At 36.9% G+C, this 51,972-nt stretch carries 85 protein-coding genes, 1 tRNA gene and 1 riboswitch (1 of these 87 only partly in view); all 86 genes read right to left on the bottom strand.

The features are described 5' to 3' along the window. Positions 1-1,459, bottom strand: partial view of a chromosome segregation protein SMC gene (smc, locus tag K8P03_RS10735; protein WP_223420717.1) — the 5' portion only. The gene continues 2,054 nt to the left of window position 1, outside the view; 1,459 of the gene's 3,513 nt are visible here — the first part of the coding sequence; its start codon is at positions 1,457-1,459; its stop codon lies off the left edge, out of view. Next, positions 1,455-2,525, bottom strand: coding sequence for an elongator complex protein 3 (locus K8P03_RS10740; protein WP_223420600.1), 1,071 nt, complete (start codon positions 2,523-2,525; stop codon positions 1,455-1,457). Before K8P03_RS10740 ends, smc begins: the two co-directional genes overlap by 5 nt. After that, on the bottom strand, positions 2,518-3,231 hold the full coding sequence (rnc, locus tag K8P03_RS10745) for a ribonuclease III (protein WP_223420601.1): 714 nt from the start codon (positions 3,229-3,231) through the stop codon (positions 2,518-2,520). Before rnc ends, K8P03_RS10740 begins: the two co-directional genes overlap by 8 nt. Beyond that, the gene (locus K8P03_RS10750) at positions 3,231-3,455 is read right to left on the bottom strand and encodes an acyl carrier protein (protein WP_223420602.1); all 225 of its coding nucleotides are present in this window, start codon (positions 3,453-3,455) and stop codon (positions 3,231-3,233) included. Before K8P03_RS10750 ends, rnc begins: the two co-directional genes overlap by 1 nt. After that, the gene (gene plsX, locus K8P03_RS10755) at positions 3,448-4,425 is read right to left on the bottom strand and encodes a phosphate acyltransferase PlsX (RefSeq protein WP_223420603.1); all 978 of its coding nucleotides are present in this window, start codon (positions 4,423-4,425) and stop codon (positions 3,448-3,450) included. Before plsX ends, K8P03_RS10750 begins: the two co-directional genes overlap by 8 nt. A gap of 181 nt (positions 4,426-4,606) precedes the next feature. Continuing rightward, on the bottom strand, positions 4,607-5,077 hold the full coding sequence (gene tnpA / locus K8P03_RS10760) for an IS200/IS605 family transposase (protein WP_223418082.1): 471 nt from the start codon (positions 5,075-5,077) through the stop codon (positions 4,607-4,609). Between the two features lie 195 nt (positions 5,078-5,272). Beyond that, complete coding sequence (gene rpmF / locus K8P03_RS10765; protein WP_004830014.1) at positions 5,273-5,452, bottom strand: 50S ribosomal protein L32; 180 nt, start codon at positions 5,450-5,452, stop codon at positions 5,273-5,275. Between the two features lie 64 nt (positions 5,453-5,516). After that, positions 5,517-6,710, bottom strand: coding sequence for an acetate/propionate family kinase (locus K8P03_RS10770; protein WP_223420604.1), 1,194 nt, complete (start codon positions 6,708-6,710; stop codon positions 5,517-5,519). Positions 6,711-6,774: 64 nt separating this feature from the next. Further along, positions 6,775-7,176 carry a hypothetical protein gene (locus K8P03_RS10775; protein ID WP_223420605.1) on the bottom strand — a complete coding sequence of 134 codons (402 nt, stop codon included), beginning with the start codon at positions 7,174-7,176 and terminating at the stop codon, positions 6,775-6,777. Further along, on the bottom strand, positions 7,173-7,646 hold the full coding sequence (locus K8P03_RS10780; protein WP_223420606.1) for a PilW family protein: 474 nt from the start codon (positions 7,644-7,646) through the stop codon (positions 7,173-7,175). The genes K8P03_RS10775 and K8P03_RS10780 overlap by 4 nt, the downstream gene beginning before the upstream one ends. Beyond that, positions 7,630-7,974, bottom strand: a complete 345-nt coding sequence (locus K8P03_RS10785; protein WP_223420607.1) for a type II secretion system protein — start codon at positions 7,972-7,974, stop codon at positions 7,630-7,632. Before K8P03_RS10785 ends, K8P03_RS10780 begins: the two co-directional genes overlap by 17 nt. After that, positions 7,958-8,383 (bottom strand): pilus assembly FimT family protein, encoded by a 426-nt coding sequence (locus K8P03_RS10790; RefSeq protein ID WP_223420608.1) that lies wholly within the window; start codon positions 8,381-8,383, stop codon positions 7,958-7,960. Before K8P03_RS10790 ends, K8P03_RS10785 begins: the two co-directional genes overlap by 17 nt. Then, positions 8,380-9,114, bottom strand: a complete 735-nt coding sequence (locus K8P03_RS10795; protein WP_223420609.1) for a prepilin peptidase — start codon at positions 9,112-9,114, stop codon at positions 8,380-8,382. The genes K8P03_RS10790 and K8P03_RS10795 overlap by 4 nt, the downstream gene beginning before the upstream one ends. Before the next feature lie 41 nt (positions 9,115-9,155). Next, complete coding sequence (locus K8P03_RS11280) at positions 9,156-9,521, bottom strand: pilin (protein WP_317847404.1); 366 nt, start codon at positions 9,519-9,521, stop codon at positions 9,156-9,158. A 2-nt stretch (positions 9,522-9,523) separates the two neighbouring features. Further along, complete coding sequence (locus K8P03_RS10805; RefSeq protein ID WP_223420610.1) at positions 9,524-10,624, bottom strand: type II secretion system F family protein; 1,101 nt, start codon at positions 10,622-10,624, stop codon at positions 9,524-9,526. Continuing rightward, on the bottom strand, positions 10,625-11,185 hold the full coding sequence (gene frr, locus K8P03_RS10810) for a ribosome recycling factor (protein ID WP_223420611.1): 561 nt from the start codon (positions 11,183-11,185) through the stop codon (positions 10,625-10,627). It lies immediately after the preceding gene. Between the two features lies 1 nt (position 11,186). Continuing rightward, on the bottom strand, positions 11,187-11,900 hold the full coding sequence (gene pyrH / locus K8P03_RS10815) for a UMP kinase (protein ID WP_223420612.1): 714 nt from the start codon (positions 11,898-11,900) through the stop codon (positions 11,187-11,189). A gap of 88 nt (positions 11,901-11,988) precedes the next feature. Then, complete coding sequence (locus K8P03_RS10820) at positions 11,989-13,377, bottom strand: MATE family efflux transporter (RefSeq protein WP_223420613.1); 1,389 nt, start codon at positions 13,375-13,377, stop codon at positions 11,989-11,991. Between the two features lie 145 nt (positions 13,378-13,522). Beyond that, positions 13,523-14,305 (bottom strand): bifunctional hydroxymethylpyrimidine kinase/phosphomethylpyrimidine kinase, encoded by a 783-nt coding sequence (thiD, locus tag K8P03_RS10825; RefSeq protein WP_223420614.1) that lies wholly within the window; start codon positions 14,303-14,305, stop codon positions 13,523-13,525. A 13-nt stretch (positions 14,306-14,318) separates the two neighbouring features. Further along, entirely contained in the window at positions 14,319-14,825 is a 507-nt protein-coding gene (gene thiW, locus K8P03_RS10830; protein ID WP_223420615.1) for an energy coupling factor transporter S component ThiW, read from the bottom strand. 61 nt (positions 14,826-14,886) lie between these two features. Beyond that, positions 14,887-14,985: riboswitch (TPP riboswitch) on the bottom strand. A 330-nt stretch (positions 14,986-15,315) separates the two neighbouring features. After that, a complete protein-coding gene (locus tag K8P03_RS10835; RefSeq protein WP_223420616.1) occupies positions 15,316-15,516 on the bottom strand; it encodes a hypothetical protein in 201 nt (66 codons plus the stop codon). Positions 15,517-15,672: 156 nt separating this feature from the next. Continuing rightward, the gene (locus K8P03_RS10840; RefSeq protein ID WP_223420617.1) at positions 15,673-15,993 is read right to left on the bottom strand and encodes a hypothetical protein; all 321 of its coding nucleotides are present in this window, start codon (positions 15,991-15,993) and stop codon (positions 15,673-15,675) included. 10 nt (positions 15,994-16,003) lie between these two features. Beyond that, a complete protein-coding gene (locus K8P03_RS10845) occupies positions 16,004-16,324 on the bottom strand; it encodes a hypothetical protein (protein ID WP_223420618.1) in 321 nt (106 codons plus the stop codon). Between the two features lie 23 nt (positions 16,325-16,347). Further along, positions 16,348-16,782, bottom strand: a complete 435-nt coding sequence (locus K8P03_RS10850; RefSeq protein WP_223420619.1) for a hypothetical protein — start codon at positions 16,780-16,782, stop codon at positions 16,348-16,350. A gap of 73 nt (positions 16,783-16,855) precedes the next feature. Continuing rightward, positions 16,856-17,443, bottom strand: coding sequence for a hypothetical protein (locus K8P03_RS10855; protein ID WP_223420620.1), 588 nt, complete (start codon positions 17,441-17,443; stop codon positions 16,856-16,858). Between the two features lie 84 nt (positions 17,444-17,527). Next, positions 17,528-17,788 (bottom strand): hypothetical protein, encoded by a 261-nt coding sequence (locus tag K8P03_RS10860; RefSeq protein ID WP_223420621.1) that lies wholly within the window; start codon positions 17,786-17,788, stop codon positions 17,528-17,530. A gap of 735 nt (positions 17,789-18,523) precedes the next feature. Continuing rightward, positions 18,524-18,919, bottom strand: a complete 396-nt coding sequence (locus K8P03_RS10865; protein WP_223420622.1) for a hypothetical protein — start codon at positions 18,917-18,919, stop codon at positions 18,524-18,526. 13 nt (positions 18,920-18,932) lie between these two features. Continuing rightward, positions 18,933-19,691: a peptidoglycan amidohydrolase family protein gene (locus K8P03_RS10870; RefSeq protein WP_223420623.1), complete on the bottom strand. Its 759-nt coding sequence runs from the start codon at positions 19,689-19,691 to the stop codon at positions 18,933-18,935. A gap of 124 nt (positions 19,692-19,815) precedes the next feature. After that, the gene (locus K8P03_RS10875; RefSeq protein WP_223420624.1) at positions 19,816-20,280 is read right to left on the bottom strand and encodes a hypothetical protein; all 465 of its coding nucleotides are present in this window, start codon (positions 20,278-20,280) and stop codon (positions 19,816-19,818) included. A gap of 84 nt (positions 20,281-20,364) precedes the next feature. Continuing rightward, positions 20,365-20,526 (bottom strand): hypothetical protein, encoded by a 162-nt coding sequence (locus tag K8P03_RS10880; protein ID WP_223420625.1) that lies wholly within the window; start codon positions 20,524-20,526, stop codon positions 20,365-20,367. A 2-nt stretch (positions 20,527-20,528) separates the two neighbouring features. Further along, complete coding sequence (locus K8P03_RS10885; RefSeq protein WP_223420626.1) at positions 20,529-20,762, bottom strand: hypothetical protein; 234 nt, start codon at positions 20,760-20,762, stop codon at positions 20,529-20,531. After that, complete coding sequence (locus K8P03_RS10890; RefSeq protein WP_223420627.1) at positions 20,762-22,456, bottom strand: hypothetical protein; 1,695 nt, start codon at positions 22,454-22,456, stop codon at positions 20,762-20,764. The genes K8P03_RS10885 and K8P03_RS10890 overlap by 1 nt, the downstream gene beginning before the upstream one ends. Beyond that, positions 22,456-22,896 (bottom strand): hypothetical protein, encoded by a 441-nt coding sequence (locus K8P03_RS10895; protein ID WP_223420628.1) that lies wholly within the window; start codon positions 22,894-22,896, stop codon positions 22,456-22,458. The genes K8P03_RS10890 and K8P03_RS10895 overlap by 1 nt, the downstream gene beginning before the upstream one ends. After that, a complete protein-coding gene (locus K8P03_RS10900) occupies positions 22,896-23,195 on the bottom strand; it encodes a hypothetical protein (RefSeq protein WP_223420629.1) in 300 nt (99 codons plus the stop codon). Before K8P03_RS10900 ends, K8P03_RS10895 begins: the two co-directional genes overlap by 1 nt. Before the next feature lie 8 nt (positions 23,196-23,203). Beyond that, entirely contained in the window at positions 23,204-23,875 is a 672-nt protein-coding gene (locus K8P03_RS10905) for a hypothetical protein (RefSeq protein ID WP_223420630.1), read from the bottom strand. Then, on the bottom strand, positions 23,872-24,969 hold the full coding sequence (locus K8P03_RS10910; RefSeq protein ID WP_223420631.1) for a baseplate J/gp47 family protein: 1,098 nt from the start codon (positions 24,967-24,969) through the stop codon (positions 23,872-23,874). The genes K8P03_RS10905 and K8P03_RS10910 overlap by 4 nt, the downstream gene beginning before the upstream one ends. Further along, complete coding sequence (locus tag K8P03_RS10915; protein ID WP_223420632.1) at positions 24,948-25,400, bottom strand: DUF2634 domain-containing protein; 453 nt, start codon at positions 25,398-25,400, stop codon at positions 24,948-24,950. The genes K8P03_RS10910 and K8P03_RS10915 overlap by 22 nt, the downstream gene beginning before the upstream one ends. A gap of 3 nt (positions 25,401-25,403) precedes the next feature. Continuing rightward, the gene (locus K8P03_RS10920; RefSeq protein ID WP_223420633.1) at positions 25,404-25,805 is read right to left on the bottom strand and encodes a hypothetical protein; all 402 of its coding nucleotides are present in this window, start codon (positions 25,803-25,805) and stop codon (positions 25,404-25,406) included. After that, on the bottom strand, positions 25,789-26,787 hold the full coding sequence (locus K8P03_RS10925; protein WP_223420634.1) for an XkdQ/YqbQ family protein: 999 nt from the start codon (positions 26,785-26,787) through the stop codon (positions 25,789-25,791). The genes K8P03_RS10920 and K8P03_RS10925 overlap by 17 nt, the downstream gene beginning before the upstream one ends. Further along, on the bottom strand, positions 26,784-27,302 hold the full coding sequence (locus tag K8P03_RS10930) for a LysM peptidoglycan-binding domain-containing protein (RefSeq protein WP_223420635.1): 519 nt from the start codon (positions 27,300-27,302) through the stop codon (positions 26,784-26,786). Before K8P03_RS10930 ends, K8P03_RS10925 begins: the two co-directional genes overlap by 4 nt. 131 nt (positions 27,303-27,433) lie before the next feature. Continuing rightward, entirely contained in the window at positions 27,434-29,674 is a 2,241-nt protein-coding gene (locus tag K8P03_RS10935; protein WP_223420636.1) for a tape measure protein, read from the bottom strand. Between the two features lie 145 nt (positions 29,675-29,819). Continuing rightward, on the bottom strand, positions 29,820-30,203 hold the full coding sequence (locus tag K8P03_RS10940) for a phage tail assembly chaperone (protein WP_223420637.1): 384 nt from the start codon (positions 30,201-30,203) through the stop codon (positions 29,820-29,822). Between the two features lie 8 nt (positions 30,204-30,211). Continuing rightward, a complete protein-coding gene (locus tag K8P03_RS10945; RefSeq protein ID WP_223420638.1) occupies positions 30,212-30,649 on the bottom strand; it encodes a phage tail tube protein in 438 nt (145 codons plus the stop codon). 11 nt (positions 30,650-30,660) lie between these two features. Continuing rightward, positions 30,661-31,746: a phage tail sheath C-terminal domain-containing protein gene (locus K8P03_RS10950; RefSeq protein WP_223420639.1), complete on the bottom strand. Its 1,086-nt coding sequence runs from the start codon at positions 31,744-31,746 to the stop codon at positions 30,661-30,663. Beyond that, complete coding sequence (locus tag K8P03_RS10955; RefSeq protein WP_223420640.1) at positions 31,747-32,376, bottom strand: phage tail terminator family protein; 630 nt, start codon at positions 32,374-32,376, stop codon at positions 31,747-31,749. Next, on the bottom strand, positions 32,373-32,795 hold the full coding sequence (locus tag K8P03_RS10960; protein ID WP_223420641.1) for an HK97 gp10 family phage protein: 423 nt from the start codon (positions 32,793-32,795) through the stop codon (positions 32,373-32,375). The genes K8P03_RS10955 and K8P03_RS10960 overlap by 4 nt, the downstream gene beginning before the upstream one ends. Then, entirely contained in the window at positions 32,795-33,160 is a 366-nt protein-coding gene (locus K8P03_RS10965; protein WP_223420642.1) for a hypothetical protein, read from the bottom strand. The genes K8P03_RS10960 and K8P03_RS10965 overlap by 1 nt, the downstream gene beginning before the upstream one ends. Continuing rightward, positions 33,157-33,558 carry a head-tail connector protein gene (locus K8P03_RS10970; RefSeq protein WP_223420643.1) on the bottom strand — a complete coding sequence of 134 codons (402 nt, stop codon included), beginning with the start codon at positions 33,556-33,558 and terminating at the stop codon, positions 33,157-33,159. Before K8P03_RS10970 ends, K8P03_RS10965 begins: the two co-directional genes overlap by 4 nt. A 9-nt stretch (positions 33,559-33,567) precedes the next feature. After that, on the bottom strand, positions 33,568-33,912 hold the full coding sequence (locus K8P03_RS10975; RefSeq protein ID WP_223420644.1) for a HeH/LEM domain-containing protein: 345 nt from the start codon (positions 33,910-33,912) through the stop codon (positions 33,568-33,570). 10 nt (positions 33,913-33,922) lie between these two features. After that, positions 33,923-34,786, bottom strand: coding sequence for a capsid protein (locus K8P03_RS10980; RefSeq protein WP_223420645.1), 864 nt, complete (start codon positions 34,784-34,786; stop codon positions 33,923-33,925). Between the two features lie 12 nt (positions 34,787-34,798). Next, positions 34,799-35,386, bottom strand: coding sequence for a capsid assembly scaffolding protein Gp46 family protein (locus K8P03_RS10985; RefSeq protein ID WP_223420646.1), 588 nt, complete (start codon positions 35,384-35,386; stop codon positions 34,799-34,801). Positions 35,387-35,460: 74 nt separating this feature from the next. Further along, positions 35,461-35,549 (bottom strand) — tRNA-Ser (locus K8P03_RS10990). 36 nt (positions 35,550-35,585) lie between these two features. Beyond that, on the bottom strand, positions 35,586-35,795 hold the full coding sequence (locus K8P03_RS10995; RefSeq protein ID WP_223420647.1) for a hypothetical protein: 210 nt from the start codon (positions 35,793-35,795) through the stop codon (positions 35,586-35,588). A gap of 51 nt (positions 35,796-35,846) precedes the next feature. Further along, a complete protein-coding gene (locus tag K8P03_RS11000; protein ID WP_223420648.1) occupies positions 35,847-36,893 on the bottom strand; it encodes a minor capsid protein in 1,047 nt (348 codons plus the stop codon). Then, complete coding sequence (locus tag K8P03_RS11005) at positions 36,859-38,223, bottom strand: phage portal protein (protein WP_223420649.1); 1,365 nt, start codon at positions 38,221-38,223, stop codon at positions 36,859-36,861. Before K8P03_RS11005 ends, K8P03_RS11000 begins: the two co-directional genes overlap by 35 nt. A 2-nt stretch (positions 38,224-38,225) precedes the next feature. Beyond that, a complete protein-coding gene (locus K8P03_RS11010; RefSeq protein WP_223420650.1) occupies positions 38,226-39,500 on the bottom strand; it encodes a PBSX family phage terminase large subunit in 1,275 nt (424 codons plus the stop codon). Continuing rightward, positions 39,487-39,930 (bottom strand): protein kinase family protein, encoded by a 444-nt coding sequence (locus tag K8P03_RS11015; RefSeq protein ID WP_223420651.1) that lies wholly within the window; start codon positions 39,928-39,930, stop codon positions 39,487-39,489. The genes K8P03_RS11010 and K8P03_RS11015 overlap by 14 nt, the downstream gene beginning before the upstream one ends. 8 nt (positions 39,931-39,938) lie before the next feature. Then, on the bottom strand, positions 39,939-40,724 hold the full coding sequence (locus K8P03_RS11020; RefSeq protein WP_223420652.1) for an S-adenosylmethionine synthetase N-terminal domain-containing protein: 786 nt from the start codon (positions 40,722-40,724) through the stop codon (positions 39,939-39,941). Continuing rightward, positions 40,725-41,987: a DNA modification methylase gene (locus K8P03_RS11025; protein ID WP_223420653.1), complete on the bottom strand. Its 1,263-nt coding sequence runs from the start codon at positions 41,985-41,987 to the stop codon at positions 40,725-40,727. Positions 41,988-42,284: 297 nt separating this feature from the next. Next, on the bottom strand, positions 42,285-42,749 hold the full coding sequence (locus tag K8P03_RS11030; RefSeq protein WP_223420654.1) for a hypothetical protein: 465 nt from the start codon (positions 42,747-42,749) through the stop codon (positions 42,285-42,287). Further along, complete coding sequence (locus tag K8P03_RS11035; RefSeq protein WP_223420655.1) at positions 42,742-43,095, bottom strand: hypothetical protein; 354 nt, start codon at positions 43,093-43,095, stop codon at positions 42,742-42,744. The genes K8P03_RS11030 and K8P03_RS11035 overlap by 8 nt, the downstream gene beginning before the upstream one ends. Further along, positions 43,088-43,438, bottom strand: a complete 351-nt coding sequence (locus K8P03_RS11040; RefSeq protein ID WP_223420656.1) for a MazG-like family protein — start codon at positions 43,436-43,438, stop codon at positions 43,088-43,090. The genes K8P03_RS11035 and K8P03_RS11040 overlap by 8 nt, the downstream gene beginning before the upstream one ends. Beyond that, entirely contained in the window at positions 43,428-43,673 is a 246-nt protein-coding gene (locus K8P03_RS11045) for a hypothetical protein (RefSeq protein ID WP_223420657.1), read from the bottom strand. Before K8P03_RS11045 ends, K8P03_RS11040 begins: the two co-directional genes overlap by 11 nt. A 1-nt stretch (position 43,674) precedes the next feature. Then, positions 43,675-43,863, bottom strand: coding sequence for a hypothetical protein (locus tag K8P03_RS11050; RefSeq protein ID WP_223420658.1), 189 nt, complete (start codon positions 43,861-43,863; stop codon positions 43,675-43,677). Then, positions 43,860-44,027: a hypothetical protein gene (locus K8P03_RS11055; protein ID WP_223420659.1), complete on the bottom strand. Its 168-nt coding sequence runs from the start codon at positions 44,025-44,027 to the stop codon at positions 43,860-43,862. Before K8P03_RS11055 ends, K8P03_RS11050 begins: the two co-directional genes overlap by 4 nt. A gap of 2 nt (positions 44,028-44,029) precedes the next feature. Next, positions 44,030-44,194, bottom strand: coding sequence for a hypothetical protein (locus K8P03_RS11060; RefSeq protein ID WP_223417552.1), 165 nt, complete (start codon positions 44,192-44,194; stop codon positions 44,030-44,032). Positions 44,195-44,220: 26 nt separating this feature from the next. Next, the gene (locus tag K8P03_RS11065; protein ID WP_223420660.1) at positions 44,221-44,493 is read right to left on the bottom strand and encodes a hypothetical protein; all 273 of its coding nucleotides are present in this window, start codon (positions 44,491-44,493) and stop codon (positions 44,221-44,223) included. Then, entirely contained in the window at positions 44,490-44,954 is a 465-nt protein-coding gene (locus K8P03_RS11070) for a hypothetical protein (RefSeq protein WP_223420661.1), read from the bottom strand. Before K8P03_RS11070 ends, K8P03_RS11065 begins: the two co-directional genes overlap by 4 nt. After that, entirely contained in the window at positions 44,951-45,217 is a 267-nt protein-coding gene (locus K8P03_RS11075; protein ID WP_223420662.1) for a DUF3310 domain-containing protein, read from the bottom strand. The genes K8P03_RS11070 and K8P03_RS11075 overlap by 4 nt, the downstream gene beginning before the upstream one ends. After that, positions 45,204-45,551, bottom strand: a complete 348-nt coding sequence (locus K8P03_RS11080; RefSeq protein WP_223420663.1) for a hypothetical protein — start codon at positions 45,549-45,551, stop codon at positions 45,204-45,206. Before K8P03_RS11080 ends, K8P03_RS11075 begins: the two co-directional genes overlap by 14 nt. Further along, complete coding sequence (locus K8P03_RS11085; protein WP_223420664.1) at positions 45,548-45,925, bottom strand: RusA family crossover junction endodeoxyribonuclease; 378 nt, start codon at positions 45,923-45,925, stop codon at positions 45,548-45,550. Before K8P03_RS11085 ends, K8P03_RS11080 begins: the two co-directional genes overlap by 4 nt. Beyond that, the gene (locus K8P03_RS11090) at positions 45,926-46,105 is read right to left on the bottom strand and encodes a hypothetical protein (protein WP_223417545.1); all 180 of its coding nucleotides are present in this window, start codon (positions 46,103-46,105) and stop codon (positions 45,926-45,928) included. Then, on the bottom strand, positions 46,105-46,266 hold the full coding sequence (locus K8P03_RS11095) for a hypothetical protein (RefSeq protein ID WP_223417543.1): 162 nt from the start codon (positions 46,264-46,266) through the stop codon (positions 46,105-46,107). Before K8P03_RS11095 ends, K8P03_RS11090 begins: the two co-directional genes overlap by 1 nt. Before the next feature lie 15 nt (positions 46,267-46,281). After that, a complete protein-coding gene (locus tag K8P03_RS11100; protein WP_223420665.1) occupies positions 46,282-46,743 on the bottom strand; it encodes a single-stranded DNA-binding protein in 462 nt (153 codons plus the stop codon). After that, complete coding sequence (locus K8P03_RS11105) at positions 46,736-46,957, bottom strand: hypothetical protein (protein ID WP_223417541.1); 222 nt, start codon at positions 46,955-46,957, stop codon at positions 46,736-46,738. Before K8P03_RS11105 ends, K8P03_RS11100 begins: the two co-directional genes overlap by 8 nt. After that, positions 46,947-47,708, bottom strand: coding sequence for a phage replisome organizer N-terminal domain-containing protein (locus K8P03_RS11110; RefSeq protein WP_223417540.1), 762 nt, complete (start codon positions 47,706-47,708; stop codon positions 46,947-46,949). Before K8P03_RS11110 ends, K8P03_RS11105 begins: the two co-directional genes overlap by 11 nt. After that, positions 47,709-48,632: a recombinase RecT gene (locus tag K8P03_RS11115; protein ID WP_223417539.1), complete on the bottom strand. Its 924-nt coding sequence runs from the start codon at positions 48,630-48,632 to the stop codon at positions 47,709-47,711. It lies immediately after the preceding gene. An 11-nt stretch (positions 48,633-48,643) separates the two neighbouring features. After that, a complete protein-coding gene (locus tag K8P03_RS11120; RefSeq protein WP_223417538.1) occupies positions 48,644-48,883 on the bottom strand; it encodes a hypothetical protein in 240 nt (79 codons plus the stop codon). Beyond that, positions 48,876-49,172, bottom strand: coding sequence for a hypothetical protein (locus K8P03_RS11125; protein WP_223417537.1), 297 nt, complete (start codon positions 49,170-49,172; stop codon positions 48,876-48,878). The genes K8P03_RS11120 and K8P03_RS11125 overlap by 8 nt, the downstream gene beginning before the upstream one ends. Then, positions 49,165-50,100 (bottom strand): YqaJ viral recombinase family nuclease, encoded by a 936-nt coding sequence (locus K8P03_RS11130; RefSeq protein ID WP_223417535.1) that lies wholly within the window; start codon positions 50,098-50,100, stop codon positions 49,165-49,167. Before K8P03_RS11130 ends, K8P03_RS11125 begins: the two co-directional genes overlap by 8 nt. Continuing rightward, positions 50,097-50,360 carry a hypothetical protein gene (locus K8P03_RS11135; protein ID WP_223417533.1) on the bottom strand — a complete coding sequence of 88 codons (264 nt, stop codon included), beginning with the start codon at positions 50,358-50,360 and terminating at the stop codon, positions 50,097-50,099. Before K8P03_RS11135 ends, K8P03_RS11130 begins: the two co-directional genes overlap by 4 nt. Further along, entirely contained in the window at positions 50,357-50,593 is a 237-nt protein-coding gene (locus tag K8P03_RS11140) for a hypothetical protein (protein ID WP_223417531.1), read from the bottom strand. Before K8P03_RS11140 ends, K8P03_RS11135 begins: the two co-directional genes overlap by 4 nt. Then, positions 50,590-50,775, bottom strand: a complete 186-nt coding sequence (locus K8P03_RS11145) for a hypothetical protein (RefSeq protein ID WP_223417529.1) — start codon at positions 50,773-50,775, stop codon at positions 50,590-50,592. The genes K8P03_RS11140 and K8P03_RS11145 overlap by 4 nt, the downstream gene beginning before the upstream one ends. Next, on the bottom strand, positions 50,765-51,028 hold the full coding sequence (locus tag K8P03_RS11150) for a hypothetical protein (RefSeq protein WP_223417527.1): 264 nt from the start codon (positions 51,026-51,028) through the stop codon (positions 50,765-50,767). Before K8P03_RS11150 ends, K8P03_RS11145 begins: the two co-directional genes overlap by 11 nt. A gap of 88 nt (positions 51,029-51,116) precedes the next feature. Beyond that, positions 51,117-51,374 (bottom strand): hypothetical protein, encoded by a 258-nt coding sequence (locus tag K8P03_RS11155; RefSeq protein ID WP_223417525.1) that lies wholly within the window; start codon positions 51,372-51,374, stop codon positions 51,117-51,119. Positions 51,375-51,384: 10 nt separating this feature from the next. Continuing rightward, complete coding sequence (locus tag K8P03_RS11160) at positions 51,385-51,606, bottom strand: hypothetical protein (protein ID WP_223417524.1); 222 nt, start codon at positions 51,604-51,606, stop codon at positions 51,385-51,387. Positions 51,607-51,972: the final 366 nt, after the last annotated feature.

The raw sequence follows: 51,972 nt of genomic DNA on the forward strand, positions 1-51,972 counted from the left end.
GGGACTTTAGGTCTAATTTTAGATTATTTAGGTTAGAGATTGACCTATCTAATTCTTCATTTGCCTTATTTATAGCCTCAGCAAGATTCTTTGTTTTTTCTTTTAGATCTAATATTTCACCATCAAGGATTTTCTCAGCTGACCTTAGAGACTCGTATTCTTTTTCAAGTTGAGCTATTTCTAAGTCAAGCTTTTCTATTCTTTGCCTTTTCTCTTCAAGGTCTTTTTTTCTTTTTTCATCTATGATAGCCCTTGATTTTTCAAAGACTTGATAGTCTAAAATCTTAGCCTTAACTTCTTCATAGGCTATTTTTTCCTTGAAGATTTCATCATTTAAGGATTTTATTTCCTTTTCTAATCTGTCCCTAGTTTCTTTTTTGATTTTCAAATCATTTTCGATTTCAAGGATAGATTTTTCTATTTGACCAAGGCTATCTTCCTTTTCCTCTAATTCCTTTGAATCTTTACTAAAATTAGTCTCAAGACTTGATAAGACATCAGCAATTCTCGCCCTATCTTTTTCGTCATAATCGAGTTTTTGCTCATTTAATTTTAGGCTTGAGTGAGCCTTTTCTATATTTTTCTCATAGGAAGAAAGGCTCGCCAAAAGATTTTCAAGCCTTTCCTTATCGAGGTCGTAGTCTTTTTTGAAGGGACTGAGCTTTTCTTTTATTTCTAAATTTTGACTTTCTAGAGTCTTTATATTTTCATCAATATCTCTAATTTGATTTTTTAGATTATCTCTCTTTTTAATTAGGTCATAGGACTTGTTTTTTAGATAAAAAAATGACTTTTTATTTATTTCTTCAGTCAAATCCCTGTGCTTTAGGTAATTTTCCTTGTAGGTCTTAAATAAATTGTAGTCTTTTTTCTTATATTCGAGTTCCTTCTCTATTATTTCAAGGTCATCATTAACAGACTCTAATTTTTTGCTAGCTTCATCACGCCTATACTTGTGCTTAGAAATACCAGAAGCTTCTTCAAATATAGCTCTCCTATCCTTAGGAGAAGACATAATTATCTCATCAATCCTGCCCTGGCCAATTATGGAATAGCCTTCCTTACCAACGCCGGTGTCAAAAAATAATTCCCTAATATCCTTAAGCCTGACTCTCTTGTCATTTATTTTATATTCATTTTCCCCAGACCTATAAATCCTACGAGTGATAGCGACCTTGTCATAAGGAATGTCGAGCTTCTTATTTTCATTAGAAAAATTAAGCTTAACTTCAGCTATATTCATGGAGCTTTTTGCCCCTGTAAAGATAACATCCTTCATATTAGCCCCACGAAGGCTTTTTACGGATTGTTCTCCCAAAACCCACCTTACGGCGTCAGAAATATTAGACTTACCTGACCCATTTGGACCAACAACTGCTGTTATCTGGCTATCAAATTTTATTGTTGTTTTTTCAGCAAAGGACTTAAAACCTTTAAGCTCTATACTTTCTAGTCTAATTTAAATCACCACCGTACTTTTTTTCTACATAGGATTTTGTAAATGCTTTTAAATCCAAATCAATTTTTTTAGATTCATTTTCCAAATAAAAATCAAGGTCATTTACAAAGGCCATTTTAATCTTGTATTTGTCGTAAAAATATTTCTTGTTAGATTTTTTATTACCTGCTATCAAAGAAATATCCTTAGCTTTTGCATGGATAAGGACATCTCCCCTTATATTTTCACTCTTAATAATTTCTTCAAGGTAGAGCCTATAAATATAAGCCTCCACAAGCTGCCTCATAGCGGCATGGAAAGGTCCTGCGACCACATCTCTTCCTTCATTAATGTTTTCTGTTGGCTGAAGACCAATCCTAATTACATTAATATCCTTATATTCAAATATCATTAGGATTTCCGCAGAAATTTCTACCGCCTCCTCAAGGCTTAGAGGCTGGTAGAGACCTGCTTGGTAGAGTTTTTCAAGCTTAGTATCCTTTATAACTAGGGTTGGGTAAATCCTAGCTATATCTGGTTTTATTCTCGCTGATTCAAGAGCAGTTGCAAGAATTTTTTCCCTATCATCTTTATATAAACCCGGCATAATTTGATGGCCCAGAGTAAAGCCATAATCTTTTATGAGTTTACTTGCCATTTTTGAATCAAGGGCAGAGTGGCCCCTCTCATTTGCGCAAAGGACTTCGTCGTCAAAGGACTGGATACCAAGTTCAATCGTGTCTACCTCATAGGCCTTTAAAGTATCTAGAATGGAATTATTTATATAATCAGGCCTGGTTGAGAGTCTGATTCTATCAATAATGCCCTTCTTTTTGTAGTCTCCTGCAATTTTCAAATAAGAAACCATAGTTTCATAGGGAAGGCCTGTAAAAGATCCGCCATAAAAAGCAATTTCTTTTCTACTTTCTTTATCTTTAAAATAAGACAAATAATCTTCTACCTGCTTTCTAATAGAGTCATCATCCGCCTTGTCTTTGTAATTTGTAATTTTTACCTGGTTACAAAAGGCACAATCATGTGGGCAACCCAAAAAGGGTATGAAAATAGGAATAATTTGTCTAGTCATTATCGATCAACTCGCAAGCGGCCTTAGCAGCCATCTGTTCTGCTGTTTTTTTATTTTTCCCACAACCTTGGGCTAGGGGTCTGTTTCCAAGCCTTACTTCCATGGTGAAAGTCTTATCGTGCTCTGGTCCTTCTTCCTTGATTAATTCATAAGAAAGATTCTTCTTGCTGTGGGTATTGTAATATTCCTGAAGCCTAGTTTTGTAATCTAAGAACATTGAATCATCGTTTATAATTTCTAAGACTTCTTCCCTATAATTATCCCTAAGAAATTGAAAAAGTCTCTCATATGAAGAATCCAAATATATTGCCGCACACATAGCCTCAAAAGTGTCTGCTTTTACATGTTTTTTAAGCTTGCCGCCTTGTTTTTTCTCTCCCATGCCAAATCTTAAATATTTTGTTAGGTCAAATTTTTCGCTGGCCTTGGCAAAAGAATCTGTACACACAATCCTAGACCTAGTCCTAGTTAGCCAACCTTCAGGTTTCTCCTTGTAAGATTTGAAAAGATATTCGCTTACAACCATATCAAGGACAGTATCCCCCAAAAATTCAAGTCTTTCGTTGGATTTAGTCTTTACTCTCGCTTCATTTGTGAAGGATGAATGAGTAAAGGCTACATCTATCAATGCCTTGTCATTGAAGCTGTAGCCTATACTTTTTTCAAATTCTTCGATTTTTTCTAGTCTATCTTTTGACAAAGACATTAGTTTTTACTTTCTATTAAACTTACTATATCTGAAAGAGTTTCGATTTCGTCGAGCTCCTCATCAGTAAATTCTATATCGAATTCTTCTTCAATAACCATGATAAAATCAACTAGGTCGATTGAATCGATATCCATATCGGAAATTTTGCCTTCAAAATCTAGGTCTGAAGTATCGATATCAAGATTTTCTTCTGCTAGTTTTACTAATTGTTCTCTAATCATTTAATTCTCCTTGTATTTTGTTTATAACATCCATATTTATATATTCAATGAGTCCTAAAATGGCATTTGAAATCGCTATATCGTTTGAATTGCCGTGGGCTTTATACACATAAGACTTTACCCCTAGTAGTGGGACACCACCAATATTTTGCGAGCTAAACTTGCCCATAGATTTTGATAAATCATCCTTGATAGCAAGGGCAGCAAGCTTATTCTTAAAGGACTTATAAAAAATATCCTTCATTTGGGATTTAAAGATTGAAATGACACCTTCAGCAGTTTTTATAGCAATATTTCCTGCAAAACCGTCTGCCACAATGACGTTAACCTTACCTGTAAAAAGGTCTCTGGCCTCTACATTGCCCACAAAATTGACTTTTGAATTAGTCAAAAGCTCATAGGCTTCCTTGGTAAGCTTATCTCCCTTGTGACTTTCTACCCCAACATTTAAGAGTCCAACCTTTGGGTTTTCAATATGGATAACATTTTCCAAAAATACCTTACCCATGATTGCAAATTCTTCAAGGTAGGCTGGCTTACAATCCATATTTGCTCCCGAATCCATTAACAAGGTTGGTTCTCCTATACTTGGAAGGGGTGCAGCGAGCGTTGGTCTATCTATGCCATCAATTCTTTTTGAAATAAAGATTCCTCCAGCCAAGATGCCTCCAGTAGATCCTGCCGATAAAAGTCCATCGTAGCCTTCTTCCTTTAGTTTATTATAGGCTAAAACCAGGGAAGCATCTTTCTTTCTCCTGATGGCTCTTACAGGGTCTTCATCATTTGAAATATATTCGTCAGTGTGGATTATTTCGTAATCTTTGATTTTCCCATCGATTAGCTTTTCTATTTCTTTTTCATTTCCAACAAATACAGGTATAAAATCTTTTTGTTTTAAGGCTAGGATTGCCCCATCAACAAGGACTTTACTTCCCTCATCTGCGCCAAATGTATCAATTAATATTTTCATAAAATTCCCCTTCTAATTTAATATATTATACTATAAGAAGTTAAATTTCCATAATCAAAACTACCAGCTTAGCTGGTAGTTTGTGCAGCGCCTATAAGGCGCGAATACCGGCACGCCCCTATTGGGGCTCCGAATATTCCATCACATGCACCACTATCCCAACTACTGCTGAAGCAGTTTTTTATTTGTTTTTATTTACTGACTCTCCCGTAAACGGGTCATGGTATTCTTTTATACTTATTTGGTCAGCATAATAATCTTCTTTTAATTGATTTTGTATATATTCTTTTATTTTCTTTTCATTTCTGCCTACAGTATCTACATAGTATCCTCTACACCAAAAATGTCTGTTTCCATATTTATATTTTAAGTTGGCATGTCTATCGAATATTATCAGCGAACTTTTTCCTTTTAAATATCCCATTATTTGTGATATTGAATATTTTGGTGGTATTTCTACCAACATATGGACATGATCTGGGCATAACTCTGCTTCTATTATGTTTACTCCTTTTCTTGAACATAATTCTCGAAGTATGCTTCCTATATCTTTCCTTAGTTGTCTATATATTACTTGTCTTCTATATTTTGGCGCAAAAACTATATGATATTTGCATCTCCAGCTTGTATGTGATAAAGTATTTTTATCCATGATTACCTCCTTGTTTAATTGTGCATGTGACTATCACAATTATACTTTAAGGAGGTTTTCTTGGTGCTTGAAGCTAAAGCTAAATCCCTCCACCTGCATAGCAGGTGGTTTTTTGTTTCGCTCTCTTTCGTTCGCTCAACTCACTAAAGTGGACAAAAAAAGAGTCTGTTGCTTGGCAACAAACTCCTTTAATAACTATTGTTCATCAATTACTGCTACGCCTTTGTATTCCCCACAGGATGGGCAAACTCTGTGTGGTAATTTCATTTCGTGGCAATTTGGACACTCAACATAGTTTGATCTGTTCAAAGTATAAGCTGAGGCTCTTCTTTTATTTTTTCTTGTTTTTGATGTTCTTCTTTTTGGTACTGCCATCTTTGACACCTCCTCTTATCAGTTTTAGCAATCTTTAATATTATATAAGCAATTTTCTTTATTGTCAAGCTTCTACGAGAGATTTTGTATCACGAGCGATCATTAATTCTTCGTTTGTAGCTATAACCATGATTTTAACCTTAGAATCATCAGTAGAAACTACATGGCAACCACCGCGTACATTGTTCTTTTCTGGGTCGATTTTGATTCCAAATTGTTCGAAACCTTCCATGATATCTTCTCTCATTGGAATAGAGTTTTCACCGATACCGCCTGTAAATACTATAGCATCGCATGAGCCAATTTCTGCCATGTATCCAGCAATATATCTCTTAACTCTTGTTACAAACATATCAAGGGCTGCTTGAGCTCTTTCGTTGCCTTCTTTTGCTGCACTTTCAAGGTCTCTAAAGTCGCTTGATACGCCAGAAACTCCTAGTACACCAGATTCTTTATTTAGAACATTTTCCATTTGATCTGGAGATAAGTTATCTTTTTTCATTATATAGGTTACAGCTGAAGGATCCATGTCACCAGATCTTGTACCCATTACAAGGCCTTCAAGTGGAGTAAGTCCCATTGATGTATCATAAGATTTACCATTTTTAACTGCACATATAGATGAACCGTTACCTAGGTGGGCAGAAATTATATTTAAATCTTTTACATCCTTGCCAAGGGCTTCTGCTGTTTTATTAGTAATAAAGTTGTGGCTTGTTCCGTGGAAGCCGTATTTTCTAATAGCGTCTTCTTCGTAGTATTTATAATCTATACCATATAGATAAGTTCTTTTTGGCATAGTTTGGTGGAAGGCTGTATCAAATACTGCTACGTTTTTAACATTTGGTAATAGTTTTTCGCACGCTTCTAGACCCATAAGGTTGGCTGGATTGTGTAGTGGAGCAAATTTTTGATATTCTACTATAGCTTCTCTTACTTCTTTGTCTATAAGAGCTGATTTTGTTATCTTTTCTCCACCGTGGACAACCCTATGTCCTACAGCATCAATTTCTTCAAGGCTTGCTATTACACCGTTGTCTTTGTCAACTAGGGCATCAAAAACATGTGAAACCGCTTCTGTATGGTCTTTCATATTTTCTTCTATTATATATTTATCATCACCCTTTTCTTGGATAAGTTTTGAGCCTTCAATGCCGATTCTTTCAACAAGACCCTTTACCATTACTTCTTCATTATCCATATCAAACAATTGATATTTAAGTGATGATGAACCACAGTTAATTACTAATACTTTCATTTTTCCTCCAATTTATTTTCTAAATTTCTATAATCATTATACCGTAAATGTTTTTTTGGCAATCTTAATAAATCTTCTTATAAAGGATTTTAAGCTCCTTTTTTTCATCTTCTTTATATTTTAAAATAGCCTGGCTAATTGAGCCTTGATATTTGGCTGTTATAGATAAAACTTTTGCATTTTTTTCTTCATTAAGCTCTATTTTTGAATCTCCTCTGTCTATTTTAAAGTCTGACTTGTGTTCAAATGCCTTTATTATCTTATTATCATTTAGATTAGTCTTTACATGCCCTTCTTCTATTAGGATGTTTAATAAGGATTCCGCCTCATACATGGCAATTTTTTTGTTATAAAGAGCCTGGCTGGTATCAAAATTTGTTTCATTTTCCTTGTAGATAAAGGTAATTGTAAGTCCAAAAAGTAAGAGAATTAGCAAAACATAGATACTTATAAAGGCCTTTTTCATAATTTTTTGTCTCCTACATAGATTGCCGTCTCAAAATTATACTTGTCATTTTTGCTAGATAATTCTATCTTTATTAATTTGCTAGCTTCATCATAATCAAGCTTAATCTCTCCACATTCACTTATTCTATTTGCCTTTCCATAGCTATCTTTTGCTACATCTGACCTATGGATATAAAGAAAACCGTTTTTAGAGTAAAAATAAAAACTCGTTTCTTTATTAAGATCATTATAAATATATCCAGTAAAATTTGAATCTCCATGATTTTCTTTTTTAATCTCATGGCTCATCCTTATAGTTGTATCTATGAAAGCCAAGCCTGTATAGGCTTCCTTGTATTCTTTTTCATCCGAATAAGACCTATTTAAAGTGTTAATATTAAGTGAAAACAAATTTGATAAAACAAGGACCAAAAAAGAAATTATAGCAAGGCTTATGATAAGTTCTATTAAGCTAAATCCCTTCTTCATTATAGGCCTCAATCAATTCAAAACTCATGTCTCCAAAACTCGCCCTAATCTTTTTATAAGTCTTATCAAGGCCTGTGTTTTTGTATTTTTCTATGCTTATATTTATATTTTTCCCATTTATTTCTTCTATATAATTACCAATTTTTTTATTCCTACTTGTTTCTATTGCCTCTTGCAAAACAAAAGAAGTATCAGCTGTATCTTTGGCTTTCCTTGAAAGGCCAAGATTTGTCCCTAGTGAAGGCAGTAAAAATAGGCCTATCATACTTAAAAGTAGGATAGCAAAAAGCACTTCTATTAAAGAAAAGGCCTTACTTGTTTTTTTCACTTAGGTAACCTCCTATAGGTTCGATGGTAAAATTCCATCTGATATTAGGATCTTTTCTAGAAACAAAATCTAAATTATATCCTTCCTTATTTTTTTTTGAGCTAACATAAGAATTTTGAGCAAAGGTGATCGTTTCTGTATTTAAGTGCTTTATGTATTTCAAATCTCTAGTTTTTTCCTTATAACCACTTAATATGTATCCAGAATCAGTAAATTTTATAAAGTTTATAGTCCCTGATGATAGTGATAAATCTCTCAAGTAAGAATAATCATCAACAAAGGTCTGTATTTCATTTTTTGCACCAATCTTATCAATTATCGAAAACTTTAAAGTTAAAACTCCAAAGCTAATACTAATTATTGTTAAAACCACAATTAATTCTATTAGAGTAAATCCACGTCTTTTCATAGGTAGTCCTTAAAAAATAAAACAAGTAAAAATCCGATTGAAATAGCTGGACAAAGAGCTATAGCCCCCTTCAAGGATCTCTGCCTGATGGCTTTTATAATCGCAAAGCCTGCTCCAACCCAAATTGAAAATAGGATAAAACATGGGATTAGTGAATTTTCTAAAAAACAAAATAAGCCCAAGTAAAAAAATAAATCCCCATCACCTAGTCCGCCCTTGGAAACCCATCTAATGAGCAAAAATCCTAGGCTGAAAATAATACTATAGGCTAAAAATTTTAGGTTAACAGATAAGAATATCAACCTATAAATGAAAGCCAAAATCAAAAGCACTTTTAGGTCCCTATCGTATATTTCCATGTATTTGTAATCTGTAAATGAAATTAAAAGACAAAGACTTAGGCCGAGTGCGATAAAAATCCCCTCAAAAAATCCATAATAAAAAAAGGCAAAAACAAAGCCGAGGCCTCCTAAAATTTCTAGTAAGACCTTGTCTATAGAAATTTTTTCCCCACAGCACCTAGTCCTTCCCCTTAATAAAATAAAGGAAAAAACTGGAAGTAAGTCTCTTTTTAAAATTCTTTTTCCGCAATAGTCGCAAAAAGAAGGCGGGGAAAGGATTGATATTCCTTCTTCTCGCCTATAAACCAAGGCTCCTATAAAAGATCCAATAGAAGCTCCTAGCATGAATATTAAGAAAATTATTATAATTATTTCTAATTTGATTTCCATTTGTACTATTTTGATTTAATAAGATTTTACTTATTTAAAACCTAATCAAAGGCCTCTTCATCTGGTGTTACTGTCAATTCTTTAGTTAAATGTTTATAGATGACATTATATGATGATTTATCAGTTGTCTTTAATTCTTTTGGAACATCAGGCCATTTTTCAACATAATCTATGTGACTTTTGCTACTTTTTGCAGTATTATCAGGCCAATTAAAATCCTCATCCTTTTCTAGAATCTTCATCCTAGCTGCAGACTTCAACATCTGAACATTTGCCTTATGGGCTGTAACTGCAGCATTTAATCTTGAAACATTATATTTTGGTATAGCAATAGCCGCCAAAATTCCTAAGATGGCTATTACAATTATTAATTCAATTAAGGTAAATCCTTGTCTTTTTTTCTTCATCTTTACACTCCACTTAATCCATTTATAGAATCGAACATCGGTATAGAAACAGAAAACACAACAAAAGCTACGAGTAGACCCATTATTATGATCAAAACTGGTTCAGCAAGGCTGGTTAGCCTTTTAATCTTAAATATGTATTCATTAGCAAAATATTCGTTGGCTTTTTTCATTGTGACATCAAGCTTTGAGGTCTCTTCCCCAATTTCAACCATAGAAATTAACAAAGGTGAGAAAACTCCCGCATTCTTAAAAGCCTCACTTAGGCTCACTCCCTTATTCACTTCATTTTTAATTCCAAGCAGACATTCCTTTACATAAGTATTTTTAAAGGAATCTGCCAGTATATCAAAGGAATAGATAGTTTCTATATCCCCTCTTTTTAGGATATAATAAATTGATGTCAATTGGTATTCGACTCTTAACCTATTGATTTCCCAAAATGGTCCCTTGGTAAAAATAAATTTATCAATCATTACCCTTCTTTTATAATTTGTCCTTAATAGTAAATAAACCAAGACAAATAAGGTAATAAAAAGGAAAATCACTAGGTGGTATTCAGCAAAAAAGTTCGATATGGCTAGCATTATCCTTGTAGGAAGGGGCAAGACCATGTCAGAACTTTTAAAAATTTCAATAAAACTTGGCATGACAAATTTAATGATTGCAATAATAACTAGGATACTTACAATGAGTACTAAGATTGGGTAGGTCATGGCTTGCTTAACTGTGGATTTATTTTTACTTTCTTCAAAAATAAAATCTGACAAATCCTTTAAAATTTTTCCCAAAGAACCTGTATTTATCCCAGTTCTAATAAAGGCAAGGACTAGGGGTGAAAAATAATCTTTTGCTTGATAAAAAGCCTCATAGGTCTCAAGTCCCCTATCAAGGCCATCTTTTATTAGCCTTACTGCTCTACCAACCCTCTTATCTGGTCTCTGCCTTAGGATAATATTTAAGCTATCATATAAACTTATGCCTGAATTTAAAAGCAAGGATAGCTCGCTTAGAAACAAGGACATAGTCCTAGAATCTATCTTCTTAGGTCCTATGTCCTTATTTAAAATACTTACTATCCTGTTAAGATTTTCCCTATTCAATTAAACATTCATTAATTCTTTGTTCTTTTTCTCAGCTAATTCTTCGATAGTTTTAATGAATTTATCGGTGATTTTTTGGATTTCATCTTCAAGTGTGTATCTATCGTCTTCTGTAACATCACCTGATTTTTCAGATTTTTTAACCTCATCCATAGAATCACGTCTTACATTTCTTACTACTATTTTTGCATCTTCTGCATAGGTGTTTACTTCTTTGGTGTATTCTTTTCTTCTTTCTTCTGTTAGGGCAGGGAAAGGAAGTCTTATGATTTCACCGTCGTTACCTGGAGTGATACCTATATTTGACTTAAGAATCGCTTTTTCAATTGGTCCAATATTATTTTTATCCCATGGCTTGATTACAAGTAGTCTTGCTTCTGGGATTGATATTGTAGCAGCTTGGTTGATTGGTGTTTCTGTTCCATAATAAGAGAAAGTTATACCATCAAGGATTGCTTCTGTTGCTCTGCCAGCCTTGATTGTAGATATTCTTCTTTCAAAAGAATCTACAGCTTTTTTCATTCCATCATTTGCGTCTTTTTTTATTTGTTCGTATAGCATTTTAAAAACTCTCCTTTACTCTTGTTCCAAGATTCTCATCTTCAAATACTCTTACCATATTTGCCGGATCATCAATTCCAAAAACAATTAATGGCATGTTGTTATCCATACAGAGTGAGGTTGCTGTTGTATCCATTATCTTTAATTCTCTTTGAAGGATTTCCTTATAGGTTAGCTTGTCAAATTTTTTGGCATCTGGGTAAACATTTGGGTCCTTATCATAGATACCATCTGTGCCGGTCTTGCCTAGCAAAATTACATCAGCACCAATTTCTAGAGCCCTAAGACTTGCTGTAGTATCAGTTGAAAAATATGGAAGACCTGTTCCTGCTGAAAATATGACAACTCTGCCCTTTTCAAGGTGCCTTACAGCCCTACGTCTAATATATGGCTCTGCAACTTCCTTCATAGAAATAGCTGTCATAAGCCTTGTATCAAGGCCGATTTCTTCAAGAGTGCCTTGGACTCTTAGACCATTCATAACTGTTCCTAGCATACCGATATTATCAGAGCTTGCCCTATCTATGGTAGTGCCTGACCTTCCTCTCCAGAAGTTTCCTCCACCAACAACTATGGCGACTTCAATCCCTTTTTCTGTAAGGATTTTGATATTTTCGCATATTTTACTAATCATCTCATCGTCAAATCCAAATCCAGTCTTACCGGAAAGGGCTTCGCCGCTTAGTTTTAATATAATTCTTTTTGTATCCTGCAAAATATTCCTCCTACTTATTATTAATTATAACCTATAAATGATAACATTTGCAAGTCTTTATATTTTTATCTTTTTTGAATCCAAAAAGTTAAAATGACCCATTCATCCAATTGCCTCTGAGGTAAATAATATGGGCAATAATGCTAATCATTACATTAGAAATAGACATAGCAAGCCAAATTCCTGTAGCGGCCAAGTCTGTAAAATATTTAAAGAAAAATAATAGAGGAATTCTTATTACCCAAAGCCTTAATACATCAATAAACATTGAGTATTTGGCATTGCCTGATCCTTGGAAAAGTCCCTGGTAGATGAAAAACATATTTAACATCACAAGGGTAATTAAGGTATAAGCCATATAGGTGTCAGCTTCCTTCATTAGAGTTGAATCAAGTGGTGCGTCTATGAAAAATCTTAGGATTTGGAACCTGTAGATATAACTAATTATAGCGATTATAATTGACATAATAACTACTATAATAGATGCTTTCTTGAAGGTTTCCTTGACTCTTTTTATATTGCCAGAGCCTATATTTTGGCCAATAATACTTGTAATTGCTGATCCTATCCCTCCTGGAGGAATATTTAGTAGGCCAGAAATCCTGTTAACCATACCATAGGCCGCAACTGTGTCTGTGCCGTAAGATTGGATAAAGGAGTTTAGGATAATAAAACCTGCAGCTGTTCCCATTTGTCCAATGACTGCTGGTGTAGCTATGGTATAGATTTTCTTAACAACTTGCTTTTCCCATTTGATATAAAACAGGGATTCATAATTTAATTTAATTAGGTCCTTGTTTGTCCTAAGGTGTATAAAACCAAATAGACACATCAAGGTCTGGGTCAAAACTGTTGCTATAGCTGCTCCCTTTACCCCAAGTCCTAGGCCTGTAAACCCAAAAATAGGGATAGTATCAAAGATAAAAAATGGATTTAAAACCATATTTAAAATTACACAAGTTGTGCTGATTATAGTTGGAATTGAGTTTTTTCCTTGGGCTTGAAAAATTGCCGCATAAATAAAATACAAAAATATAAAGGGGATCCCAAAATAAGAATATTTCAAATATTCCACAGAAAATATATGTAAATCTCCAGTCGCTCCCATCATGGTCACAATAGCTTCGGCTGTAAAATATCCCACAACCATAAAAATTAATGAAAAATAAAGTGAGATATTTATAATTGTGTCATTGTATTTTTGGGCAAGCTTTACATTATCCATGCCAATTAACTGGGAAATTAAGGAAATCGCCGCTATTGATAGGCCTATACCTATGGAATTAAACAAAAAAATAACAGGCCAAGTAAAGGAAGTTGCTGCAAACTCTGCAGTTCCTAGCTTACCAAGCCAGAAGGCATCAGCTAATGAATATAATTGCTGGATAAAGTTATTTAATATAATTGGAATGGAAATTACAGCTATTGCCCTGTAAATATTTCCATTTAAAATCAATTCTCTTCGGTCTTTTTTCATATCTGCTCCTTGCAAAATCTTATGAATATTCTACCATAGTTAGGATTAAAAATATAGATAGTTATGATTACTATTTTATTTTGCTCTCTATTTTTCTCAAAATAAAAACTAGCAAGTTTTTTAATATCTTGCTAGCTTATTTTTATTAAATTATTTTATAATTGTGCATTAATGGACCAGATCCTTTGCCTAAGTCTAAACCCGCTCTTAGAGCTCCTGTTAGGTAGTCTTTTGCCTTTTCTATTGCCTGGTCAATGTCATAACCCTTGGCAAGATTTGCTGCAATGGCACTAGAAAGAGTGCAACCTGTGCCGTGGGTGTTTGGATTGTCAATTCTTTCAGACCTAAACCACTTAAATTTGCCATCCTTGTATAAAAGGTCATTGGCATCGTTAACCCTATGCCCTCCCTTAAGGAGAACTGCGCAATCGTATTTTTTGCCAATCTTTTCTGCAGCCTTAATCATCTCATCCTCATTTGTAATTTCCATGCCCGCTAGGATTTCCCCTTCAGGAATATTTGGTGTAATCACATCTGCAAGAGGGATTAATCTGTTAATCAAACTATCCATAGCTTCTTCTTTTAAGAGTTTTGCCCCAGATGTGGCAACCATTACTGGGTCAAGGACAATATTTTTTGCCTGATATTTTTCAAGAGAAGCAGCTATTGCTTCTACGATTTCTGGCGAAGATACCATGCCGATTTTAATTGCATCTGGGTAAATATCATTAAAAACTGCATCCATTTGCTCTGTGATGAATTCTGGGCTTACATCAAGGATGCCAGTCACTCCTTGGGTATTTTGTGCAGTAAGAGCTGTGATAACACTCATAGCGTAAACCCCATTGACGGTCATAGTCTTAAGGTCAGCTTGGATGCCAGCGCCTCCTGATGAGTCAGAACCTGCAATTGTCAAACAAGTTTTCATACTTTTCTCCTTTTTAATTATAGATTTCTTTTACAAATTTGCTGTCTTTAAGCCTAGCTAAAATTACACAAGCAATGATTGTTCCACCTGCTGTTGATGCAAAAAATGGAAGGATATAGGTGTAAAAGGCAATATCTGCGGCAGATTTGCCCATAAGTAAGACTGCAACAGGATAGGCAGCAAGACCCCCTAAGATAGATGTGCCGAAGATTTCCCCACAGGCTGTCAAACTAAGGTTTTTGGTTTTTTTGTAGATTATACCACAAAGAAGGGCGCCAAACATTGAACCTGGAAATGCCATTAGGCTTCCAAGGCCTGCCATATTTCTAATTAATGAGGCCACAAAGGCTATCACTATTCCATAAAAAGGACCTAGAGTAACTGCTGCAAACATATTTACTATATGTTGGGCTGGTGCACACCTGGAAAAAAAGACAGGAAATGAAAATGTAGATCCTACTACTGCGAGCGCTACTAAAAAAGACGCTAGAACTAATTTCTTAAGTTTTGTATTATTCATAAATACTCCTTTAAAATATACTCACAGAAAAGCAAATAAAAAAAGCTAACCCCAAGGTTAGCAAAATTAAAAAAAGACTCCTTACGCCGGCATTATCCGTATCAAGTAAAGGGTCGAAGTCAAAACTTCCTCTCAGCTATAAGCTCCCCTGTTAAGTCTATTTTATGGTAAATAAAAGATAGTGTCAAATAATTATTAATTCGAAGAAAATTTAAGTCTTAAATTTATTAATAATTAGCCTTTCAGAACCTAAATCCGCCTGTTCCTTAAATTCAAATGCATTAATTCCTAATTATTACACACATTGCACACACGCAAAAAAAGAAGCACTGGATTCCAATGCTTCTTTTAGTATTTGGTGCGGGATAAAGGGACATTATCTTCTTTATATATAAGCATCTTTGCATAGTATAAAATAAGAGCAAACGAAAAGCAACAAAAAACATTAACCGTTGGTAACAGGTTGGTAACAATTTAAGAGAGGGGACAATTACCCCTCCTTTTTTCTTGCATTCTTATTTTCCTTTTTATATATCTCAATTAATTCTTGCAAATCTTCTTCATCTGCATAATGCCTCACAAAGGTTCTTGCAGTAGTTCGACACCTTAAATATTTTACTCTTTCAGGATTGTTTTTCTCCCATCTCTTGGTAGCTCGTCTTTGAGCTTCACTTGCTTTGCCCTCAGTCATATATCCTCCTTGACATTTTTTAAATTATAGATTATAATCAGATTATAGATATCCGCATTAGCGGAGGTGGCTCTACTTTTTAAAAGTTAAGAGCAAAAAATTTTATACCCGCATCAGCGGGGCAATTAAGCTCTCCTTGTGAGAGCTTTTTTAATATCAATAGTCTATATTTTGTAATACCTCTTTGATAAAATCATCTTTTAAATCATCGTCAATATCAGTTTTTGCCCCATCAGTATCTTCATCATAGATGCCCCACTCTTCTAAAGTCTCTCTCCAATAACTAGCCTTTAAAGGGATGATATAAACTACTTTTTCTTCGTCTGCTGCGGAAGATTGCTCAGACCTTATGCCTATATACCCATCATCATATATAGCTACCTCTAGATCACTAACCCCTATGGTTTCATAAATTTCGTTCCAGCTCTCTTTGCTTACTAAATTAAAAGCCTTTTCTATATCTTCATAATTTCTCATCAGAATCTCCTTATAGTTCTTCTATAGCCCCATAAATCATAGTTTTAAAACTTCTCACCCTACTAGTTTCTTTACCATCAACAACAATCTCATCTTTTATCAAATCTATATAGCATCCATAAGCCATATTTTTTATTCTATTAGCTTCAGAATTTGAGATGCTTTCGCCATTTATAGAAGCACTTGAGATGTTTCCTGAATTGTAATAGCTAATTTTCATCTTCAACAAATCTTTGTAACAATTTCTTAAATAAAGTCTATCTCTGCCATACTTAGACCACCTGCTAGCCCCCATGGCTAGCAAGATTTCTAATTTCTTATCAGTCATCATCTCATACTCCTTAATTTTTATTTCTATATAAAATCTTTTATATTAATTAAATATTTAGCATTAGTTCTATAACCAGTCTTCACATCACGTCTACCTGTAAACCAATCATAAGGCTTACCATCTTCATCATATCTAACCTCATAAAGTCTCTCGATTTTTATGATTTCAGTCTTAAGATTGTCTTCATCAATCTCTGTAACCATCTTGCTCCAAGGCTCTCCTTTTTCTAACCAAATTTTTTCTATTGCATCTTGAGTAGGAATGATGCTAATCTCTCTAGTTGGATTTCCTTTCTCTGTCATAGGATCTTCAGCTAACCACTTTAAACCCTCAATAAATTCTTCTTCTGTAATTCCTCCGTATAATTGCCACTCTTTAAAAACTCTACTTTGACCACTTTTTACAAGTTCGATTTTCTTTTCTAATCTCCATTGATTGTTTACGTTGATTGTTGTCATGATTTTGATCTCCTTGTTTTTAATTTCTTATCTTAAGTATATTATACTACTAGTAGTATATAAATGTCAAGTGTTATTTTGAATTTCTTTTAAAATTAACTTCTTTATAAAGTTCTCCATTTTTATATATTCTATACGCTATATTTTCTTTTCTTAAGTTTACCATTTTTTCGACTTTTATATTTTTTTCCCTCTTCACTCCTTTAATAGCTAATTTTTTTGCTATAAATATATGGTTGCTATTATGTCCGTATTTGTAATCAAGCCTTAACATTTTCTTTTCTTTTATCTCTTCAAATTTTTCTTCACTAAAGAAAATGTTTTTTCTATACTTACACATTAATATAAAAGTATGTATTGTTGCAGATTCTTCATCTTCAAAATCAAATAATCCACTATCTTTAAGACGTCCCCATTGAATTAAGACTGTAGATGAATCATAGTTGAAGTCAACTTTTTCTAATTTTACGCCAAATCCAAATCTTTCACCTTCGTCATTTAATAAAACATACATTCTATCATAATCAGAACTTTTTATATTCTGTTCGTTTAAATAGTAACCTTCATTAATTTTCTCTGCTAAGAATAAAGATATAGCTTTTTGAAATTCTCTTTTTGAAATAAACTCATTTGCTTTTAATTGTTCGAATACATTTGTCATATTAATCTCCTTGTTTTTTTATTTTTTGTATCTCTTATCTTAATATAAGTATACTACTAGTAGTATATAACGTCAAATGTTTTATTAAATTATTTTTGAAATATAGCCAGCTACATCGCTGTCCCATTCATCGCTATTTACATTTTCTCTATAAAAGTAAATCTCATCAACGTATCCATTTAAGAATTCTTCATAATCGCCATCAATACTCCAACCGTCTAGATCACTAAAGTTAGTGAATATTAGTTCTTCTTTACTTTCTGCTGTATCTTCTATTTCAATTGTATCTGCTAGTCTGTAATCTTCGAAATCGTCTGCTTTTCTGTAAACTTGGTATTTTGTCATTTTTTAATCTCCTTTAAATTTAACTTGTTTTGTTATTATTAATATACTACAAGTAGTATATATTTACAAGTTTTTTTGCATAAACCCAACATACATAAAAAAATCAATAAATATAAAAAGACAAACATTGAAAATTCAACAAAGCTTCATATTTTACGTTTTAAGCCCCTCAAATTATCAAGGCATATAAATACCCTCTGAAAAGATTAACTAAAGACCTACATATACAAGAATTTAAAAAAAACACAAAAAAAGACTCCCAATCGGGAGCCTCTTTTCTAGAAATTTGCTTTCTATTTAATAAAACAATATTTCAATCCGCGTCCTTTTTATACAAGTAGACGACTTGTTATCTTTATACTAGCACACATTTAAAAAGCTGTCAAATAAAAAAGCACCCAAGATATAAAAATCTTAAAAGCGCTTTTTCCTCAACATCACACTCACACCCAAATCTATAAAGATTAGATAGAATATGGTTGCCCTTGGTAGACAATGTCACACCAACTTCCCAGAGGGACTTTTCCGCCTTTCCGACTAGTCTTATATACTATACCCCTTTAGTCCAAAATATTCTCACAGATTAAACTAAAAAACCCCGTAGTCCAATATTCCCTAAAATTTTGCACTAAAAAAGACCCGCCCCAGTACAGGCGGGTTTTAGTGTAAAATTTCGGAATCCCTCGATTCTCATATATTTTTGTACTGTAGCCAATCGGCATAAACTTTTTTTACTTACTTCTTTTTCTTAGCCTCGTGGACTCTTCTATGGACTGCATCGTCTATATACTCATCAAAATTTTCCTCTGATCCAAGATACTCTTTTAAAAGCTCCTTGCTTTTAGCATCCAAATCTTTCTTGATTTTCTCCTTGGCATCCTTCAAGACTTTTTCCTTTGCTTTTTCGTCAAATTCTAAAGTCTCCGACTCCTTAAGAGGCTCAACCATAGTTTGATTAAGGCTAGCAACTATGGTCTCCGCCAAATCAAGCACTTGGTCATAGACATACTTCTTAGTTTGATTTTCTTCCTTTTCTACTTTAGCCCTAGTCAACTTTATCTGCTCTCTTACAAAGCTTAAAACCGCTATCATGCAAGCAATCCCAATTAAAATCATAAAACTATCTTTCATCTTTAAATCCTTTCTACTTAACCCTAATCTTCTGTCCCTTATATATCAGGTTAGGATTTTTAATTTGCGGATTAAGCTTAATCACACTATCAAGGCTAACTCCATGAGCCTTAGCTATACCGCCTAGACTATCCCCAGCCTTAACAACATAATAAACAGGCTTACTTTTTAGTTGACGGTTAACCTCATCTTGGACATCCCTATAAGAGTACCCTGCCCTTTGGAGTCTCGCCTGCCTATCAGCACCAACACCCCACTTACCAGCAATAACTTCTTGTGCAATCTGGTTTATAGTCTTTTTAGGTTTATCCTCAACAGCACCGACCCACCTAAAAAAGCGAACAGGCACTTTTGAACTATCAAGGTAGTACCAATAGCCCTCCGACTCGTTGTTTGTGGTCACAGTGCCATTGCCATAATTACAGTGGATAATCTCCCCCTTGCGGGTAAATAGTCCAGTATGACCATAAGCACCGCCAGAACCACCTTCACGTCCTTTTACAAAAATATCTCCCCTTCGTACTTCACTATAAGGGATTTCCTTGAGATATTTCCCTTGGCGTGCAAGTCTGAATAAATCTTCAGTCGACCCGTTATACATAGACTCAGGCAAAAATCCACCGAACTTACCACACTTAAAAGCAAAGCTAGAGCAATCCTCGGTATCAGAGTAATAGGACGCTTCTTTACCAATCCTACCACCACCCATCACATACCTTGGTTTATGCCACCTAGATTTTGCATAGTCCATCATCTTATCTATACTTCCCATATATACCTCCTTGTGCATATACTTGTGCAAATCAAACACTTGTAATTTCAACATTTACAACAGGCCTTGTGACTATCCTTGTGAAGATAGTACAAAACCTTGTGCATATAAAAAGGGACTAATCCTAGCCCCTCTTAATCTTTAATATTTCTTGCTTCACTTCCTCAAGCATAGCCTTAGTTGCAAGCTCCTTAGTAGTATCTTGTACTATATCAAGCCTACCGATAATATCTTGCACTCCATCCTTAAGCTCTCCGAAGTTTTCTTCCGCACAATTATTGTGCTTATCCAGCAAAGTATCGCTATATTTCAACGCTTCTGTAAACTTGATAATCGCTTCGTTGGTCTGACTGTGGAGGTCTATAAGGCTTTTTGTCTGCTCCCTTTGAGCCTCCCTGTCATCCTTCCTCTCCTGCCTTTCAATCTCTTTTTCAGCCTGAAAGTTTTCCCTATCAAGTTTTTTCTGTTCCTCGTACTGCTTTAATGCTGACTTGCCAAAAGTAAGTATCAAGATAAGTACCACCACCGATACAGCAATGGCCACCCCTTGGTCAGCAACTAACCCTATAATCTTTTCATCAATACTCACAATTTAATCACTCCTAACTAAAAATAAAGAAAAGGGAGCCACAAAAGCCCCCTCAACTTATATCTCAAGCCTATCCCACAGTCCTTAAAGACTTTCAGGAATCATCGCTCTTAGCTCTTCTTTTTCGTACTCCTCCAACTTTGGATAAGTAGCAAGGATCTCTTCCCTAGTAGCAACTTCTGCTTCCATCCTAGCTAGGATTGCCCTATAAAAGATTCCCTTTTTCCAAGATTTCATCTTCTTCATTCTTATTCACCCCCTCCCATCATTTCACTCAACGCAACTTCCAAATTAGTAAGCCTTTCGGGAATATCATCTTTTTCAATTTCGCTGCTTGTCTTATCTACCTGACCCTTAAGGTCATCCATCTCTTTTTTAAGGGCTTCATACTTCTTGGTATCAGTAACTTCTTTACCATAAAACTTAGTCTTAAAGTCTTCTATATCCTTTAGATCCACAGGATTATAAATCTTAACACCCATTACTCAATACCTCCCTTTATACCTCTTAGAACAGAGGAAACATCCGCAGGGCCATTTTCTATAATCACCCTAACCCCCAAAGCCCACTTGCCAGCGGTTTTTGTAGCATTTGTGAAAGAAAAGGCTCTTGCAATTTTAGACATATTAGTTATATCCTCCCAAGTAGGCTTAGCATCTAAATAGTTATTACAAGCCAAAACTTGGAAAGTCTTAGCATCTATAAAGTCCCCATGAGGCACTGCCACAATCTTCTTAGGCTGGGTATCATACTCGGCAAGCTTAAACTCGACATCAAGACCTCCAGAAATCCTCTCAAAAGTGAATTTTCTTATAGCCTTCTTATCAACATTTTCATCATCCCAAGCTAAAAGTTTTAACTCATGCTTACCATAAGTAAGACTTATAAAGGTATCGTGGTTAATCTTATAGGAGTATTCTTTCCCATCTTCCGCACCTTCTTGACTCATTACTTCCTTACCATCAAGAAGTAGACTAAAGTAAATCTTATCCTTTTCTACATCCGACACAGAAAACTTTATAGTCACAGGATTTTTAACCTTACCCAAATCAGAATCAACTCCAGATATAATTGGCGGAGTGTTGACCTTGGTAAAAGAATACCTTCTATAAGCAACCCCACCCTTACCATCATCAGCCTTTATGGTAATTGTATAAGTCTTTCCAATCTCTAATTCCCTAACCTTAGCCTCATCGAGGGTAAAGCGTAGGTCTTTTCCTTGGGCATCAGATATAGATGCCATCTCCTTATCATCAAGGCTAATCCTCACACTTACAGGGTCAGAATCCTTATCATCCACCCTATAAGATACAGTAAAGCCAGTAGACTTAGACCCTAAATCAGAATCAGACCCAGAAATCTTTGGAGCTGTATTAGCCTTTGAGAAATAATAAGTCCTAGATGGAGCTTCCGCCCCCTTAGAGTCTCTTGCCCTAATCTCAATCTTATGGTCACCTAGGCTAAAATCATCAAGGCTTACAAGATACTTTTGATTAACCCCTAGAGGGACACTCTTCCCCTCAACCTTTACTACATCATCAACTAAGATATCAACACTAACTACATCTCCGTCAGAATCTGACACTACATAATCAATGGTAAAATCAGAATCCTTAGACCCCAAATCAAGGTCTGAACCTGAAATTGCAGGATTAGAATTTAACTCCTTGTCATAGACATACCAATATCCGTCCTTTTGGCCGTTTTGAGGGTATGCTCCAACCCCTCCACTAACAACCCCAATATAACTTCCACGCTTAGGTGTTTTTGTATCTACAACCGACTTAACAGGCCTACCCTTATCAACATATCCATATTTTGACCATAAGTAACTAGAAGGTTCTTTACTGAGTCGTGTAAATTCATAAACATTATCTTCAACATAATCCCAATATCGAGTATTATCAGCTTTCGTAAAGAAAGTATTTCGTTCATTGGGACTTTTTATGGCATAAATCTTATCTCCAACTTTTATTTCATGTAAATATTTTAAATCATATTGACTTAAAATAAACTTTCCCGTTTTTTTATTAATATCAATTGCAGTTAGATATCGGTCTCCCTCGGGCTCAACTGTAATATCATAATAATCATTTGTATTAAGAGGCCCATATTCTATCTTATAAGTATAATCATATGCAATATTATATTTTTTCCATTGGTGTAAACTTGCCATTATGACCACACCTCCCCTTTAGACTTATCATAATATCCCTTATTAATTTTAATCCCTTCAAGGTTATCAAAGGTAGCAGCAAAGGCATTAGCAACCATGCCATTAAGTGTAGTCATCTCTAAACCGTCAGTCTTAAGGGCTAACTGTAAGAGTGTAGTATCAATGTTTTTCCTCCACTCATAAAGGATGGCAATTCCAACATCAAGATTGCCCAAATTCATCTCAGATAGGTCTGTCCCCTCCTCGATTACTTCCCCTTCATAAAATTTAAGATTAACAATATCCTTGCCAGTCTTAGGGTCAACCCCGACCTTATCCAAAACAAAAGTCCAAGGCATCTCCACAATCCTATCCTGAAACTTGGTAGGCTCATAATCCGTAAACTTCTTATAATTCTTTAACTTATCCTCTAAATTAAAATAAGGATTTTCTGATATCATTATCTAATCACCTCATTTTCTACACGAATCTCAACCACCGCCAAAAACTTATAGTGGCTATCCTTCACAATCTCCATATCCTGAACTTGAACCAAATCCCCGTCCACATCATAGATTTCAATTTTTTCTATTTTTCCATTAACCCCAGAAAGGGCAATAAAAACCTTAATAACGTTGGAATTTAAGGTAATCTTATTGATAACCCCCTCCAAATCCTTACCATCAACATAAAGCAAAGCCTTATCAATCGACTCTTTAATCCTCAAAGCCTGCTTATTAAGCTGTTCTTGTGGTATCATACATCCTCCTATCTCTTACCAGCCTGGCCTTCACCAGCCTGCCTGTACCTTGTAGCCTTAACCTGTCCACCATCACCAAGACTAACTCTTTCCACCATCTTAAGTCCCCTATGCTGATAATCATAAACTTGGCCAGTCTTATATAGATTACTACCAGTCATGTAAAAGGGATTAAGGTAGGTCTTGGTGGACTCCTTAAATACTAATTTATCCACTAACATTAGATTTAAAATGAAATCAAGGTGTGCTGGTATTATTTCATTAATCGCTTTTACTAATTTATCAAAATTAGGCTTTTCTTTAATCTTTTTTAGGTCAAGATTAAAAGAATATTCTTCATAGTCGGGATAAAATTCCCCCTCGACCCCAAAACTTTGGCATAGATCAAGGAGGGCCTTTTCAGTAGTAACACGACTAGCCCCGATTTTAGCAAGGATAGCACTAATCCTATCATCTATAGACCCAACCCCCTCAAGACCATAATCCTTCTCAAAGCGGGCCAGATAATCAAGGACACCGTCCTCACCCTTTAAAAGGCTAGCAATAAGACCGTAGCCAAAGCCCTTAAGCCTCTTATCTATCCTTTCAAATTCCTTATCCTCGGCAAAAAAAGTATCGTCAAGGTCTGGGATTTTGCCTACAAAGCTTGGCAGCCTTTTCTTAAAGCGGTCACCTCTCATGATAAGGTCACCTCGCCAACCTCAAAGACTTCCTCATCTTTTAGGCTCACAGAGTCAGTCGCCCCGCCTATGGTAAGTTCGCCTATATCCATAACCCCAGCAATGGAGTAACAAATATCAATCACCTTGGCCACAGTCAAGCGGTTTTTCTTATAGGACACCTCGCTATCGATGTAGGCTTGCAGGTCTTCTTTTAATTCACTTGCTATCATATCCTTAGACTTGCCAGTCCCCATTTCTAGGTCAACCTTGCCCTTAATATCAATCTTTTTAGCCTTGGCGGTCTCAACAGTTAGATATGCCCCTATAGGAGCAAGTCCCTCTCCGTCTCTTTCTCCGCCGTGATCTATATGGTAGGCAACCTTCTTAATCAAATCTTCCTTGGCGGGCTTTTGATTGCTATCAAGGATTGAAATCTTAACAGTTCCAGGTCCTTTCCATAATGGAAATACCTTAACACGACCAACCCCATCAACCTCTCTAGCCCAGTGCATATAGTGGTAAATATTTCCACTTGTTCCAGGGTAACGCATCTTAAGGAGAGTTCTCTCTCTCAAAGACTCATCATCCTCAACTTCTGCACCGCCTGTGATAGGCTCGATGTTTTCAACACTTTCTAGACCTGCAAGTTGACTAAAACTAGTCACTTCAAAAGCCCTTGCATTAGCCTCAAGGCCTTCACCGTCCGAAGCAACTTCCACATCGACCTTGCCATCTTGGCCTATATAGGCAGGCACTCTTGTATAAAAAGCCTTATCCCCAGCATAGACCCTAAAACCAGCAGGGATAAAAGTATTAGGCTTACCCTTAAAGGTTACGACACCAGTCGCCTTGGTCTTAGTCCTTCTAAATACCCCGACCTCCTTAGCCTTGGCATCAAGAAAATCACCCGTCGCAGTTTCAGCAAAGTGCATATCAATTAGCCAATCGACATAGTCGTAATACTTAGCTATTTCCTTTGCCACAGCCTGTATATTATCCGCAGCAAAAGAACCCTCAATCTTATTAGGAGGGTTCTTCAAATCTTCTTTCATCCTGTCGGAAATCTCCATCCAGGATAAGCTTTTTAATCTTACTCTATCTGTACCTTGCAAGACACCCTCACAATCTCATCATTAAAGACGGTAGTATAGTAAACATCCACATTTAACCCACTCTTATGGGCCTTAATATCAATCTTATTAATCGACACCATAAAGGGATGGACCATAACCGCCTCAGTGATATATCTCTTAATTTCAGCCTCCTTAAACTTCGATGAAATCACCTCACCGATCAGGCTGTAAATTTCAGTTCCAAATTTATCAGTATAGGCACTATGCTTAAAACGGTTTGAAATCATGGCCTTATATATCCAGATTTTCATAGCCTCGTTGCCATAAACATAAAAGTGCCTACCGTTCTTGGTCTTTAAAGTATTATTCTCAAAATCATAAGCATACTCACAAAAACCTTCCTGCTCTAAAACTTCAACGTCCGCCCCTACCTCATCAAGGTAGGTCATAGACTTTGGTAAAATTGCCATATCCTACCCCCTGTGTGTAGGCGGGTATTTTTCAGTTTCCTCGCCTATTTTTATTAATCTTCCATGGACTATAAAGGAGTCACCCCTATCGGTCACATCGATTAAATCGCCAACTAGAAATCTTCTTTCGTAGCAGTCAGGCTCCATCTCCAAGTCTCCTATATCCACAAAGGCCTTGCCCTTATTTACAGCAAAACTTTGAGGGTTTGGGTCTTGAGTCTCAACCTTAATCTCTTCAAATTGCTTTATCCTATCGACCGCAGGGAGGTAGATTACAAAGTTTTCAGATGAGTATTCAACCCCATTAATGGTAAAGGCAAAGGGCTTAAGCTTGGTTACAATCCCAATCTCCGAAGCGTCCTTCCTTCCCTTAAGGTCTTTAACATCTCTAACCAGTTTTTCCACTACTTTCCCCCTTTTTGTCCATCTCAAGCTCACTAGTAAGTTTCAAATCCACAATATGGACCGCATCGTCTAGCCTATGAGAGTCAGCCTCGATGTAAAATTTACCAGATATGATCGAGGACTTAAGCTCAATCGACTTGCCAGCGACCATATCCCAGTCGCCTATGCAAGTTACATCAATTTCAGTCTTAGCCCCCTTCATAAGGCCAGCAACTCCGCTAGAGTCGCCCTTCAAAATCTTCTGGATTTTACCGAACCTTTCCTGACTCTCAGAGTCCTTACCAGCTTCCTTTTTCTCGTCTTTTTTCTTATCTTCTATGGCCTTAACCTCGTTTACAAGCTCGTCAAGGCTTTCTTTATAAGACACATCTAAAAGTTTGCCGACCACAGGCTCGTCAAGTTCTTCAAGAATTACAGGATGTTCTTCTCCCGCCTCAAAGACATTTATAACCCCGTCGATATCGACCAGTTTATATTGTTTGCCAGTCTTCTCACTATCCTTGGTATAAGCAGCCATTATAGCATCATAGGCGGTAAGACCTCTTAGGTTATAGGAGTACTTGCCAGTCTTAGCCAAATCACCAGGGGTAAGACCCAGGTCAGTAATTATAGCCCTAGCCACTTCGTCCGCCGACTTATCGGTAAAGACTTGGTCCTTAGGTTCGTTTTTATTAAGGTATATTGCCCTATCATAACAAGTTATATCAAGGCCTACGCTATTATCTTTTGTAGCCTTAGACCAGGTAACCCCCTCAAAAAACTTGATAGGCTTACCCTCCTTGATTTCATAAAAGACCGCCGTATCACCTAAATTTAGGTTATAAGCCTTAAAATTCTTATCGACATCAGCCCTTAAGGCCTTAAAAGAAAGAGTCCTTGTCGACTCCTTTATAGACCCCGACAGGTTCACACCTCCTACAACCTCAGAAATATCAGTCTTAAGTCCGTCAGGGCTTGAAATAATAGCCTTAATCTCTATCATTTTGCCCCCTCTGGGAACTTAAGCTTAGTCCCTATTTGTAATTTTCTTGGATCAGTAACGCCATTAAGCTTAGCAATCTCTCTCCACCTAGACCCATCGCCCAGCTTCTTATCCGCCAAGTCCCAAAGGGTATCACCCTTCTTGACCAGGTAGGATGTCACTTGCTTAGATGGTTTTTCCCTAGGCCTATCCTTAAGGACACCCTTCTTGCTAGGCTTCTTGGACCTCTCAACGTTTAGATAAGAATATTCCTTTAGGGCAAGGGTAAAGGCCACATCGCCCGACCCGTCCCCGTCTTCTTTCCCATAGTCAAAAGACTCAATCGCCATAGCAAGGTTTATATCAGTATCCATAATAGCAACCCTTATAGGTTTCCCAGAAAGTCGCCATTTGTTAATCATCTCTATACATACATTAGGTTCAGGAAAAGTCTGACTAAAAAGAAAAGGATAAGGCTTAGATGGAAAAAATGATGAAATTGTCATTGTCCTTAGCTTCTTTTTTCCTATAGCCAAAACCTCTCCCATATTGATCGTATCAAATGAATAAGTATTATGAGGGCTTGATATGTTATGGTCTTGCAAAGGCCAAGGTAATTCCAAGACCTCCGACCTATTCTCAAAAGACAAGACTAATTGTTGCATTGTCATACCACAACCCCCAATCTCTTAAGTTCGTTAGAAATCACACGTCCAACCTCACCATTAGTCATATTTGCCCCGTTGACATTTATGACAATTTGTCCAGGGTTAGATGGTTGAGGTGCAGGACTTACCGACCTAGCCTCTTTTTCAATCGCCTTCCTAGTCGCCCCAGCAGGGTATATCTTAGTCCCCATAGGTAGCTTCATCATCTCTTGGCCTTGCTCATTAATCTGAGTTAGACCCCCAGGGAAGTAAGAAGTACCAGTAGCGTTTTTCTTTTTACCGCCAAAAATACCGCCAATAGCTCCTTTTATAGCTCCGCCTAAACCACCTAAGGCACTAGCAATCTTGCTTGGTATAGAAAAGAAAGCATCCACAGCAGTATCTATAGCCCCCTTGATAGTATCAAAAGCGGCTTTAGCTATATTAACAGCGTCCCCAATAAGTTGGAAAGCTTCTTTTACCCAGCCTCCAACCATTTCCGCAAGTTCGCTAAACTTAGGCACTACTGTATCAGTTATAAAGCTTGCCACACTTGTAAAGGCAGGTAGGACTATGTTAGTTATAAAACTAGATAAAACTTCCCAAACAGGATTAAGTGCCACGATCACATCAGCCAAGACCCCAAAAGCCCCAGCGACTAGGTCAATAACGCCTCCTAGTAAGTCAAAGCTTTCACCCATGCCACCGTCAAAAAGCCCGCTAAAAGCCTCGACCACAGGTGCAAAAGCCTCTTTCAAGGCATCAAAGGCAGATGCAAGCTTTTCTTTGATTGGCCCAAAGGCTTCGCCAAGCTTATCTTTAATCCTTCCAAAACCTTCCTTGGCCATCTTAAAGCCTCCAGTTACAAAGGTCTTAACACTATCCCCGACCTTTTGAAAAGTCGGTATTAGTCCATTTAAAACCTTATTAACCTTAAGCAAGGCAGGAGTCATAGCCACAAAGATACCGCCTTCATCGCCCTCACTACCGCCTAGAAGACCCGCTCCTAGTTTAGATAAGGCAGAGCCAAAGTTCATTTTGGCAGCATCCCAAGTCTTATTCATCTCAGATGCCGAATTACCAGCCGCCATTGTAGCAGCCTTAAAGGCATCTTGAGATGATATTTGTCCCTTGGAAATCATATCCCTAGCGGTGTTTTGGTCTACACCCTTCATCTCTGCAATTTTCTCAAGCATAGGAAGACCCCTATCCGATAATTGCATAAGTTCGTCACCTTGGAGCCTACCAGTAGTCTGGATTTTATTCATGATGGCCCCGATGGAGTTGAAGTCAGACCCAGTAGCAGCCGAAATATTGGCCACGCCCTTAAGATATCCGCCCAGGTCTTTCTCCTTAACACCCGCAGCGATTGCAGATGAGGCAGTCGACATAGCGTCGCCAAAACCATAAGCCGTACCAGTAACAGCATTCATAGCAGACTTTGAAATATTTTTTATAGCAGCGTCATCAAACTTCCTAGACCCGTCAGCGTTGGTTTGTCCTCTTAGCCTAGCCTTAGCAGCTTGGATATTTTCAAGTCTTGTCATACCAGCCCCAATAGTAGACCCAGCAAGGCTAGTAACAGCCCCTAGTCCCCTAGTAATGGCCCCAGTAATAAGGTTACCACCGATTATGGACTTCATGATGGATGGACTTTCGCCACCTCCACCACCTCCACCTTTACCAAAGGCCTTAAAAGGATTGAGCTTAGAAAAGAGACCACCAATCTTGGAAAATCCCGCCTTAAGACCACCAAACATCTTAGAAAAACCACCCTTAAAAGCAGTCTTGATAGGATTTTCCATACCTATATCAATCTTATGCTTCCTGCCTGTAAGATTTCTTAAGGCCTTTTCCATATCCTTGGCCTCTTTTTTAGCTCGCTTGAAAGTTGAGTAGTCAAGCTTAAAGTTTCTAAAAGATGATTTCATCTCACTAGCCTTGGATTTTATAGAACTCATATTAGACTTGATTTTATCCATAGCCCCCATTTTGGCAGTTATGGTGATATCGTATGGTCTATTTAAACCGTTTAGGGTAGATTGTAGGCTTTTAATCCTATTATTAACATTAGCAACTCCAGTATCTTTAATATCTACACTATATTTTCTTGAAAAGGCCGACTTTAAAGCCGACCCCATCTTACTAGCATTACCCCTAATTGCATCCATAGCAGAGGCCATAGCAGAGGTAGATGCTTCAATCTTTTTTGCCTTAGCCGAATAATCATCGACCAGGGTAACTTTTTCTATAATTGCCATTTCTTGGCCTCTCTTTCTCTTTCAGCTAGCATAGTTGCCGTAGCAAGTGCTATCTCAAAAGAATCTAGGCTAAAGATATAATCAAAAGTATGCCCCTTCTCCAGCATATAAGCCATAAGGGACAACTCAGGATCTCCAGCCTCTATTAGTTTTTTGCTTTTTCAACCACCTTAAGGGCTTCCTTATCAAAGCCCGCCTTTTCAACCAAGGTAGTAGCTATGCTTGTAATTTCACCCACCATAAAGATTTTTGATACTAAATCCACAGAATTTTTCACCCCATAGGCTTCTAGTAGTTCGCTATCCTTAAGGTTAGGCTCCAAGCAGCAAGTTTGGATTAAATACTTGTTACTCTCATGGCCCGATTGTTTTCTATTCTTGCCATAGGCCTCCGAATCCTCATAATCAATCATATTAGGAACTCTAAATAAAAAAGTGCCAGTTTCAGGCACCTCAATTTCAATTTGTTTATCTTTTTTATCCTCGATTAATTGTTTTTTCTTGATTAAATCTTTAGCACTAATTGCCATATATCCTCCTAGTAAATACCCTCAGCTACTTCGGCATCGCTTGGTGTAAAGCCAAATTCAAAGGTCTTTTCCACCACCTCAGCCTTATCAAAGTTAGTCAAAGGCAAGTTATTAATCCAGCAGTTACCGATGTTAATTCTTTCTACTTGGCCGCCAACAGCGTCTGGATCGTCAAGACAAACCGAAGATAAAAATCTTGGGTCATGGCCCGCCTTAAGGGCTGCAAGATACTTAGCAACACCCCTAGTGTAAACATGTTTAACTACAAATTGTCCGCTTCCAGCCATACCAGTAATCTTTGAATCAACATCAGTCCCGATTTGTACATCGCCCCTTTGAAGCTCGATATTAGCTTCAAAAGAAACAACCTCAAAGATAGCTTCCCCGTCTATATGCAAGGTTCCCCAAGCCCCCGCAATTCTTCTAAAACCTCTATTTTCAGTCATTTAATCACTCCTTATTCATTAAAAAAGTTGATATATAAGTCTTCCATGGCGTCGATTAAGGAAACATATCCCTCTAAAAATACTTTAGACCCAGTATTAAATTCTTTAATTTGCTGGGTAGTCATGCTTTCAGTATCCGCCCCACGTTCAACCGCATATCTTAGGTTTTCTTCGATATTTATATCAACCCTATTCTTATCTGTATCTTGTAAGACAAGTCCCTTAAGCTCAGCAAAGTAGACCCTATTAATCATGGCTATAAATTGCTGCTTATTAGCATAAGTGTTAGACACCTTGCCCACATAATACTTATCAAAAGTATCTCTAATGTCGTCCTTGATAAGGTGCATGGCATCGACAATCTTAATCTTTCTAAAGTCGTCGCCCTTCTTTTCATTCTTGCCAGTATAAGAGTTGACAGCCCTAGCCACCTTGTAAACTTCCCCGTCAAAGGTCAAGAAAAGTTTGCCCTCATCCACTGCCTTATCAGGGTCATCAGCAAAATCAAGGCTCGCTTCGCTTATCTTTGGCCACTCATAGTAGGTAAAAGACCTATTAAGAGGCAAGGCCGCAAGTTGACTCGCAACAAGGGCAGTAAATTCTTGTCCAGTATAGACTTCCCCATCATAAGTGACAGATGAAGTTGCCCAGTTTATAAGGCTTTCGTGTCCTTTTTCCTTAAGGTCGAAACCTACAAACTTAATAGTCCTATCACCAGGGTCAACAGCTTGTTTATTATGCCAGGTCATAAGGTTTTTAAGGTCAGCCGCCTCAAGGTTAGGTGCTGCATAGTAATTAAATTTGATAAGCTTATATCTTTCCGTAACCTTATCAAGTGGGTTCTTATCCCCTACAATTTCAACCAACAATTTTCTAGGATTAGCCTCAAAAGCTAATCTTATAAGCTTGGCATTTCTCTCGCTAAATTGCTTCTTTTCTGATAAATCGAAAAGAGTAGTAAGCTTGTAAGAACCTTGTTCGTCCTCGTTTTCACCCTTAAGTAAAAGAAGAACAATTCCTCTCTCGCTTCTTTGGATTGCAGAAAGTCCTTGAGACTCAAAAACAATCTTAATTTCAGGCATTCCTATTTTTGCCATCTAATCCTCCATAAATTCATATTCTAATTTCAAGCTATCCATCAGCTTGATTTTCTCTTCTTCATAATCTTTCTTTGCTTGGTCAGTCTTAAAGCCTAGGTCTAAAGCAAAATCCCTAGTATCCGCAGGCCTTTTCTTCGCTTGGTCTGGTCTTTTTTCCTCGTCCTCTTTCCTAGGTTCAATAGCTTGATTATGTGCCTTCATGGTCTCATCATCAGCCAAGTAGTAAGGCTCAAGCTCATCAGCAAAGTCAAAGCGAACCAAGAAATGTAAATCTTGGTCAACCAGCTTATACTCTGGAGCCTTAAGACAATGAAGCGTCCTCTTATCGACAAGATTTTCATCATCATAGACCCTCACAGTTAGGCCCATAGAAAAAGCACTCATAAGCCTATCAGCTATCTTGAGTGCTTCCCCGACAGTATTTCCCTTGGAAAAGTAAATAATGTCTAGATCTATTGACTTGTTTATGATGTACCTTGAATGTGGGCTAGTTGTAAAACTAATAATCTCCACACTCATATCAGGTCTTTTTTGCTTGTTAATCCTCTCCTTATAAACTTCGATACCCTCAAAACTTGCAAGCAAAGTTTCATTAACCGCTCTAAAAATATCAGTAAGTTTAATCATAGGCTTTCAATCGCCTTTCTAACTTCTTTTTGTACCGCTGGTTTAAGGCTATCTTCAAGCCTCCTAGTGCCATCCCTTAGCATATAAGACCCTGGCACAAAATCAGCCTTAAGCCTCTTACCTATGGCAGGGACAAAACGACCAGGTTCTTGGCGGTGTCCGTACTCAACGTGTTCCGCGTACTCAAGATTATTAGCAAGGTCCATCTCAAACTTAAGCCCCTTCTTATCAGGGCCAGTAAGCTCCCAAGACCTCCTCAAGTCCCCAGTATCAACAGGGGTATTATCCCTAACATCATCACGCCAAGACAAACCCTCATCAGCCATAGCGGTATAAACCGCCTGGTCTATCCTAGGACTTAGACTCTCGACCTTATCAAGTAGATCATCAAGACCCTTAGTATCAATCTTAATAGTCATCAAGCATCATCCTTCCTGATAAGAGGTGTTTCCCTATGGGATTGATAAATAACCCCTTCACCTGCCCTAAACTCATAGGAATTACCGAGGACATCAGCCACAATCCAGTCTCCAGGCTCGATAGTGATTTCAGGTCTGGTAAAAAGCGTAGCTATATACATAATAGGCTGGGTAGTATCAGTAATATCAGATGTAGACCCCTGATTAAAACTAACCGCACAGTCTATATCCTTATAAACTTCCTCAAATTTAAAAGAATCAAAGCCCAGCTCATCCTTAGTCGGCACAGGCCTCTTAACCGTGCAGGTATGGTAGTAGGTCTGGGCTAATATATCAGCCTCACCCTTAAAGATTGGGCTAGTCATACAAGCCCGACCTTCCTATACTCCCTAATCCTCGCCTTATAATCGTTTATAAAGCCAGCTGGATCAAGGGCAAGGTTATTAGGCGACCCATACTCAGTAACCTTGGCATTATCTCCATAAGAAATGGTAGTATCGCCCCTAGTTACCGAAGAAATCTTCCTTGATTCAGGATTATTAGCCTCATCTACAGCCTTAGCCTTATAGTAATTAGCCTTGGTGTACTCCGCCACCATCTGGATAACAATCAGCATAAGGCCAGTCGGGAAATCCCAGCGGTTACAATAAGCAAGGACTTGGGCCTCTATAAGGTCAAAATTAAAGCTTAAGAGCTCATCGCTTACAGCCTTATTGACCTCATCATCCATCAAAAATCTTGCTTTTTCTAACTTATTTTCCATTACAACCTCCTATTTAAGGAGTTCTAGCAACTCACTTTTTGTAGCCTTAGCCTTGTATTCAATCCCTGCTTCGTCAAGTTTTTCCTTAATCTCTGCAACAGTTAAATCTTCTTGATTTTCTTCTTCTGCTTCTTGAATTTCAGTCTCTACTTCTTCATTAACTTCCTTATCTTCTGGAGTTTTAACTTCATCTTCTGGAGCGTCTTCTTTGATTTCTTTGACTTCCTCAACAAAACCATTCACGAGTTCGTTTAACTCTTCAAACCTATCTTGAGATACTTCGAAAATATCCTCAACATTCCTGTAACAATCTTCTCTTAAATCATAAAAACATCTATTTGTCTTAACTAACATCTAATCCTCCCTATCCCGCAATTTGTGCCTTAATAATAGCCACCTTATTATCATCTGGCACGTAGTTAGCAAGCTGACCCGCACCTTGGATAGCAATACCGTTAAAGTCAGATGAATCTATAGTCCTGTAAGTTTCAATACCAAGACCAACCACACCGATATTGTCAGGAACAAAAATCGCAGCAGTATTCTTTTGGAAATATTCCTCTGGCAATTCTCTTAAGATAAAGCCTTTAAATTTATTAAGTATTTGTTCGTCCACATTTGCAGAAGAGTTCTTCGCAGTAGTAGTAAGCTTAGCACCAATTAAAAGGTCATAAATATCTGGGGTAACATAAGCATTCCAAGTCCTAGACTTAGATACTTTCTTATTCACAAATTCTTTTCTAGCCTCAAAGAAAAGTTTAATAAGTGCTTCTTCGGTCATAGCCGCTTGCTTAGTTACTCCAGCATTAGCATCTAGTATCTTTGACATATAGTCATTAAGGTATTCAACCCATTTTTCAGCGTGAAGTGCAGCTCTTTCAGCGAGTACTTGTGCTGGGACATCATTAACGGTAAATCTATCAATACCCTCGTGGATTGCTATAGGTTCATCGTATTGTACAGCCTTATCAATAGACTTAATTTCTTGTCTTGGTCCAAACCTATTAGAGTTGCCAGTACCAGTACCAAAGGCCACATTTTCACCCTTGTCATACTTATTAATAACTACATTTGTTGGTGATATCTTTAAGTGTAGAAAGTCCTTGTCATACTCAGCACCTTCCGCCACTTGCAAACCACCGCCAAAAGTATTAAAAAAGTGTTGTTTTGTTTCAAATATTTTCTCGATTACTTGCTTATAATTTTTTGAATAAATTTTCATTGCCATAATAAAAAACTCCTATCTTATTTTTTCAGCCGCAGCAAGCCATGGATCAGTAGGCTCTTTAGTCTCTCCAGTCTTTGGAGCGTCCGATTGGTAAATCTCTTTTTTAATTCGCTCCAAATCAGCCTCGTAGGTCTTCTTAAAATCCTCAATATTAGCTTTGGTAGTGTCGATGTCAGTTTGCATCAAAAACTTCCCAAACTTTTGAGGTATCTTGTTTTCTTCAAGGACCTTAGAGGTTTCATTTTCGAGCTTCATTAGTCTAATTTCTTCCTGGGCTGCCTCAAGCTTTTTCTGTGTTTCAGCTCTCTCTTCCTCAGCGATTTCATCCGCAGTCATCTTAGCCCTAGCCGCTTCCTTAGCCTTTTCAGCCTTGACAATCTCATTGACCTTGTCCTTGGTAAGCATATTTTTAGTAGCTTCCTTAACCGCCTTGTTAACCGCTTCTTGTAACTCTTCTTCGCTATAAGAGATAATATTTTCAGTATCCTTGCCCTCTTCTTGCTTAGTGGTATCAGCTTCCTTAGTAGTATCAGCCTCAGCCCCTTCGTTAGTTTCAGCAAATCTCTGCAAATTAATATCTCTCAAAAATAAATCTTTCATTCCTACCCCCGTTTAAGGTCCGTATGACCATATATTTCCACACTTTTTTTAAGTCTAGTGAGTCAAAGACCATATGGCGGCAAGAGAGGGACTCGAACCCCCGCACCTTTTAAGGTCTAGCTAGTTAGCAACCAGCCCCCTTCACCATCTTGGGTATCTTGCCAAATAAAAAAGACGGCTTTCCCACCGTCTCAATTATTTATTTAATTCCTTTGTTTACATTGTAATACCTGGGCTTTTTCCTCAGTTTCTTAAATTCTTCTTCGGTCAAAAGCCTCTGCATAGCAATCTTATATTTTTTGTTATAGGGATATTTCCCACTATCAATTAATTTCCTAACATTTTCAGCATCTTTCTTGCATAAAAAATGAGCGTGCTGGTCATAGCTCCCGCCCTCTCTAATTAGCATCCGCTTTCTTTTAGGTAATTTTGGATAATATTTTATAGTCAACTTCATAGCTTACTTAGTCTTGTCAACCCACTTCTTCCAATCTTCATACTTCATACCAAGCGGCACCTTGACATTTTTCCCATCCTTATCCTTAGCCATCCTAGTCCTATCCCCATAGTCTTCCCTATATTTGATAGTAGTAGTCCTACAATTAGGATGAAAAGGCGGATAATTGATACCGACCTGGATTTTATCGACTGGATAATGCTTACCATCTTTTTCTTGGCAAATAGAGCTTGTTCTATTATCAAGAGTCGCCAAAAGCTCGTATTCCTCGACCCCTAATTTCTCATAAGTTAAAACATCAGCCTGACCCTTAACATAAGCAGTCTCTGTCCTGATTAATCTCTTAGCATTAGAGTAGTATTGCTTACCATAGACCTTAGCAAAGTCCCTAGATAGGTTCTCAATCGACCTACCCGCAATAATATTCTTAGCCACCATAACCTGGGCCCTTTTAGCTATAAAATAAGAATTATTCCAAATATTATCAGAATAATTTGCCCCCGACCAAGGCAATTCAAGGACTTTCTTAACTTGGTTTCTTGATATGGCAACCTTATGCTTATCCATAAGGTCTAAAGCCTCTGGATTTTTGTCTTTATACTCATCATAGACATTTTTATAATAAGCATCCTCGATAGAATCAGAAAGAAAAGACCCTATGACTTCTTCCTCCTTGCTAGCAATAATAGCCGACTGGGCCAATATTTCAGCCTGCAAGGCCTCTAGGCGGTTAATTCTAGACCTCATAGCAAGGGTATTAAGCTCAAGTAAGAGGGCCTTATCTTGGGTTGCCTTAATCTGGTCAAGGTACTCCCTCATAGTCATACGCCAGACCCTAAACTCATCGCCCTCAATTAATTCCTGGGCCTTATTTGCCGACACCATGTTATCACTCATAAATTGTCCGTATAGGCTTTTAATCGACTTGTCTATATCTTTACTTGCCTTATCATAATAACGCCCCAATTTAAGGACTACAGAGTCAGCAGAGTCCAATAGGTCTAGTAACCTATCCTCACTTCTCTTTTGCCAATAGGTCTTTTTCTTCATCTTCGTGACCTCCTAGATTTTTGTAAGCCTGCATAGACTTATCAAAGTTTTCTTGGTCCTCGTCGGCCTTTTTCTCCATCTCATCGGCTGGATTTTCTATAAAAGGCAGCAAAGACAACCTTGTCTCAGTCGATACATCCTGACTTAGATTTTGTACAATCTGAGTAAGCTCAAGAATATTTTGAGGCAAGGAATCAGAAAATTGCATTTCAATCTGATTTCTAACCACTTCAGAATTGTTTATGACATTTAGATAAGAAGCAATTAGATCCATACGCCTAGAAAGCGACTCCCTAAAATACATCTCCTTAGTGTTCCTCAATTCCTCAGCAGTTAGAAGCTTAAGCCTCAAAGACACACCAGGCAAATTAGTTCCAAAAGACTCATCGGCAAAATCTGGAGTAAAGGAGAACTTATGAATATCCTTATTGACTCTCAATTTAAAGTTTTCAACCCATGAATCGTTGACATCCTTAACAACCCACTTAGCATCGCCGTCTGAATCAAGCAATAAAATTCTTTGTTTATTCATCTTCTTGACATCTTCCTCATCAGTAGCCCCGTAATTAACTAGAGCCAGATAAGCATCAGAAAATTGGTCCATATCATTAAGGGTATTAGATTGTTCACGATTATAAGCGTCAATCAAGGTAATAACCTGCTCAAAATCCCCTTGCACTTCCTTGTTATTCTTAAAATGAATCAAAGGCACAGCCCCAAAAGGATGAGGCTTTACATCTTCAAGCCTAAAGACGCCAGAGCTAGCCTCATCAGTATATAAATACACAGCCTTATCATCATAAAGATAAGCATAAGTCGAAGTTTTCCCATCGACATGAGATACATAGTATCTAATTCCAAACTTAACCCTATCCTCGATAGACATATCATAAATTAAAAAGGCGTTGTCAGGTTCAATCGCCTTAAACCTAACATCCGCCTTGTCATCTACCCACAAAAGCTCGTAAGCCTCGCCCTTAATCGAACAAGTCTTAGCCAAGGTCAAATTCTCCTTAGCCTCGTTATTGTGATTACATATTTTTTGATATTCTTCTAAAAACCTATCGTCTTCGTCCTCATCAAGGGCAGTAGCCACATACTTAACCGACTGACCCATAAAAAAGCCAGTATTAAAATCAGTAATATACTTAGGATAAGGATGGACTAATTTATTCTCCTTTTCTTTATCTGCTGCCCCATTTTCCAAAATCAAATGCTTACCCAAATAATAATCTTGTAACTTAACATACCTACCAATCAAGGCAGAATGTTTTTTAATAAAATCCCCGACATCGCCAGGGCTTAATTCATCTTTTAAAGTTCTAAACATAATTATAGGCCCAGAGCCTTCTTGCTCATAGACCTTACCTTCCTTTCAAGCATATCTTCACTTAGTGCATACCTAGTAGCATCAATTGAGTGGTTATCCTTATCTTCAAGCCTAGGTATTGTATCACCCCACCTATCAGTCTGATAGTCGATGTTCTCAAACTCCATAGCAGTATTAGGACACCTCTTAGGGTCAATAATAATAGCCTCCAAATCATCAAGCCACTTTTCTCCAAACTCCACCGAGCCTGGTTTCTTTTCAGCCCCTCCAATCTGGATGCCGTAAGACTTAACCTCCGCAATCGACTTAGGCTCAGCAGAATCGGCAATAATCCTAGTATCATCAAACTTATATTTTTTAATCAGATTAGCAGCCTGGCGGTTTGAAATCTTAACTCCATATAATTCATCAAATATAAAAATCCTTCGCCTAGTCTTATCATAATGAATGCGAACCATAGCCAAAGGATCAGTAGCATAGCCCCAGTCGAGGCCTTGTCTTATATTGTCAAAATTATTTATTTCATCTCTTTTTATCTCCCTAAAGACTAAATTATCAAAAGGAACAACCCCAGAACCAATAGCCTTACCCATATACTCCCAGTCATACTTTAAAGGCTGGATTTTCTTAACGTGAAGAGCCTCATCTTTAAAAACTTGGGAAATATAAGGATTATCCAAATAAGTTGAGTGATGAACGTAGGTCAAATCAGAAACAAACTGAGTTTCAAACTTCTTATTTACCCAAGATTGCTTACGCTTAGGCGGGTTATACGAATAAAAAAGCTTATAGGAAAGTCCCTCAGGTAATTCAGCTCTCAAGACCGAATTTTCAATCATAGAAACTTCTTCCTCAGTCTTAAACTCCGCCAACTCCTCAATCCATAAAGTCGCCACAGGAAACTTAGCCACCTTTAAAGACTTAATCTTTGCAGGATCATCAGCACCCCTAAATATAATAGAATTACCACGAGGTAAATAAGTAATCTTTAAAGGACTTTTACCAAAATTAAAGTAAGCCCCAACTCCAAGGACGTCCACAGCCTCCTTAAGCTGCTCATAAACCGACTCAAAAAGGGTGTTGCCAACCTTACGTACACAAAGGACAGATATAGGATTATTAATAACGTCCAGAATAATCTCTAATGAAATCATAAAAGACTTACCAGACCCACGGCCACCCTTTAAAACATATCTTAAATACTCTTTATTCTTAACCTTCTTGTGAAAATCAACAAAGCAAGGATTGAAAATTGTTGAAAGTCTAGCCGATATCATCGATTATTTTCACTCCCTCGATTAAGTTAAGGTCAACCTCTTTAGCTTTTCTATCAAGCCAAACATCAGGCTTTCTATTTTTTAACCAAAATATCTGGGCTGTGGTATCGGGCATAACATGCCTAGTAATAGTGATTTTTTCAACATATTTTTTGCCATCTACCATCTTCTGCACCGTCTTGACCTCATCATAATCGTAGCCAAGAGCCCTTTTTAGAAGTTTATTTTCAACCTCAATGTCGACTACTTCCTTACCTCTTTTTAAGGCTGCCGAAATTGGCGGATACTTATCCCTCCAAACTCTTAAAGTAGAATAGGCAATCCCCATATTCTTAGATATTTGCTCGTCAGTAAGTCCATCTCTAGCCCAAGCTTCTATTTTTATTAAATTGTCATCCTCAAGCCATTCTAGATACTTACCTCTAGCCAAATAATCACCTACCTAATCAGTCCCCATTCAGCAAACTTCTCAAATCCTCCGATAATGTTAATATAGTTTCTAGCAATATGGACTATCTCTTCATAAGGTCTTCCATCGATTGTTTCATCTCCAATAGCACACGACAATTTCACTTCTTCCCCTGTTTCCTGTGCCTTTAAATATGCATAGATATTAACCGACACATCCGCCTTGGATAAGTCTTTTCCATGTAGACCTCCACCAGTCACACCGTCGCCCATATCTGAGCCTAACTTTCTATTAGTACAACCAGTATCTACATCAAGGCCTCCAGCCCAATCCCCTAAAGGATTAATAACTGACCCTCTATACTTATCTTGTAATTCTTTGCTATCAGCATTTGACTGACAAATAATTAGCCTATCATCATCAAGGATATACTTCCCATCTTTTTCGTATTGATCGTAAATGTTTTTAGCTATTGAGGTTAGATGTTTTTGCTCCTTAGTAACAGGGCTACCTTTGAAAATTCCATTATCCCCACACCTAACTTTGCCATCTTGATTTTTAGCAAGGTGTTCATCTTGCCTAGCATGGATAATCTCCACATCATCAATATCAGCAATTCTCTTAACTATTTTTTGTATATCTCCAAAATCAAAAAAACGCGAAGATTCAATAATGATATTGCATACCCCGTGTCCAATTAAAACCTCTACTGCTATTTTAGGTTCATCTTCAATTTTATATCCCAAATCAACTATTGCCCCTGCTATCCTATCAGCTATCTTGTCAGGATGCATCGGATTAACTTTTTCAAACATTTATATCTCCTCCTCTAATATTGCTTTATCCCCTGTAAATTCTTCCCACCTATTTATAATCGCCTCTGCATAAACAGGCTCAAACTCCATCAAATATGCTTTACGTCCTGTCTGCTCGCAGGCTATCAAGGTGCTACCACTTCCACCAAATAAATCCAAAACTCTTTCTCCTTTTCTTGAGGAATTGAGAATCGACTTAGCCATAAGTTTAATAGGCTTCATGGTTGGATGTAGCTCGCTTCTTTCAGGTTTATCTTCTCGAATAATTGTAGAACCAGAATCTATGATATTTTCAAGACTTTTTGCATAATCTCTTAACTCATCATAATCCAACTGATTTATATTAGGTTTGTTATCAATTACTGTCGTTTCTGTAAAATCTTGGCAATAATAATGCCCCTCTCCTTCTTTCCAACCGTATAAGCAAGGCTCGTGCTTCCAATTGTAGTCCTGTCTGGATAGAGTTGCTGAACTTTTTACCCAAATCAATACCTGCCTGGCGGGCATATCTAATTCAGTTAATGCGTAGTTCCAAGGTGCTCTTTTAGCATCTGCATGCCAAAGATAGTAAACTCCTCCTGGCTTTAATACTCTTTCTATTTGTTCACAAGCCAAATAAGCAAACTCTTTGAAGTCATCATCTGATAGATTGTCATTTTCAATCTTCCCAGCTGAATTCTCATAATTAACATTATAAGGTGGATCCGTAACACATAAATCCATTTCTTGGCCTTGAATTAACTTGTCCACATCTTCGGGTTTAGTAGAATCACCGCACATCAATCTATGGTCACCCAAAATCCATATCTGCCCTTTAGAAACTTTGCACTCTTCTGGAATAGATACATCTTCGACATCTTCGATAATTTCCTCAGCCAATTCTTCAAGCTCATCAAAGCCAAACTGAGTCATATCAATGCCTTCCACCCCCCCTAGTTCATTTTCAAGGGCTTCAAGGTCCCATTGTGCGAGTTCCCCAACCTTATTGTCAGCAAGCCTGAAAGCTTTGACTTCATTATCAGTCAAATCGTCGGCTACTATAACAGGGACTTTGCCCATATCTAATTTTTTAGCAGCAAGTAACCTGGTGTGGCCAGTTACAATCTCGCTTTGGCTATCTACGACAATGGGAACTTTAAATCCAAAGTTCTTAATACTAGATGCTACAGCGTCCACTGCTTTTTTATTATCCCTAGGATTGTTGACATAAGGGATGAGTTCATCAACGTTTTTATAGACTATATTAATTTCCTTTTTATCCATATAACCTCCTATAATTTAAGTCCATCAACCAAGCCGCCAGTAAAAAGAATAATCTGTCAAACAATAATATATTTTTAAAGGAGAAATCACTTAGCAGCAATGGATAATTTTTCTGTCCCAATCATCAACGAAAGGAGGTCCTAGCGGCTTGGTTCATAGACTTAAAAAAAACATAAAAAAAAGACGGCACAATCGCCGTCTATAGATTTTGAGTTAATACAGAACATCTAAAATTAGTTACACTTTAACATTCTACCTTAATTGTAATATAAAAGGCTGTTTTTGTCAACCTAAAGCCTAATTAAAAAGCTTTTTATACAAAAAAAGTAAAGCAACATCCGACTTCTTCCAAATAGCTGAATGACTCAAGTTATACTTTTCCCCAAGCGACCTCATCGACTCAGACCTATAAATCCAAACCGAATAGACAATAGTCGCCATCTGAGGATCAGGCAAAGCCTTAATAGCCTCCCTAACCTCCTTAGTCTCAGCACTCAAGTGACCAAGCCCTTCCTCAAGCTCCCTCAAATCATCCAGAATCTTTACAATCTTATCCTCCTGACTAGAACCACCCCCTTTCGTAGGATTAGGATTACCCATCCCCGACTTAAGACAATCAAGCCTATCCCTTTTAACTTCGATTTCATCCAAAATCTCCGCCATAGTATCAAGGTCAAGCTCATACCTCCTAAGCCTCTCCTTAACACGACCGCACCTCTCACGGTCCCTAGCACGATTGATTTTATCCTTAAATCTACTCATTTTTTAACTCCTCAATCTTATCAAAAACATAATCAATACTTCCCTTAATCTCATCCTTGGTCATCCTGTAAACATCTTCAACCTCATAATCCTTAGTCAAAGCCATCATATACATCTCCTCCTTGGCAGGGATAAGCACAGTAGCTAGGGTTGACACTACAAAAAATATCCCAGCAACCTTTAAAAATCCTTTAACTGATTTTTCTTCAGAATCTGATAACATTTCAGTTGTGTCCAAATAAAACCATCCTCCAATAAACAAAACTCCAATGGATAAAATCAAAAAAAGTAAAGCAAAATTACTTATCTTATCTAAAATAGAAATTAAATATATAATCCTACTCATCAAGGTCCTCCGCCTTCACAAAAGTCCCGTTAATAGTCTTTCCTTTTCTCTTGCTAATCTTTTCATAAGCCATCTCGAGGCACTTTACAGGGTCAATTCCAATCTGTTCACAAAGGATAATCAAAGTAACGAAAATATCTCCCATTTCAGTTTTTATATCATCATCTGTTAGCCATATTTTAAACTGTGGTTTAAAAAATTTCATGTCGAAGTCCATCTCCGTCTTAAACTCAAAAACCTCCTCGATAAACTTCATAAACTGTTTATCCGCATTTTCTGAATGGAGCAAATCCTTATCATCTGCCCATTTTAAAACCTTATCTTTTAAATCCTCAAAATTCATTCCATTCACTCCTAAAAAAATCCCTTAAACTTCTACCACTAACCGCCTTAATTTCTCTTACATCTACCAATTCTAAACCACGACCATAATCAACCACAGCTACTGGAAGTGTAATAATTCCCTCTTCTAACCTTCCTCTTATAGGTTGCAAATCAACGATTTTAGAATACTGATATATACCATAAAAATCAGCCGTCACTTCTTTATCGTTTAATTCAAGCTTACATTTTTTCATCTTAATCTCCCCATTTCATGGTTACAAAAACACTATCAGTTTTATCAGAATAATTAACATCTATAGCATCTAAAGGGGTCTCAACTACTCCACATCGCCTTAACTCGTCTTTTAATTCAAACAATTCAAATTTCAATTCGCTTTCTGGGTCATAGTCAGAAAACCAATCTAAAAAATCTTTTACTTTCATGCCTTGCTCCTCTCAAAGTATCTCTCCAATCCTCTTTCTGCTAAAAACAAAACTACTGCCATAACAAAATACAAAATCGCAACCTGCAAATCATGAAAATCCACAAAAATCCTAAAAACCATCAGCCACAATAGCCAGTCGTTAATATCCCTTTTTCTAGTCATTTTCAATACCTCCTAATTTCTTCCAGATTCAATAAAGGGATTACATCGCCGTCAACCTTAAAATCGCACTCGTACTCTACATCGCTTTCTTTCTCATAAAAATAAGCTAAAACATCATCTTCACCGTCATATAAAGATAATTCTTTAATTAAATCTTTTACTTTCATTCTTCAACCTTCCGTTCTATAATCAATTATTCCGTGATAATCATTCCATTAATTGCAAGACCTGTAACGATATCTAAAGCTGTCCTCGTATCGCTATATCTACAATTCGGTCTTTTGTGGATTCTAGGATCACTATCAGACCAATCTATAATATCAATCATTGCTTGGCTTAGAAAAATCATTTTGCAACCTTTAGCTACACATAAGTAATAGCAGCCGTTTTTGCCATAACTACCTTTGCACTTTTTAAACCCGTATTTCTCATATTCCTTAACATCTTTAGTTGGTTTTAAGGTCATTCTTCAACCTCCACCAACTCAAAATCTTTCAAATCAGTATCAAACTTTTTCTTGATTTCTTCAATCTCTTTAAGGGTAAATTGTTGCTTGGTTTCACTACTATGTCTTCTATATGTTAAAATAGAAAAATCATACTCAATGTAAATAGAAAAATATAAAATATTACCGCTAGTGGACCTCAAATACCTATGTTTCAAATAAAACTTCTTCTCTTCCTCCCTATCCTCAGGGTCTGTTTCCGCATATTTAATCGATGCCTTAATCACGTTTAAATCATTTACACTACAAGAACCATTTGATATAAAAATTATATTCTTGACTTCGTTGTTTATAACAGCCACTTGCCTAATAATCCCATAATGATTTGAATATAAAACAATTTCCTCACAGCCTGCCTGATACCTTATTTCGATATCATATTCATTTTCTTTAGCAATTTTCTTAAGCTCATCAATCCTCATAAATTCTCCTGTCTCCCATAATCCATAATCGCTTTCTCAAAAGCATCTGGCATACAGAATGGTCTGGCTTTTTCCTCTTTCTCAATCTCTCGATTAAGATAAGTTATAGCCTTCCTCAAATCCTCCACCTTGTTATCTTTTTTCCCAGCCCTAGCAATATACTTAAAAGCATTACCAAGGTTAAAATCAAGATCAAAGGCATCTATCACATCAAAGGCTTCAAGTCCTCCACTCTTATAATAATCTGGTCTAATTTCTGTCATCTTCTTTCTCCTCAAATATATCTTCTATAAATTTCTTGACTCTTTCTTTTTCCTCGTCTGTCAAAAGGTCAACCTCGTTAACATCCATAATCTTGTCATTAAATTCTTCATATTCTTTAAGACAATCCTGCAAATAATCAATCGTATACTTCAAACTTGCATTATCTTTTATTAAATCAATAATCCCTTTGACACCACTTCGTAATTTTCTTGAATATGGAATTTTGCCTAATCCAATATAGCTTAAATAGTTATCTACTAACTCACAATCATCTCCATAATCAGCACTTTTTAAAACAATCTTAATTAATTCATTTATAGATTCATCAGTCATTCTTCAATCCTTTCAATCTCAATCTCGACCCTTGGCCTTTCCTTATCAAAATCCACCCTAGACCCATCATGAGAAACCACAATCTTATAATTATCATCAGCAATCACCCCATAATCGGTTAGTATATCGCAAGTCGCAGCAAGTAAATTAGTTAGATCCACACGATGTTTCGTCTGCCTAAAATACACACACTTAAGATTAATCGGATAATCAATAGCTTTCTTATACTTCCCTGTAATCTGCCTCCCGCAATCCCCCGCATACTCCTTGTACCTCTTAGACTGGGTCAAAAAAGGTTGCCCAGTCCTAGAGTTCTTGAAAATCTGCATCGAATTTTTCTTAGTCGCAGGATTGCCATATAAGACTAACTTCATCTAATTTTCCACCCACCAATAAGCTATCTGATTAATATTAACAATCCCAAGCTTTGAAAATTTATTAGAATCATCACATCTAATAAATTTTAAATAGCCAGTACGCTCATTCATTTCATAATGGTCAATCTCAATAGTATCGGCCCCGCCATTTATAAATCTAATTACTAAAGTCTTCATCACTCCTCCACAAACCAATAACAAACCTGATTAAAAGAAAACATCCCAATTTGAATGTCATGTTTATAGGCTTTTATGCATCCTAATTCTTCACTCACTTCAAAACTATCAATAGCAATTTTTCTTTCTGTTCCACTCACAAATCCTACAACTAAATTCATACAATCCTCCTATCATCAAAATGGTATCCTTCCATCATCCTGAATCTCGCTAAAATCATCCTCAAAAAAGCCGTCAGATTGATTTTTATTACCTCGGTTAGTATTTACACCCGAATTGCTTTTACTCTCGTCCTGACTTAATCTGGAAAGAAATTCTACATTCTCTGCAACTATGTCAGTAGTATAAACTGTCTTTCCACTTTCGCTATCTTGGTAAGACCCAGTCTGAATCCTGCCCTCGACAGCACATTGACTGCCCTTAAAAAGGTATCTAGATGCATTCTCACCCATTTTTCCCCAAACAATAATCCTAGGGAAGTCGGCAGTAGGTCTCCCCGTTGCCTCTGCTTCCTCTCTCTTCTCCCTGCTCAACTTTTTATCCACCGCAAGGGTAAAAGTGCAAACCGCCTGATTACTTTGTGTATATCTTAGCTCTGGATCTCTTGTAAGTCTCCCAATTAAAATTACCTTATTCATCAGCATCCTCCTTTTCTTTCTTAATTATGTCTGCCATAACCATAAAGTTTGCCGCAAGAATCTTAGACTTTATGTTACGAAACGAGTACCTTGCTTTTTCCCTTTTTTCTTCGTCCATTCCTTCAAACCATCTTTCAACTTCTATGGTGTTAAGATGTTCAAAAATCAAAGCGGTCAAGACACCTATTTCATCATTAGTTAAATCAATCTTCATCCTTTTTCTCCATTTCGTTAATCTCCCTATTAGCCACATAGCTAACAGTGAAGTCATCGTATTTTTCAACATCCCTTAACATCTCAAGCACATACTTGAAACTAGAAACCTTAACTTTTCTTTCATCCCTAATCACAACTAGGGTATATAGGACATTTCTCCAACCATATTGTTCTATGGCCTTATCAAATAAGTCCCTATCATCAATATTTGAATTGTTTTTAATAAATTGGCAGTAGCAGCGATAAGTCAATTCTTCTTCTCTGCTGCTCTTACTCTTTTCTCTTCTCTCTTGCTCTTGCTCTATATCTTGCTCTTGCTCTGTGTTGCATTTTGTTGCATTGGTGTTGCATTGCAACGCTTGACCGTTCGATTGCAACGCCTTCTGCTTTCTTCTATGCTTCCTTGAACGTCTAGTTGAAGCCGTTTCCGACCCAATCAAGGCTGGCACTTCACTTAGAAAAACATCATCATCCACATACTCAATTAGATCATTAGCATTACAAAAAGCCAAAGTCATTTTTATATCGTCAATTTCTTCGTCGATATCAAGGGCCAACTGGTGATAAATATCTTCGTCAGTCCCCTCAAACTCAATAACTCCCTCATTATTTATGCTTAAAAGCTGGAGCTTAAGGTAGATGATGGTGTAAGTATCACCACCAGCCACCTTTCTAAGCTTCTTCATCTTTCGACTATCAAAGAAGTCATCCTTTAATTTTAACCAATAATACCTCTTATTATCACCCAATTAGACCTCCTTGACAGGCTCAAAATCATCATCAAATAATCCAGATTGCTTATCCACCTCGATAACTTCGCCAGTCTCCTTATCGACATTAGCTGGAGCCTCTTTCTCCTCGACCTCGACCACCTCAGTAGGCTCAAGATCATAATCAACCTGATAAACCCTCTCACCGCTTTCAACAGTCCTAGACTTTTCAAAGTTAGCATTATCAAAGTTAGTCGCCTGTACTAGAGCCTGACTTTCAATAGCCTTAGGTGCATACTTAAGGACTTGGATCAGAGCCGACTTCTTAGCCATAGCATCAAAATTAGTCTGCCAAGGGCTATCACTATAATTAAAAGATTTTGAAAACTTTATCCCATAATTTCTTGCATCGTCCTTTGACATATAAAAGACATCCTGCCCGCCGTCCTTGGTCTGGTAAATTGCATAGTAGCCGATAACATCCCCACTATCGCCAGTCAAGCAAGGCTTATGAGTAATCTCACCAGTCCCATAATCGAAATCAAATTTTTCGTTTTCCCTAACCTCACGGGCTGTAATCCTCTTAAATTGCCCCGTATTATAGGCTAATTTTAATAAACCTCTATAACCAATTTGAAAATTAACTGTAGTAATCCTTTTTTTCTTATTTTCATAAGGGATGAGGTAAGCCTCACCTAATGGTGTATTAAATTCAAGACCAAGCTGGGCTGAATTCATGATTGCAGCAAGTAAAGACTCTTGTGTACAATTAGCAAGTTTAGGATTAGAATTAATAGCAGTAAGTGCAGTCCTTATAAACTTTTCAACTGGTAAGTAAGCAGGGAGGGCATTTTTAATCTCCCCCTCCATAGACTTAAGAAGTCCCCTAACCGTATCTTGCTTTCTTTGTGCTGGTGTCCTAGAATCGTTCTTTTTTTGTAGTGCTTGTTTTGCATTAGTCATGTTTTATCCTCCTAAAATCCCTCTTCTTGTTTTTCTAATTCTGATATTCTTTTCTCGAGTTTTTCCGTCATTTGATAATATTTATTCCTTTGATCTCTAGCTAAATCTAACTGTCCTAGAATCTCATGTTGTTTATTTATAAGCTGAGCCTTTTCAACTCTCAGCCTAGTGATTTCATTTTTTAAAGTCTCGATATAATCTTTTGTTAGATCACTTAAAATATCTGCATAATTTTTGTTTCTCTTACTCACTTATAATCTCCTTCACAAATAAAGCATTGCTATCTTTCAACATCTTCATCAACTCTTTTTCATCTATCCTATGCTTCGCAATTAAGACAGCCCCTATCAATCCCGTTATTTGCATTAAACTAAAAGATGTAGGACGATATTCATCATCTGGGGTAGCCAACACCATCTCGAAACGCTCCATCAAATCTTCTTCGTCAGCTTCCCACACATCATCCATCAACTCATGCATCGATAACTTTAATATTTCTTGCAATAACTTGATACCATTTCTTGAATCTGTTTTATTCATTTACAATCTCCTTCAAATTAAATCTCCTAGACTCTGTAGTTTTTGAAAACTCCTCAAAAATCTCTGGTCTCTCTTTTTTTATTCTCTTAGTGTCAATCCTAGTAGTAGTAAAAGGCTTATAGCTAACCTGTAAAAACTTTGTCGCTCCAAAATCATGGTCTCCTAACTGTAGCTTAATCTCTTGTTCAAACTCCTTTGTCCTAGTCTCCAAATCCTTTATAAGGTCTTTGGTCTCAAGATAGGACTTGAAATCTAACTCATCAACATCTAGATCAATAGAATCTTCAAGACCTCCCTTAAACCTATCTTTAAGAGCCGTATCATACTCAGCCGACCCATCAGGAGCTGGCATCTGACCAGCTAGGACGTAATTTTCCCAAAAATCAACCTCTTGGGCTTTCAACATCTCAATTACTTCTTCGTCCCTCTCAATCTCCCTGATAATAAAATCAGTAGAAAAGATAAGGCAAGCAATATAGCATTTTTCAGCCCCAGTCACCATCATGTAATGGTGACATTGTAATTCATAATTTATAGGGATTTGCCCATCATCCCACTTATCTTTTGCAAAAGGGCTAGTAGTCTTACACTCAAGGATTGCATTTTCCCCGACCACTTCCCTATCAATATCAGCAAGCAGGAACGGATGTTTTTTGCTAGCCATCATGAAGTTATTTCTTCTAACCTTCTTACCAGTCGCCTCTGTAAATCTCCTAGCAACATAATCTTCAAGGTCTCGGCCCTGCCTCATAACTTCGCTATCAAAATCTTTTACAACTTGCCCCGTCTTTTCAAGATAGAGGCTAGCCTTAGATTTCCAAGGATTAAGACCACAGGCGGCCGCAGCATCCGACCCACCCAGGCCCTTAGTCCTCATCTCAAGCCATTCTTCACGGCTTAACTTAGCAACATTAGCAATCTTCTTCATATCAAATCCCTCAAATACTGGCTCTCTTGCAGGTCTCTCTCTGCCTGATACGCTGCTTCCTGACTTGCTTGATACATCAAATCTGGAAAGTGCTTTTCCTCCTCTAAAATCTCAATATCATCTAAATAAACGTCAGTCTCTTCCGCTTCCTTAAACTTATCCTTAACCGCTGCTTTAGTATCACCAAGGTATTTTTTATCAATCTCCTCCATATCAATCCAAACATCGTATTCTTTAGTAAGTGCAAAACTAATCCTCATGCTCTCGCCCTTTCCATTTCTCTACGCTTTTCCTTTATAAGACAATCTCTAAAAAGCACATCTTTATGTGATAGATCACTATCAAAAACTACTAAATTTTTGTTACCAACATAAACTGGCTCATAATCGCCACTTTCAACCGCTTTCTGCACATCTCCATCAAACTTTTTGTAAACATCTTCCAAGTCAATATCAACTTCAAACTCTTTTTCTTGCACAAATTTTATTTTCATAACTTCTCCATATATCCCTTTCTTCTATGCTTCTCAGCAATCGCAACATCCACCAAATTAAGCTTAGCGATGTTATCGTTAGTCATCTTCTTTTTAAGTAAAATTTCTCTAATCTTTTCTAAGCTATCAATTTCCATAACCCTAACAGAGTCATAGAAATCGACTTGATCTTTAGCCTTCATTTTCAATCTCCACTAACTCAAAGTCAGCTAAATCAGTATCGTATTTTTCTTTAATCTCTTCAATTTCTTTAAGAGTAAATTTCTGTTTGAGATTTTCGCTAACAATTCGAGATTTTACAAGCAGCAAATCGTGGGAAATGTATATAGTAAAATATAGCGATTTGCCACCGACAGACCTTCGATACTTATGCTCTAAATAAAACTTCTTCTCTTTCTCTTTGTCCTCAAGCTGCATAAATTCCCTAGTTTTCATATTCCACCTTTTCTTTTCTTCCAAAATTGGTATAATATTCTTATAGTTATTTTTTAAATTGGCTTAGCTTCGGCTAGGCCTTTTTTCTTTATATAATCCACAACCCGCCAAAAAGTGTGATAATCGCAAAAGGTATGCACAAAATCTCACACATAGGAGTAAAACCTCCAATCCCTAAACCCAGCCACATCAGACTTATAAGGGTAACCAAGATTTTCTCGGTAAGCCTAAATTTAATAGCTCCTTCTAATTCCCTACGCTTAATCTTATCTAAAAAATCAAGGTCTTTTTTCCTACTATTCATCAACTCAATTCTTTCTTTTCTCGGTATCTTAAAAACTTGCATTCAATCCTCCTTATAAAACCCATCCACCTTTAAAAGGTGAAATCTTTCCTTCTTCAACCAACTTAAGGCTAAACATATCAACATAAATCATCTGATCACTACCCTTGCCAACAAAAGTAGCCCCGAAGCTATACTTATCAGCCTTAAGACCGCAAACAATAGCATACTCAGTAACACCAAGTATCTTTGCCGCTTCCTTAACTCCTTCATTCTTAACCAATCTTTTCTCCACCTATAAGCACCTCCTGACATTTTAAATGTTATTTTAAAAAAATAATCTCGGACTAATTAACATTTAAAGTGGTATTTTTATTTAAAAAAATATCTTCGATTCTTACCCCAAAATAATTAGCTATTTTTTGTGCCGTCATTAAATTAGTAGTTCCTAGCTTTTCTATCCTTCCAATTGTTTGGTTGACTAACTCCTATCGCATCTGCCAACTCTTGTTGGCTAACATTTTTTATAGCCCTGTAAATTTTGATTTATTATTTATATCAATCACCTCATTTCTGTATCTAATAATATATTACCATTTAAAATGGTATTCGTCAACTATTTCTTTATTATTTTAAATAGTTTTATTTGAAAATACCATTT

This window comes from Anaerococcus murdochii (assembly GCF_019957155.1).
Classification (GTDB): Bacteria; Bacillota; Clostridia; order Tissierellales; family Peptoniphilaceae; genus Anaerococcus; species Anaerococcus murdochii.

What these genes read in the sequence shown, in the direction of transcription:
- K8P03_RS11150 (WP_223417527.1), bottom strand. Translation starts at nt 51,028, where the DNA reads ATGAAAACTAGGGAATTTATGCAGCTTGAGGACAAAGAGAAAGAGAAG.
- K8P03_RS10915 (WP_223420632.1), bottom strand. Translation starts at nt 25,400, where the DNA reads ATGGCAATTTTACCAAAGTCTATGACCTACCTTGATGAGGTAGGGGCG.
- K8P03_RS11095 (WP_223417543.1), bottom strand. Translation starts at nt 46,266, where the DNA reads ATGAATTTAGTTGTAGGATTTGTGAGTGGAACAGAAAGAAAAATTGCT.
- K8P03_RS11115 (WP_223417539.1), bottom strand. Translation starts at nt 48,632, where the DNA reads ATGACTAATGCAAAACAAGCACTACAAAAAAAGAACGATTCTAGGACA.
- K8P03_RS10975 (WP_223420644.1), bottom strand. Translation starts at nt 33,912, where the DNA reads ATGTTAGTTAAGACAAATAGATGTTTTTATGATTTAAGAGAAGATTGT.
- K8P03_RS11140 (WP_223417531.1), bottom strand. Translation starts at nt 50,593, where the DNA reads ATGAAAATAAAATTTGTGCAAGAAAAAGAGTTTGAAGTTGATATTGAC.
- K8P03_RS10880 (WP_223420625.1), bottom strand. Translation starts at nt 20,526, where the DNA reads ATGAAGAAGATGAAATCTTGGAAAAAGGGAATCTTTTATAGGGCAATC.
- K8P03_RS10950 (WP_223420639.1), bottom strand. Translation starts at nt 31,746, where the DNA reads ATGGCAAAAATAGGAATGCCTGAAATTAAGATTGTTTTTGAGTCTCAA.
- K8P03_RS11075 (WP_223420662.1), bottom strand. Translation starts at nt 45,217, where the DNA reads ATGACAGAAATTAGACCAGATTATTATAAGAGTGGAGGACTTGAAGCC.
- K8P03_RS11080 (WP_223420663.1), bottom strand. Translation starts at nt 45,551, where the DNA reads ATGACTGATGAATCTATAAATGAATTAATTAAGATTGTTTTAAAAAGT.
- K8P03_RS11005 (WP_223420649.1), bottom strand. Translation starts at nt 38,223, where the DNA reads ATGTTTAGAACTTTAAAAGATGAATTAAGCCCTGGCGATGTCGGGGAT.
- K8P03_RS10770 (WP_223420604.1), bottom strand. Translation starts at nt 6,710, where the DNA reads ATGAAAGTATTAGTAATTAACTGTGGTTCATCATCACTTAAATATCAA.
- K8P03_RS10890 (WP_223420627.1), bottom strand. Translation starts at nt 22,456, where the DNA reads ATGGCAAGTTTACACCAATGGAAAAAATATAATATTGCATATGATTAT.
- K8P03_RS10790 (WP_223420608.1), bottom strand. Translation starts at nt 8,383, where the DNA reads ATGAAAAGACGTGGATTTACTCTAATAGAATTAATTGTGGTTTTAACA.
- K8P03_RS11105 (WP_223417541.1), bottom strand. Translation starts at nt 46,957, where the DNA reads ATGAAGATTGATTTAACTAATGATGAAATAGGTGTCTTGACCGCTTTG.
- tnpA (WP_223418082.1), bottom strand. Translation starts at nt 5,077, where the DNA reads ATGGATAAAAATACTTTATCACATACAAGCTGGAGATGCAAATATCAT.
- K8P03_RS10740 (WP_223420600.1), bottom strand. Translation starts at nt 2,525, where the DNA reads ATGACTAGACAAATTATTCCTATTTTCATACCCTTTTTGGGTTGCCCA.
- K8P03_RS10795 (WP_223420609.1), bottom strand. Translation starts at nt 9,114, where the DNA reads ATGGAAATCAAATTAGAAATAATTATAATAATTTTCTTAATATTCATG.
- K8P03_RS10995 (WP_223420647.1), bottom strand. Translation starts at nt 35,795, where the DNA reads ATGCTAATTAGAGAGGGCGGGAGCTATGACCAGCACGCTCATTTTTTA.
- K8P03_RS10820 (WP_223420613.1), bottom strand. Translation starts at nt 13,377, where the DNA reads ATGAAAAAAGACCGAAGAGAATTGATTTTAAATGGAAATATTTACAGG.
- K8P03_RS11020 (WP_223420652.1), bottom strand. Translation starts at nt 40,724, where the DNA reads ATGTTTGAAAAAGTTAATCCGATGCATCCTGACAAGATAGCTGATAGG.
- K8P03_RS11055 (WP_223420659.1), bottom strand. Translation starts at nt 44,027, where the DNA reads ATGACTAGAAAAAGGGATATTAACGACTGGCTATTGTGGCTGATGGTT.
- K8P03_RS11060 (WP_223417552.1), bottom strand. Translation starts at nt 44,194, where the DNA reads ATGAAAGTAAAAGATTTAATTAAAGAATTATCTTTATATGACGGTGAA.
- K8P03_RS11145 (WP_223417529.1), bottom strand. Translation starts at nt 50,775, where the DNA reads ATGAAGGCTAAAGATCAAGTCGATTTCTATGACTCTGTTAGGGTTATG.
- K8P03_RS11070 (WP_223420661.1), bottom strand. Translation starts at nt 44,954, where the DNA reads ATGAGGATTGATGAGCTTAAGAAAATTGCTAAAGAAAATGAATATGAT.
- plsX (WP_223420603.1), bottom strand. Translation starts at nt 4,425, where the DNA reads ATGAAAATATTAATTGATACATTTGGCGCAGATGAGGGAAGTAAAGTC.
- K8P03_RS11085 (WP_223420664.1), bottom strand. Translation starts at nt 45,925, where the DNA reads ATGAAGTTAGTCTTATATGGCAATCCTGCGACTAAGAAAAATTCGATG.
- K8P03_RS10870 (WP_223420623.1), bottom strand. Translation starts at nt 19,691, where the DNA reads ATGGGAAGTATAGATAAGATGATGGACTATGCAAAATCTAGGTGGCAT.
- K8P03_RS10925 (WP_223420634.1), bottom strand. Translation starts at nt 26,787, where the DNA reads ATGATAGAGATTAAGGCTATTATTTCAAGCCCTGACGGACTTAAGACT.
- K8P03_RS10775 (WP_223420605.1), bottom strand. Translation starts at nt 7,176, where the DNA reads ATGAAAAAGGCCTTTATAAGTATCTATGTTTTGCTAATTCTCTTACTT.
- K8P03_RS11135 (WP_223417533.1), bottom strand. Translation starts at nt 50,360, where the DNA reads ATGAGGATTAGTTTTGCACTTACTAAAGAATACGATGTTTGGATTGAT.
- frr (WP_223420611.1), bottom strand. Translation starts at nt 11,185, where the DNA reads ATGCTATACGAACAAATAAAAAAAGACGCAAATGATGGAATGAAAAAA.
- K8P03_RS10945 (WP_223420638.1), bottom strand. Translation starts at nt 30,649, where the DNA reads ATGACTGAAAATAGAGGTTTTAGAAGAATTGCGGGGGCTTGGGGAACC.
- thiD (WP_223420614.1), bottom strand. Translation starts at nt 14,305, where the DNA reads ATGAAAACTTGTTTGACAATTGCAGGTTCTGACTCATCAGGAGGCGCT.
- K8P03_RS10985 (WP_223420646.1), bottom strand. Translation starts at nt 35,386, where the DNA reads ATGAAAGATTTATTTTTGAGAGATATTAATTTGCAGAGATTTGCTGAA.
- K8P03_RS11100 (WP_223420665.1), bottom strand. Translation starts at nt 46,743, where the DNA reads ATGAATAAGGTAATTTTAATTGGGAGACTTACAAGAGATCCAGAGCTA.
- K8P03_RS11025 (WP_223420653.1), bottom strand. Translation starts at nt 41,987, where the DNA reads ATGGATAAAAAGGAAATTAATATAGTCTATAAAAACGTTGATGAACTC.
- K8P03_RS10960 (WP_223420641.1), bottom strand. Translation starts at nt 32,795, where the DNA reads ATGACTATTAAGATTGATACTAAGGGTCTTGATGATCTACTTGATAAG.
- K8P03_RS10980 (WP_223420645.1), bottom strand. Translation starts at nt 34,786, where the DNA reads ATGGCAATGAAAATTTATTCAAAAAATTATAAGCAAGTAATCGAGAAA.
- K8P03_RS11030 (WP_223420654.1), bottom strand. Translation starts at nt 42,749, where the DNA reads ATGAGTAGATTTAAGGATAAAATCAATCGTGCTAGGGACCGTGAGAGG.
- K8P03_RS10835 (WP_223420616.1), bottom strand. Translation starts at nt 15,516, where the DNA reads ATGACTGAGGGCAAAGCAAGTGAAGCTCAAAGACGAGCTACCAAGAGA.
- K8P03_RS11010 (WP_223420650.1), bottom strand. Translation starts at nt 39,500, where the DNA reads ATGATATCGGCTAGACTTTCAACAATTTTCAATCCTTGCTTTGTTGAT.
- K8P03_RS10780 (WP_223420606.1), bottom strand. Translation starts at nt 7,646, where the DNA reads ATGAAGAAGGGATTTAGCTTAATAGAACTTATCATAAGCCTTGCTATA.
- K8P03_RS10905 (WP_223420630.1), bottom strand. Translation starts at nt 23,875, where the DNA reads ATGAGAGGTGACCGCTTTAAGAAAAGGCTGCCAAGCTTTGTAGGCAAA.
- thiW (WP_223420615.1), bottom strand. Translation starts at nt 14,825, where the DNA reads ATGAATAATACAAAACTTAAGAAATTAGTTCTAGCGTCTTTTTTAGTA.
- K8P03_RS10850 (WP_223420619.1), bottom strand. Translation starts at nt 16,782, where the DNA reads ATGACAACAATCAACGTAAACAATCAATGGAGATTAGAAAAGAAAATC.
- K8P03_RS10845 (WP_223420618.1), bottom strand. Translation starts at nt 16,324, where the DNA reads ATGATGACTGATAAGAAATTAGAAATCTTGCTAGCCATGGGGGCTAGC.
- K8P03_RS11065 (WP_223420660.1), bottom strand. Translation starts at nt 44,493, where the DNA reads ATGACCTTAAAACCAACTAAAGATGTTAAGGAATATGAGAAATACGGG.
- K8P03_RS10895 (WP_223420628.1), bottom strand. Translation starts at nt 22,896, where the DNA reads ATGATATCAGAAAATCCTTATTTTAATTTAGAGGATAAGTTAAAGAAT.
- K8P03_RS11035 (WP_223420655.1), bottom strand. Translation starts at nt 43,095, where the DNA reads ATGAGTAGGATTATATATTTAATTTCTATTTTAGATAAGATAAGTAAT.
- K8P03_RS10940 (WP_223420637.1), bottom strand. Translation starts at nt 30,203, where the DNA reads ATGGCAATTAGTGCTAAAGATTTAATCAAGAAAAAACAATTAATCGAG.
- K8P03_RS11040 (WP_223420656.1), bottom strand. Translation starts at nt 43,438, where the DNA reads ATGAATTTTGAGGATTTAAAAGATAAGGTTTTAAAATGGGCAGATGAT.
- K8P03_RS10935 (WP_223420636.1), bottom strand. Translation starts at nt 29,674, where the DNA reads ATGGCAATTATAGAAAAAGTTACCCTGGTCGATGATTATTCGGCTAAG.
- K8P03_RS10885 (WP_223420626.1), bottom strand. Translation starts at nt 20,762, where the DNA reads ATGGGTGTTAAGATTTATAATCCTGTGGATCTAAAGGATATAGAAGAC.
- K8P03_RS11155 (WP_223417525.1), bottom strand. Translation starts at nt 51,374, where the DNA reads ATGCAAGTTTTTAAGATACCGAGAAAAGAAAGAATTGAGTTGATGAAT.
- K8P03_RS11000 (WP_223420648.1), bottom strand. Translation starts at nt 36,893, where the DNA reads ATGAAGAAAAAGACCTATTGGCAAAAGAGAAGTGAGGATAGGTTACTA.
- K8P03_RS10855 (WP_223420620.1), bottom strand. Translation starts at nt 17,443, where the DNA reads ATGACAAATGTATTCGAACAATTAAAAGCAAATGAGTTTATTTCAAAA.
- K8P03_RS10860 (WP_223420621.1), bottom strand. Translation starts at nt 17,788, where the DNA reads ATGACAAAATACCAAGTTTACAGAAAAGCAGACGATTTCGAAGATTAC.
- K8P03_RS10965 (WP_223420642.1), bottom strand. Translation starts at nt 33,160, where the DNA reads ATGACTAGCCCAATCTTTAAGGGTGAGGCTGATATATTAGCCCAGACC.
- K8P03_RS10970 (WP_223420643.1), bottom strand. Translation starts at nt 33,558, where the DNA reads ATGGAAAATAAGTTAGAAAAAGCAAGATTTTTGATGGATGATGAGGTC.
- rnc (WP_223420601.1), bottom strand. Translation starts at nt 3,231, where the DNA reads ATGTCTTTGTCAAAAGATAGACTAGAAAAAATCGAAGAATTTGAAAAA.
- K8P03_RS11280 (WP_317847404.1), bottom strand. Translation starts at nt 9,521, where the DNA reads ATGAAGAAAAAAAGACAAGGATTTACCTTAATTGAATTAATAATTGTA.
- K8P03_RS10865 (WP_223420622.1), bottom strand. Translation starts at nt 18,919, where the DNA reads ATGAAAGATAGTTTTATGATTTTAATTGGGATTGCTTGCATGATAGCG.
- K8P03_RS10750 (WP_223420602.1), bottom strand. Translation starts at nt 3,455, where the DNA reads ATGATTAGAGAACAATTAGTAAAACTAGCAGAAGAAAATCTTGATATC.
- K8P03_RS10900 (WP_223420629.1), bottom strand. Translation starts at nt 23,195, where the DNA reads ATGATACCACAAGAACAGCTTAATAAGCAGGCTTTGAGGATTAAAGAG.
- K8P03_RS11090 (WP_223417545.1), bottom strand. Translation starts at nt 46,105, where the DNA reads ATGAAGACTTTAGTAATTAGATTTATAAATGGCGGGGCCGATACTATT.
- K8P03_RS11050 (WP_223420658.1), bottom strand. Translation starts at nt 43,863, where the DNA reads ATGAAAGTAAAAGATTTTTTAGATTGGTTTTCTGACTATGACCCAGAA.
- K8P03_RS11045 (WP_223420657.1), bottom strand. Translation starts at nt 43,673, where the DNA reads ATGAAAAAATGTAAGCTTGAATTAAACGATAAAGAAGTGACGGCTGAT.
- K8P03_RS10955 (WP_223420640.1), bottom strand. Translation starts at nt 32,376, where the DNA reads ATGATTAAACTTACTGATATTTTTAGAGCGGTTAATGAAACTTTGCTT.
- rpmF (WP_004830014.1), bottom strand. Translation starts at nt 5,452, where the DNA reads ATGGCAGTACCAAAAAGAAGAACATCAAAAACAAGAAAAAATAAAAGA.
- K8P03_RS10840 (WP_223420617.1), bottom strand. Translation starts at nt 15,993, where the DNA reads ATGAGAAATTATGAAGATATAGAAAAGGCTTTTAATTTAGTAAGCAAA.
- K8P03_RS11125 (WP_223417537.1), bottom strand. Translation starts at nt 49,172, where the DNA reads ATGAATAAAACAGATTCAAGAAATGGTATCAAGTTATTGCAAGAAATA.
- K8P03_RS11130 (WP_223417535.1), bottom strand. Translation starts at nt 50,100, where the DNA reads ATGAAGAAGATTGCTAATGTTGCTAAGTTAAGCCGTGAAGAATGGCTT.